This window comes from Amycolatopsis sp. NPDC059657, assembly GCF_042734395.1.
Classification (GTDB): domain Bacteria; phylum Actinomycetota; class Actinomycetes; order Mycobacteriales; family Pseudonocardiaceae; genus Amycolatopsis.
In genome coordinates this window covers 56,499-114,169 of sequence record NZ_JBHWEB010000011.1, presented here as the reverse complement: position 1 = coordinate 114,169, position 57,671 = coordinate 56,499, and the positions used below count along the sequence as shown (strand labels likewise).

The 57,671-nt window shown below is 66.8% G+C and carries 47 protein-coding genes and 2 pseudogenes (2 of these 49 cut by a window edge); 35 read left to right on the top strand and 14 right to left on the bottom strand.

The window, feature by feature from the left end; translation table 11 throughout:
* From ACFV15_RS08825 to ACFV15_RS08815, 3 genes and pseudogenes are all read right to left on the bottom strand, one after another.
* Nucleotides 1–1,642: the 5' portion of a type IV secretory system conjugative DNA transfer family protein gene (locus ACFV15_RS08825; RefSeq protein ID WP_378349608.1), read on the bottom strand. It extends 842 nt beyond the left edge of the window; the window shows 1,642 of its 2,484 coding nt (coding positions 1–1,642); the start codon lies at nucleotides 1,640–1,642; the stop codon falls past the left edge of the window.
* Nucleotide 1,643: 1 nt separating this feature from the next.
* Complete coding sequence (locus ACFV15_RS08820; protein WP_378349607.1) at nucleotides 1,644–1,994, bottom strand: hypothetical protein; 351 nt, start codon at nucleotides 1,992–1,994, stop codon at nucleotides 1,644–1,646.
* A gap of 68 nt (nucleotides 1,995–2,062) precedes the next feature.
* Nucleotides 2,063–2,527: pseudogene (locus tag ACFV15_RS08815) on the bottom strand (hypothetical protein); the annotation flags it as partial.
* A 211-nt stretch (nucleotides 2,528–2,738) separates the two neighbouring features.
* On the opposite strand from ACFV15_RS08815, the gene ACFV15_RS08810 reads away from it, so the two are divergent.
* On the top strand, nucleotides 2,739–3,638 hold the full coding sequence (locus ACFV15_RS08810; protein ID WP_378349606.1) for a phosphotransferase: 900 nt from the start codon (nucleotides 2,739–2,741) through the stop codon (nucleotides 3,636–3,638).
* A 205-nt stretch (nucleotides 3,639–3,843) separates the two neighbouring features.
* On the opposite strand, the gene ACFV15_RS08805 is transcribed toward ACFV15_RS08810, so the two are convergent.
* The 5 genes from ACFV15_RS08805 to ACFV15_RS08785 all read right to left on the bottom strand — a co-directional run bounded on the left by ACFV15_RS08805 (nucleotide 3,844) and on the right by ACFV15_RS08785 (nucleotide 10,522).
* A complete protein-coding gene (locus ACFV15_RS08805) occupies nucleotides 3,844–5,703 on the bottom strand; it encodes a VirB4 family type IV secretion system protein (protein WP_378349605.1) in 1,860 nt (619 codons plus the stop codon).
* Nucleotides 5,700–6,830, bottom strand: a complete 1,131-nt coding sequence (locus tag ACFV15_RS08800) for a PrgI family protein (RefSeq protein ID WP_378349604.1) — start codon at nucleotides 6,828–6,830, stop codon at nucleotides 5,700–5,702. Before ACFV15_RS08800 ends, ACFV15_RS08805 begins: the two co-directional genes overlap by 4 nt.
* Nucleotides 6,827–8,947 (bottom strand): hypothetical protein, encoded by a 2,121-nt coding sequence (locus ACFV15_RS08795; protein ID WP_378349603.1) that lies wholly within the window; start codon nucleotides 8,945–8,947, stop codon nucleotides 6,827–6,829. The genes ACFV15_RS08800 and ACFV15_RS08795 overlap by 4 nt, the downstream gene beginning before the upstream one ends.
* A 4-nt stretch (nucleotides 8,948–8,951) precedes the next feature.
* A complete protein-coding gene (locus tag ACFV15_RS08790) occupies nucleotides 8,952–9,326 on the bottom strand; it encodes a pilin (RefSeq protein ID WP_378349626.1) in 375 nt (124 codons plus the stop codon).
* 131 nt (nucleotides 9,327–9,457) lie between these two features.
* The gene (locus ACFV15_RS08785; RefSeq protein WP_378349602.1) at nucleotides 9,458–10,522 is read right to left on the bottom strand and encodes a hypothetical protein; all 1,065 of its coding nucleotides are present in this window, start codon (nucleotides 10,520–10,522) and stop codon (nucleotides 9,458–9,460) included.
* 535 nt (nucleotides 10,523–11,057) lie between these two features.
* On the opposite strand from ACFV15_RS08785, the gene ACFV15_RS08780 reads away from it, so the two are divergent.
* From ACFV15_RS08780 to ACFV15_RS08760, 5 genes and pseudogenes are all read left to right on the top strand, one after another.
* Nucleotides 11,058–12,056, top strand: coding sequence for a hypothetical protein (locus tag ACFV15_RS08780; RefSeq protein ID WP_378349601.1), 999 nt, complete (start codon nucleotides 11,058–11,060; stop codon nucleotides 12,054–12,056).
* Nucleotides 12,053–13,003: a DNA methyltransferase gene (locus ACFV15_RS08775; protein WP_378349600.1), complete on the top strand. Its 951-nt coding sequence runs from the start codon at nucleotides 12,053–12,055 to the stop codon at nucleotides 13,001–13,003. Before ACFV15_RS08780 ends, ACFV15_RS08775 begins: the two co-directional genes overlap by 4 nt.
* Nucleotides 13,000–13,467: pseudogene (locus ACFV15_RS08770) on the top strand (DNA cytosine methyltransferase); the annotation flags it as partial. The gene ACFV15_RS08775 and the pseudogene ACFV15_RS08770, both read left to right, overlap by 4 nt.
* A 163-nt stretch (nucleotides 13,468–13,630) precedes the next feature.
* Nucleotides 13,631–14,131: a hypothetical protein gene (locus ACFV15_RS08765; RefSeq protein ID WP_378349628.1), complete on the top strand. Its 501-nt coding sequence runs from the start codon at nucleotides 13,631–13,633 to the stop codon at nucleotides 14,129–14,131.
* 92 nt (nucleotides 14,132–14,223) lie between these two features.
* Nucleotides 14,224–14,502, top strand: a complete 279-nt coding sequence (locus tag ACFV15_RS08760) for a hypothetical protein (protein WP_378349627.1) — start codon at nucleotides 14,224–14,226, stop codon at nucleotides 14,500–14,502.
* A 42-nt stretch (nucleotides 14,503–14,544) separates the two neighbouring features.
* Here the strand turns inward: ACFV15_RS08760 and ACFV15_RS08755 are convergent, their stop codons facing one another.
* Nucleotides 14,545–14,880, bottom strand: coding sequence for a hypothetical protein (locus ACFV15_RS08755; RefSeq protein ID WP_378349599.1), 336 nt, complete (start codon nucleotides 14,878–14,880; stop codon nucleotides 14,545–14,547).
* A gap of 15 nt (nucleotides 14,881–14,895) precedes the next feature.
* On the opposite strand from ACFV15_RS08755, the gene ACFV15_RS08750 reads away from it, so the two are divergent.
* The 13 genes from ACFV15_RS08750 to ACFV15_RS08690 all read left to right on the top strand — a co-directional run bounded on the left by ACFV15_RS08750 (nucleotide 14,896) and on the right by ACFV15_RS08690 (nucleotide 29,041).
* Nucleotides 14,896–16,155, top strand: a complete 1,260-nt coding sequence (locus ACFV15_RS08750) for a DNA-methyltransferase (RefSeq protein ID WP_378349598.1) — start codon at nucleotides 14,896–14,898, stop codon at nucleotides 16,153–16,155.
* 56 nt (nucleotides 16,156–16,211) lie between these two features.
* Nucleotides 16,212–17,021 carry a DNA-methyltransferase gene (locus ACFV15_RS08745; protein WP_378349597.1) on the top strand — a complete coding sequence of 270 codons (810 nt, stop codon included), beginning with the start codon at nucleotides 16,212–16,214 and terminating at the stop codon, nucleotides 17,019–17,021.
* Nucleotides 17,022–17,096: 75 nt separating this feature from the next.
* On the top strand, nucleotides 17,097–17,363 hold the full coding sequence (locus ACFV15_RS08740; protein ID WP_378349596.1) for a hypothetical protein: 267 nt from the start codon (nucleotides 17,097–17,099) through the stop codon (nucleotides 17,361–17,363).
* Complete coding sequence (locus tag ACFV15_RS08735; RefSeq protein WP_378349595.1) at nucleotides 17,360–19,366, top strand: recombinase family protein; 2,007 nt, start codon at nucleotides 17,360–17,362, stop codon at nucleotides 19,364–19,366. Before ACFV15_RS08740 ends, ACFV15_RS08735 begins: the two co-directional genes overlap by 4 nt.
* Nucleotides 19,367–19,455: 89 nt before the next feature.
* Nucleotides 19,456–20,061, top strand: a complete 606-nt coding sequence (locus ACFV15_RS08730) for a DUF2637 domain-containing protein (RefSeq protein ID WP_378349625.1) — start codon at nucleotides 19,456–19,458, stop codon at nucleotides 20,059–20,061.
* A gap of 185 nt (nucleotides 20,062–20,246) precedes the next feature.
* Nucleotides 20,247–21,104, top strand: a complete 858-nt coding sequence (locus tag ACFV15_RS08725) for a hypothetical protein (RefSeq protein WP_378349594.1) — start codon at nucleotides 20,247–20,249, stop codon at nucleotides 21,102–21,104.
* A 75-nt stretch (nucleotides 21,105–21,179) separates the two neighbouring features.
* The gene (locus tag ACFV15_RS08720; RefSeq protein ID WP_378349593.1) at nucleotides 21,180–21,443 is read left to right on the top strand and encodes a hypothetical protein; all 264 of its coding nucleotides are present in this window, start codon (nucleotides 21,180–21,182) and stop codon (nucleotides 21,441–21,443) included.
* A complete protein-coding gene (locus ACFV15_RS08715) occupies nucleotides 21,440–22,462 on the top strand; it encodes a hypothetical protein (RefSeq protein WP_378349592.1) in 1,023 nt (340 codons plus the stop codon). Before ACFV15_RS08720 ends, ACFV15_RS08715 begins: the two co-directional genes overlap by 4 nt.
* 15 nt (nucleotides 22,463–22,477) lie before the next feature.
* Nucleotides 22,478–22,726, top strand: a complete 249-nt coding sequence (locus ACFV15_RS08710; protein ID WP_378349591.1) for a hypothetical protein — start codon at nucleotides 22,478–22,480, stop codon at nucleotides 22,724–22,726.
* The gene (locus ACFV15_RS08705) at nucleotides 22,723–23,235 is read left to right on the top strand and encodes a hypothetical protein (protein ID WP_378349590.1); all 513 of its coding nucleotides are present in this window, start codon (nucleotides 22,723–22,725) and stop codon (nucleotides 23,233–23,235) included. Before ACFV15_RS08710 ends, ACFV15_RS08705 begins: the two co-directional genes overlap by 4 nt.
* Nucleotides 23,236–25,845 carry an ATP-binding protein gene (locus ACFV15_RS08700; RefSeq protein ID WP_378349589.1) on the top strand — a complete coding sequence of 870 codons (2,610 nt, stop codon included), beginning with the start codon at nucleotides 23,236–23,238 and terminating at the stop codon, nucleotides 25,843–25,845.
* Between the two features lie 80 nt (nucleotides 25,846–25,925).
* Nucleotides 25,926–27,929: a hypothetical protein gene (locus ACFV15_RS08695; RefSeq protein ID WP_378349588.1), complete on the top strand. Its 2,004-nt coding sequence runs from the start codon at nucleotides 25,926–25,928 to the stop codon at nucleotides 27,927–27,929.
* A 2-nt stretch (nucleotides 27,930–27,931) separates the two neighbouring features.
* Nucleotides 27,932–29,041, top strand: coding sequence for an NlpC/P60 family protein (locus ACFV15_RS08690; RefSeq protein ID WP_378349587.1), 1,110 nt, complete (start codon nucleotides 27,932–27,934; stop codon nucleotides 29,039–29,041).
* A 147-nt stretch (nucleotides 29,042–29,188) separates the two neighbouring features.
* Here ACFV15_RS08690 and ACFV15_RS08685 read toward each other — a convergent pair whose 3' ends face one another.
* From ACFV15_RS08685 to ACFV15_RS08675, 3 genes are all read right to left on the bottom strand, one after another.
* Nucleotides 29,189–31,306, bottom strand: a complete 2,118-nt coding sequence (locus tag ACFV15_RS08685; protein ID WP_378349586.1) for a hypothetical protein — start codon at nucleotides 31,304–31,306, stop codon at nucleotides 29,189–29,191.
* Nucleotides 31,307–31,387: 81 nt separating this feature from the next.
* Nucleotides 31,388–33,538, bottom strand: a complete 2,151-nt coding sequence (locus ACFV15_RS08680; RefSeq protein WP_378349585.1) for a hypothetical protein — start codon at nucleotides 33,536–33,538, stop codon at nucleotides 31,388–31,390.
* Nucleotides 33,535–34,236, bottom strand: a complete 702-nt coding sequence (locus ACFV15_RS08675; protein WP_378349584.1) for a hypothetical protein — start codon at nucleotides 34,234–34,236, stop codon at nucleotides 33,535–33,537. The genes ACFV15_RS08680 and ACFV15_RS08675 overlap by 4 nt, the downstream gene beginning before the upstream one ends.
* Before the next feature lie 252 nt (nucleotides 34,237–34,488).
* On the opposite strand from ACFV15_RS08675, the gene ACFV15_RS08670 reads away from it, so the two are divergent.
* Both ACFV15_RS08670 and ACFV15_RS08665 read left to right on the top strand, forming a co-directional pair.
* Nucleotides 34,489–35,223 carry a hypothetical protein gene (locus tag ACFV15_RS08670; RefSeq protein WP_378349583.1) on the top strand — a complete coding sequence of 245 codons (735 nt, stop codon included), beginning with the start codon at nucleotides 34,489–34,491 and terminating at the stop codon, nucleotides 35,221–35,223.
* Nucleotides 35,224–35,300: 77 nt separating this feature from the next.
* On the top strand, nucleotides 35,301–35,645 hold the full coding sequence (locus ACFV15_RS08665; protein WP_378349582.1) for a hypothetical protein: 345 nt from the start codon (nucleotides 35,301–35,303) through the stop codon (nucleotides 35,643–35,645).
* Between the two features lie 287 nt (nucleotides 35,646–35,932).
* On the opposite strand, the gene ACFV15_RS08660 is transcribed toward ACFV15_RS08665, so the two are convergent.
* Nucleotides 35,933–36,526, bottom strand: coding sequence for a hypothetical protein (locus ACFV15_RS08660; RefSeq protein ID WP_378349581.1), 594 nt, complete (start codon nucleotides 36,524–36,526; stop codon nucleotides 35,933–35,935).
* Nucleotides 36,527–36,633: 107 nt separating this feature from the next.
* On the opposite strand from ACFV15_RS08660, the gene ACFV15_RS08655 reads away from it, so the two are divergent.
* The 7 genes from ACFV15_RS08655 to ACFV15_RS08625 all read left to right on the top strand — a co-directional run bounded on the left by ACFV15_RS08655 (nucleotide 36,634) and on the right by ACFV15_RS08625 (nucleotide 49,485).
* Entirely contained in the window at nucleotides 36,634–37,020 is a 387-nt protein-coding gene (locus ACFV15_RS08655; protein ID WP_378349580.1) for a lipoprotein, read from the top strand.
* A gap of 45 nt (nucleotides 37,021–37,065) precedes the next feature.
* On the top strand, nucleotides 37,066–37,191 hold the full coding sequence (locus tag ACFV15_RS08650) for a hypothetical protein (RefSeq protein WP_378349579.1): 126 nt from the start codon (nucleotides 37,066–37,068) through the stop codon (nucleotides 37,189–37,191).
* 49 nt (nucleotides 37,192–37,240) lie between these two features.
* Nucleotides 37,241–37,546, top strand: coding sequence for a hypothetical protein (locus ACFV15_RS08645; protein WP_378349578.1), 306 nt, complete (start codon nucleotides 37,241–37,243; stop codon nucleotides 37,544–37,546).
* A 135-nt stretch (nucleotides 37,547–37,681) separates the two neighbouring features.
* A complete protein-coding gene (locus ACFV15_RS08640) occupies nucleotides 37,682–38,269 on the top strand; it encodes a hypothetical protein (RefSeq protein WP_378349577.1) in 588 nt (195 codons plus the stop codon).
* 699 nt (nucleotides 38,270–38,968) lie between these two features.
* Entirely contained in the window at nucleotides 38,969–42,253 is a 3,285-nt protein-coding gene (locus ACFV15_RS08635; protein WP_378349576.1) for a LamG-like jellyroll fold domain-containing protein, read from the top strand.
* A gap of 37 nt (nucleotides 42,254–42,290) precedes the next feature.
* The gene (locus ACFV15_RS08630) at nucleotides 42,291–49,031 is read left to right on the top strand and encodes an RHS repeat-associated core domain-containing protein (protein WP_378349575.1); all 6,741 of its coding nucleotides are present in this window, start codon (nucleotides 42,291–42,293) and stop codon (nucleotides 49,029–49,031) included.
* Nucleotides 49,032–49,101: 70 nt separating this feature from the next.
* A complete protein-coding gene (locus ACFV15_RS08625; protein ID WP_378349574.1) occupies nucleotides 49,102–49,485 on the top strand; it encodes a hypothetical protein in 384 nt (127 codons plus the stop codon).
* 42 nt (nucleotides 49,486–49,527) lie between these two features.
* On the opposite strand, the gene ACFV15_RS08620 is transcribed toward ACFV15_RS08625, so the two are convergent.
* Nucleotides 49,528–50,625: a hypothetical protein gene (locus ACFV15_RS08620; RefSeq protein ID WP_378349573.1), complete on the bottom strand. Its 1,098-nt coding sequence runs from the start codon at nucleotides 50,623–50,625 to the stop codon at nucleotides 49,528–49,530.
* A 195-nt stretch (nucleotides 50,626–50,820) separates the two neighbouring features.
* Here ACFV15_RS08620 and ACFV15_RS08615 point away from each other — a divergent pair, with 195 nt between their 5' ends.
* The 7 genes in view from ACFV15_RS08615 to ACFV15_RS08585 are tightly spaced (at most 12 nt apart) and all read left to right on the top strand, a layout consistent with a single transcriptional unit that may run on beyond the window.
* On the top strand, nucleotides 50,821–51,498 hold the full coding sequence (locus ACFV15_RS08615) for a hypothetical protein (RefSeq protein ID WP_378349572.1): 678 nt from the start codon (nucleotides 50,821–50,823) through the stop codon (nucleotides 51,496–51,498).
* Complete coding sequence (locus ACFV15_RS08610; RefSeq protein ID WP_378349571.1) at nucleotides 51,495–53,702, top strand: ATP-binding protein; 2,208 nt, start codon at nucleotides 51,495–51,497, stop codon at nucleotides 53,700–53,702. The genes ACFV15_RS08615 and ACFV15_RS08610 overlap by 4 nt, the downstream gene beginning before the upstream one ends.
* Nucleotides 53,703–53,705: 3 nt before the next feature.
* The gene (locus ACFV15_RS08605; RefSeq protein WP_378349570.1) at nucleotides 53,706–54,563 is read left to right on the top strand and encodes a replication-relaxation family protein; all 858 of its coding nucleotides are present in this window, start codon (nucleotides 53,706–53,708) and stop codon (nucleotides 54,561–54,563) included.
* Entirely contained in the window at nucleotides 54,560–55,636 is a 1,077-nt protein-coding gene (locus tag ACFV15_RS08600; protein ID WP_378349569.1) for a ParB/RepB/Spo0J family partition protein, read from the top strand. The genes ACFV15_RS08605 and ACFV15_RS08600 overlap by 4 nt, the downstream gene beginning before the upstream one ends.
* Before the next feature lie 12 nt (nucleotides 55,637–55,648).
* Entirely contained in the window at nucleotides 55,649–56,731 is a 1,083-nt protein-coding gene (locus tag ACFV15_RS08595) for a hypothetical protein (RefSeq protein WP_378349568.1), read from the top strand.
* Nucleotides 56,731–57,039, top strand: coding sequence for a hypothetical protein (locus ACFV15_RS08590; RefSeq protein WP_378349567.1), 309 nt, complete (start codon nucleotides 56,731–56,733; stop codon nucleotides 57,037–57,039). The genes ACFV15_RS08595 and ACFV15_RS08590 overlap by 1 nt, the downstream gene beginning before the upstream one ends.
* Before the next feature lie 9 nt (nucleotides 57,040–57,048).
* A protein-coding gene (locus tag ACFV15_RS08585; RefSeq protein ID WP_378349566.1) for a hypothetical protein crosses the window boundary here: on the top strand, nucleotides 57,049–57,671 show its 5' portion. It continues 1,714 nt past the right edge of the window; only the first 623 of its 2,337 coding nucleotides appear in the window; the start codon lies at nucleotides 57,049–57,051; its stop codon lies off the right edge, out of view.

Sequence of the window (57,671 nt, the reverse complement as noted above, 5' to 3'; positions counted from 1 at the left end):
CGATTGTCGGCGTGCCGGGCAGCTCTCGCAGGGTGAGGAGCCCGGAGCGCAGGATGTCCTCAGTGCGGGGTCCCCAGCTGGAGGAGTAGATGTGGGAGAAGATCGACACCAGGTTGTCCACGACCCGCGCGGTGTCGTCGCCTTCGAGCGGGTTGAGCACCGGTGGCCGGGATCGGGAGTCGGCGTCGAAAAGCACGACCTTCTCCCCGAGCCGCGCGGGCAGCCGCATGAGGACGTCGGTGACCAGGTCGCCTTTGGGGTCGATGACGACGAGGCCGCGTCCGGCGTCGGCGTCGTCGAGGATCATCCGCGCCATCAGTTCGGACTTGCCGGAGCCGGTGGCGCCGAGGATGTGCAGGTGATGGCGGGCGTCGGCGACCCGCAACCCCACCGGCCGAGAGTGTCCTGAGTCGGTGACGCCGATCGGCTTGACCTCGGGGCCTTCGGTGGCGATGCCGGGTGGTGGTGGGACGGCTTTCGCGCCGGCGCGCTGCAGCCCGGGGCTGGCCTCGTCGGTGGGGACGTGGGCGAGCGCGGCCAGCTCCGCGATCGACAGGAGATCCCCGCCAGCCAGGCGCCGTTCGGCGACGGCCCGCACGGGGTGGCGAAGCTTCACCCGACGGTAGTAGTTGTGCTCGCTGAACGCCGCGAACGCACTCGCGATGGCGTGGCCGCGGCCGCGCAGATGCTCCCGCACCGGCACCCGCCCGGCGTGGGTGAGGGTGTCGGGGACGAGGGTGGCGATCGCGTAGCGGACGCGCGTCTCGTACTGGGGGCCGCGTTGCTTGGCGACGATCACCCGGTCCTGCGCCGCATACTCAAGCGACGTCTGATGATCGATAACCGGTTTCGCCGCCGTGGCGCCGCGGGCGCGGGAACCGGCGTGTGGGGTGATCAGATCTAGCAGCCGCCCCGCCAGCCGCACTGGGGTGCCGGAGCGGACTCGGCGCGCGGCCCGCCGGGCTCGCCGGACACGGGCCCCGGTGACCGGGCGGGCGAGGATCTGCACCACCACTCGCTCATGACTGGCCAGCCCGACCGGGGCGCCGAGCAGCGCCCGCACAGGATCGGCGGGGAAGTCCGAGCGAATCGGGAGTGCCTCGCTGTGCGCGAGCCGCAGCTCCCCGCCGACGGCTTCGACTGTTTTGCCTGGTGGGGTGGTGTGGGGGATTGGTGGTGTGGCGGGGGTGGTGCGGGTGTGGGCGCCTGGCCAGGCGGCTTCGATCGCCCGCTCGGCCATGCCCGGCGGCACGACTCCGGGCAGCCAGAGCCGCAGGGCGACGCCGCTGTGGGTGAACACGTACTCCCACACGATGTGCGGCTGGCCGTGCAGCCGGCGTTTCCAGCCGGGCCGCAGTAGCCCGACGAGGTTGGAGTAGAGCGCGGTCGCGCCGTCCCGGTCGACCGTGGGTGGGGCGAGCACGGTCACCACGCGGGCATCGGCGGCCATCCGGTCATGACACCGGCGCCGCCACCACCGGCGACCGGCGATCACCGCGGTCCACGCGGCCGCCATGGTGAGGCCGAGGATCGGGCCTTGGGTGAGCGCGAACTCGCGTAGCGCGCCGAGCACCCTGTGCAGCGCGCCGCCGGGGTCACGCAGGTAGTCCTGCAGGATCGAGTCCGGTGCCGGAGCGGGCATGTCAGCGCTCCTGTCCGAGGCCGGCCGGCTTCGTGCTCTCGTCCGTATCGTCGGGCAAGTCGTCAAGGCCGACTGTCGGTGTCGCGTCAGGGTCCTGCTTGATGCCGCGGCGGCGGCGCGCCGCATCGACGACGCGCTGGAAGATCCTGCGGCGGAGGCGGATCAGGCCGCGGACGGTGTGGAACGGCACCAGCGCGGCATAGATACCAATGACGACCACGAGCATGCATAGCGCCCAGGTCATGGCCATCGTCCAGGCTTCGCGGGCGAACCAGGGGAGCACGGTGTGGAACAGATCGTCGGCGAACGCATCGATGGAACCGCGGTACACAGTGGACAACAGCGAATACATGGCGTGGAAACCTTTCGATCACTGGAATGAAGCGGACGACGGACGTGAGACCGTGCTGGGTAGGAGAGTCACGCCGCGCGTGCCTGCTCACGCGCGTCCTGTGTGGTTCCGGGGATGACGCGGAGCCGGGTTTTGCGCTGGGCGCGTTCGGCATCGACGTCGACGTCGGCTTGCCATTCGCTGAACCGGCGTCCGGCCAGTCGGGTGAGGAAGTGCGGGATCCGGTTGGCGGGGACCCCGACCAGGCGCGGGCCGAGCACCGCGAGCAGGTCGGAGGCGGCTTGGGAGGACCAGCCCGCGTAGGTGATCGCGGCCTCATCAGGGAACACGTCCGCCACCCGATCCCGCGCCGGATCGAGCGTGACGTCCTGAGTGCCGCCGTAGGAGTAGACCCACAGGAAGTTCACCGGCGGATTTGGTTTGATCAGCCGCCGGAAACGCGCGATCTCCTTGGTGTAGCAGTAGAACGTGACCTCGGGTCGTGCGCGGGCGATGCGCAGCCACGCGCGGGTGTAGTTGTCGGAGAAGAAGTCGCCGGAGTCGTGTTTTGATGATTTTGCGTGTCTCGCGAGACACGTCGTGAAGCGCTCCTATGGAGGGCCGTGGCTCGCCTAGCGATGTCGAAGTGTGTTTGTGAGTCAGATCGCGGGCTGGCTAGGGCTGACTTCGGGACGGTGGTGTGTGAGCGCACGTCGGAACTGTCGGACAGCGTTGTCGTGGTCGGACCAAGTACGGTTGATCCGCATGACCGAGTTTGAGATCACCGCGGGTCTCATCCGCGACCTGCTGCGGGACCAGCATCCGGACCTGGCCGAGCTGCCCCTCCTCGAGGTGGAGGGTGGCTGGGGTAACCAGATGTGGCGCCTCGGGGATGAGCTGGCCGTGCGGATCCAGCGCATGGACACCGGTCCCGATCACCAACTCAAGGAGCGCCGGTGGCTGCCGCTGCTCGCCCCACGCCTGCCACTGCCAATTCCTGTCCCGGTGCGGAGCGGCGCGCCCTCCGAGCGTCTTCCCAAGATCTGGACGGTCGTGACGTGGGTGCCGGGGCTGCCGCTGGACCACGGGTCGATCACCCGCGGCGAGCACGCGGCCGACACCCTGGCGGCGTTCCTCGGGGCGCTGCATGTGGCAGCGCCCGCCGACGCACCGGTTGATACGGGCCGCGGCGCGCATCCCAAGGACTGCACGGACGGCTTCGAGTATTTCGTCGACTCCGTCGACGTTGACGCGATCGGCTCCGACACCGCCGACGTCCGGGCTGTCTGGGACGATGCCGTCGAGGCCTCCGTGTGGGAGGGTCCACCGGTGTGGGTGCACGGCGACCTGCATCCCGCGAACGTCGTCGTCGCGGACGGGACGCTGGCGGGTGTTGTGGACTTCGGTGACATGTTCGTCGGCGACCCGGCGTTGGACCTGGCGGCTGCCTGGGTGCTGCTGCCGGAGGGCGCGGCCGCACGGTTCTTCGCCGCGTACGCGGAGGCTGACGAAGCGACGGTCCGGCGCGCCCGCGGGCTGGCCGCGCTGAAGAGCCTCTTCCTGATGCTGATGGGCCAGAACGGGGACCGTGGCCTGCCCGGCGGCAAACCGGCGTGGGGTCCGGCGGGACGGGCGGCGCTCGACCGGGTCCTGAGCGATTCTTGATGATTTACGTTTCTCACGAGACATGGCATGAGGCCTGCCAATGAACGGCAGAACTTGCAGGCAGCGTCCAATTCCACGCCCCGATCGCCCGCAGTTCCCGGTTCTGCGTCAGCAACCTCCCCGGCCGCTTCCTGTCCACAGCGGACTCGATAGCGGACATGGCACACCTCAGTTCCGAATAGAAAAGGCAGAAATAGAGCGGATGTCAGACGGCGTCTAGCTCGACGTAGCCGTCCACCTGGTCGTCGAACTCGGCCGAGCTGCGGCGGGACGCTGTGGTCGCGGCGAGTTCGGCGGGATCTGTCGTGATCAGCGCGTTCTCCTGCGGCGAGGCCAGCGATTGGAACGCCACACGCTGGGTTCCGGTCGAGAGCAAGCCCTGGCCTTTGTCGGCGGAGATGAGGAACTGCTTCTCGCCTGCGGAGAGGTTGAAGGTGGTGACGATCTCGTCGATCGCCTGCGGGGCTTGCCGGAGCAGGATCTGGGTGGCGGCGTTGGCGACGATCGCTTTGCCCAGGTCGGTGCGGAGGACGTCGCCGACGTCCTGGGTGGCGATCGTCAAGCCCGCCCAGTGTTTGCGGGACGCTTTCGCCATGCGGTGCAGGAACGCCGCGCCGGCGGGGTCGGCCATGAGCAGCCACGCCTCGTCGACGGTGATCAGCCGCGGCCGGCGGATCGCGGGGTTGGACACGCGCCGCCACACGGTGTCGAGGGTGAGCAGGGTTCCGATGGGTTTGAGTTCGTCGGGCAGGTCCCGCAGGCTGAACACGGTCAGATGTCCTTCGGCGCGGGTGGTGGTCGGACCGGCGAACATCGCCGAGAACGCGCCGTGCACGTAGGGGTGCAGCCGGGCGCCGAGGTCGACCGCGTCCGGGTCTCCCGCGGCGAGGATGGCCGCGAGATCAGCCAGCAGCGGCGCGGGACGGCTCCAGGTGCGCGGGTCGTCGGTGATGCCCGCGCGGGCGTAAGTCGCCGTGATCGCCTGGTCGAGCACCGCGCGCTGCTGCGAGGTCGGTGCGGTGCCGAGTAGGACCGCGATCACGGTGTGCAGGAACAACGCTCGCCGCGTCACCGCGTCGCGCGGCGCGGTGCGGCGCCCGTCGGGACGTATCGAGATCGGTAGGTCGAACGGGTTGACCCGCACGTCCTGGGCGCCGAGGTGGACGTAGGTGCCGCCGACGGCTTCGCAGAGGCGGCGGTACTCGTCTTCGGGGTCGATGATCGAGACCTCGATCCCGCGATACAGCGACCGCAAGGTCTCCAGTTTGACCAGGTAGCTCTTGCCCGCGCCGGAGCGGCCGAGGATGACGGAGTTGTAGTTGTCCGCGTCGAACCGGTTCCAGTGCACCAGCCCCTGCGAACCCACGTTGAACCCGTAGAGCACCCCCGTCGGCGCGGCGACGCTGGCAGGGTCCGCTGGTGGCAGGTCGGGGCTGGTGAAAGGAAACGCAGCGGCCAGGGCGCTGGTGTCGAACGTGCGCCGCATCCCGATCAGGTCCAGCCCGAGTGGCAGCGTCGAGGCCCAGCCCTGCACCGAACGGTAGGTGGTGGGTTTCGCGTCGAGCAGCAGCGACGCCGCCAGCGACCGCACCGCCGCGACCTCATCAGCGAGCGCATCCGCAGAGGTGGCGTGCACGGTCAGGTACAGGCCGAACCGGTAGAGCTTGCCCTCGCCGCGGGCGACCCGGGCGGCGAGGTCGTAGGCGTCCTCAGTGGCGGCTTCGACCATCGGATCCAGCAGCCGCCCCTTCTCGCTCGTCTGGCGGCGGCCGGATTCCAGTTTGGACAGTTGCCGTTTGAGCCGGTTCGCCGCCGTCACCGGGTCGATCGGCTCGATGTGCAGGCTGACGTCGACCCGGCCCGGGTGCGACAGCAGCGGTTGCAGCCATCCCGGATACACCTCGCGCGGGTAGCCGACGGTCGCGAACGTGGCGACGAACTCGCCGCCGACCTCGAGATGCCGGGGCGCGACCGATAGCGAGTCCGGGGTGAACGCGCCCGCCCTCCCGATCGGCGCCCCGGCGGCGTGCTTTCCGTGTTGTCGGCGGCGGCGTGCGCTGCTCACAGGTCGCTCCCATCCCAGTCGTCCACGGAACTCGAGGTCTCCGCCACTGGCGGCTGCGCTGTGGGCCAGGGCTCGTCGTCGAGTGCGTCGGTCCCGGTGGTGGTGATGACGTCGTCGGCTCCGGCGAGCCCGGCACCGGGTGGGATGAGGGAGTCGGGGTTGCAGGCCGCGGCGAGTACGGCGGTGGCCTGCCCGGCGTCGAGCGGGGTCACGGTGATCCCGGCGGGGGCGAGCAGCTCGGCGGCTTCGCCGAGGCGGCGCACCAGCCGTGTCTCCGCCGCTCGCCGCCCACCTTCGGTCACCCCGGCAGCGCGGGGGCGCTCGCGGCGGGCGCGCAGCGCGGCCAGCGGTGAGGCGCCGCCGAGCCCGTCGGCCGGCCCCGCCGAGCGCACGGGTTCGCGCAGCACCAGCAGTACCTGTCGGCGGAGCAGGTCGGTGGAGCGGCGGAGCTGGTCGAGGTAGTCGGCGTGCTCGCGAGCCGCGGTCTCCAGCATCGGATGCGGCAACCCCGCCGCCGCCTCACGCAGCTCGGCGATCTGCCCGGACAAGTCGAGTCGTTCGGTGCGCACCAGCACTTGCACCGGCGCGGTCAGCGAATGCAGATACCGGCCGAACGATGCGACCAGCGCCTCCTGCTCACCGGCAGTGCGTAGTGCGAAGTTGACCGTCGACGCCACCGCGACGATCGCGACGCCGTCGGCTCCGAGGTCGACGACACCGGCCTCGGTCACGGCTTCGGCGGGCAGCCGCAACGGCGCCGGGGACACCTCGGCCTCACCGGTGACACCGCCGGCGGTGTCACCGGTGAGCCAGGGTGGTGCCGGTCGCACGCCCTCGGGTGCGGCCACCCGGTGGCGGGGTTGCAGGCGCTGGCGGATCGCGGCCACGACGAGCCGGTCGAGACTGATCCCGTCCCGACGGCCCAACGCGAGCACCGCGGCGGTGACGGCGATGGGCACCGCGACGGCGAGGAACACCGGCAGCGGGATCACCGCCCTGCCGAGCGTCCAACCGCTGTAGAGCACGATCCCGGTCACCGCCAGGATCGCGAGCTGGCGTGCGGTCAGTCCTGCCAGCACACGGTCCTCGCGGTCCACATCGGACGGAATTCGAATGGGTTGCGTCATTTCTCTGCGTCCCCTCGGGTTGTGGGTGGCGCCGGTGGACGGAACGCGACCGGCGGCACGGACTGCGTGCGTGGCAAGGCGTCACCGAGCCGCGGCTCCGGTCGCGCCGCACGGAACACCGGCGCGGCGGGTTGCGGAGCGGAGCGTGTGACCGGGCGCGAGGTGTGCGCGGGTTCTGGGCTCGCTGGTTGGAACCGCAGCTGCGGTGGGACCGACGCCACGCGGATCGGCAGTGCTGGCGGCTTCCCGGACCGCGGGCCGCCGGGGCTTTGGAATTTCGGTGCTGAACCTGGCTGCGGGCGGTGCCGGAACGCCGGGGGCGCAGTGCCCGCCGGGCGCGGGCCGGAGCTGAACTCGGGTGGTCCTGGCCGCACCGGGACGGCTGGGGTGCGGGCGGGGTCGTGGCTGGTTTCTTGCGGACCCGGTTGCAGGAACCTTGGTTCCTGGGAGGGCAGCATCGGCTGGCGGGCGGCACGCTCCCGCTCGGCGTCGTACTGCTGCCTCAGCCGCTTGTTGACCGCGTCCGGAGTCGGCGCGATCCGGGGTTGCGGCGGCCACGGCGGATCGGCCGCACCACCCCGCCCGCCACCACCGTGCCTGCGGCCCGCTTGGGCGACGCCGAGGGCACGGGCCTTACCGAACCCGCCGGCTTTGCCCGCGATGGCGCCGAAGGTCTTGGCCGCGATCACCGCTTTGACCAGTCCGCCGAGGAACGAGCGGCCGGTGCCGAGCTTGGTGGCCGACAGGAGCCAGAACGGGATCTTGAACAGGATGTAGAGCAGCCCGAGGACGGCGAAGAGCATCACCAGCCCGCCGCCCACGGAGTTGAACAGGTGCACGCTGCCGCTCAGGAACGTGTTCAGTGCGACGATCAACGTGAGCGCCTGGGCGACCTGGATCCCCAAGGTCGCGACGAGGGCGCGTTCGCACCAGCGGGCGATGCCGTCGGTGTGAGGCAGGGCGTGGCAGGCGACCCACAGCGGGGCCGACGCGGTGAGGATCAACAGGATGATCACCCGCACCACGTAGACCAGCAGCAGCGCGATCACCGCGATCACGAGCACGAGGTGCAGGATGATCACGAACAGCCCACCGGACACGGCCGCGGAGTAGGCGCCGTTGACCGACTCCGCCAGGGTGTTGCCGAGTTTGGGTGGGTCGACTCCGTCGCCGAGCACTGCGGCCGAGAGGGCGTTGGCGAGGCGGATGACCTTGTCGATGACGAACAGCGACAGCGTCGACGCGATGAATGACACCACCAGCCGGGGCGCGATCTCCTTGATCGAGTAACGGCTCTGGATGGACTCGTGGGCCATCACTACGATCCCGCCGATCATGACCAGCCCGCCGAACGCCGCGAGGACGATCAGCCACGAGTTGTTCCACAGGTTCGCCATACCGGGCAGCGAATCCAGCGTCGGCGTGCTGAACGCGGTGTCGCCGAGCAGCTTGAGCACCGGGTCCATCGCCGCCTTGACCAGGTCGCGAAAGACCGCGTTGATCGCCGCGTTGATACACCCTGAAATGTTGGTGATCCCGCACTCCGGGTCGCCACCACCCGCACCCGGCTCACCTGGCTGGATGCCGCTGCTCGGCGGCGCGGTCGTCGGCTGCGGGATGCAGCCCTCGCCCGTGCACGGTGGCGTGCTCGGCGAGGTTCGCGTGGTGGCGGGCGTGCAGCCGACCTGCCCGGGAAAGCAGCTTGTCGTCGGCAGCTCGGTGATCGGAGGCAGCGGCGAGACCGGCACCGACGGCGTCGATGTCACGGTCGGGAAATGACAGGTCGGGTCTGGCGAGTTCGGAGCGCAGGTCGAGGTCGGCCCGGTGGGCAGCGGCAGTGGCGGGTTCGGCGCCGGCTGCGCGGGGAGCAGCAGCTGTCGTGCCGCCGCGGTGTGCGCCGTCGGGTCGGCAGCCGACGCCTGGACCGCGAACGCGCCGCCGATCAGTCCAGCCAGGAGGACGGCCGCCACCCACGCCCCGCGTGGACGGCGACCTCGCCAAGGGCGGTGGCGGTCGGCGGGCGGGGTGAGGATGACCCGATCCCGGCGCGCCCGTGCCAGGGGCGCGCCGGGCTCGCCGCGATCGGCGGGCGTGTGGGTGGGGTGGGTGTTGGTCATCGCCCTAGCCCCCGACGATCCCTTTGAGGATCTCCACCACGAGCGGCGCCAGCGCGGCGAGCCCGTAGCCCCAGCCGGCGGACTTGAACGCGGTCTTGGCCTTCTCCACCTCGCCGGGGTCACCGGCGGCCATCAGGTAGCGGACCCCTCCGACGGTGAGGAACACCGTCGCCAACCCCGCGAGGATCCCGACCAGCCAGTTGCGGATGTTGTTGAAGACGTCCTCCACTTTCGCCGCGAACGCCAGCACCTGCGTCGTGTCAGCCAGCGCCGGACCCGTCGCCGCGACAGCCAGCAACGCCGCGGCCAGGACCGTGACGGTGACCGCGCGGGAGCGTCGCCGGAGGCTGCGGCGTGCTCCGGTTCCACACACATTCATCAGATGACTGAGCCGCAGCGGGACAGGCCGTGTGGCGGCGCCGGAGGCCTGCCGCGGCGCGGTGTCGCGGCAGGCCGCGCGGTCCACCGGTGGGGTCGTGGGCTGGGTGTGGTCGGCGTGGGTGCCAGGTGTCACGCGCATCGGCGCACCTCCGAAATCTGCTCAGGTGAGGTGGAGGGCGCGGCGGTGGGCGTGGAACCCCTCCACTTCAAGAGGCCGGATTTCGGGCCGTTTTCTTTCACCGCCGGTTCGAATTTCTTCGAAGAAGTTGGTCGGCCGTTGCGGCCATGACCACTCACTGTGGGTGACTGTCCCGGTGGAGGTGTGGTGGTGCCGGGGGCTGAGCGCAGCGCCAGGGAGGTGAAGGCGGCGGTCGTGACCGGGTCGTCCGGGTCGGTCTCGCGGGCCTCGTCGAGCAGGTAGGCGACGAGTCGTTGTTCAGCCCGCCAGCGCGCGAGGTTGGCCCGCCCGTGCGGCATGTCGTGCAGCTCCGCCCAGTCCGCCAGGCCGATCTCCTCCAGCCGGGTGGTGGCGATCAGTTCCGCCTCGGGCGGGGTCAGGACCCCGACCGCGACGGCGCGGGCGAGCACCAGATCCGGATGCCCCCAGGGCCGGTGCGGCGAGGTCGACCGGAACCCCGCCGCCCACGGCAACGGCGCGTCGACCGAGGCGTCGATGGCCTCCGGTTCAGCCGGGATCGGCGCGTCCAGGGACTCGGTCACCGCGGCGTGCCCGGCGCGAAACGCCGCCCACCGCAGCTGCTGCGACAGCCTCTGCCCGCCCACCTCGACGGTGGTCAGCGCCTCGAGGAAACCGGTCAGTATCGCCGCGTGCAGGTCCGCCCGATCCCCGCGAAAGTGCCCCGCCAAACGGGCGGCGCTGCGCGCCAACGTCGGCAGCGCCATCCCCACGCACGCGACCGTCCAGGCCGCTCCCTCCGCGCGGGAACGCCCGATCAGAAACCGCCACACCGCGTCACGGGTGCGGCCCGTGCACGCGGGATCCAGCAGCCGATCACGCAACTCGTCCAGCGGCACCAGCCGATCCGGCAACCCCGGGAAGCGGCGCCCGTCCACCGCCATCGGATCCGGCCCCGTCACCAACCACGCGAACGAATTCCGCGCCGAACCCAACGGCAACAACCCCTCACTCCCGGGCCGCATCGACGGGTTGTTCTCACTGTCGTTGTCCTGCATGTCTGTCTCCTTGAGTCAAGCGATGAACTGACTCAGGAAGGACACCGCGACAGCGACAAGAAAAGAGCAAGAAAAGAACAAGAAAAGAACAAGGAGAACGCCTTGTCGCGCGCAAGGTGCTATTAAAATCGTCGATCTGGATCGATCCACTTCGGCTCGCTCGGCGGGTGGCGTGAGCGCGTGTTCGCCTGCCCTTAAGGGGTATCTGCCTGGGCTTTTAAGAGGCCTCCGGCTGGAGCCTTAGCAGGGTTCGAAGGTTGGTCGGCGGGGATCTGGCCTGGGATGCGGAAGTTGCTTGAAAAACTTCGGTGACTTGCGCTGCGGGTTCGCTTTCGCTCGGGGTGTTGTCCTCTTGTTTAAGAGAGGTGTTTGGACTTTGTTTCATGAACCGTGGACCGCTCGGCTAACAAGAAAGCCAAACGCGAAGATTTGCGAATGTGAATTTCGGTGTGCGGTGAAAGAAAACGGGCTGAAAACCGGCCTCTTGTAGTGACAGGGCATCACCCCGCCATTGGCAGCGAGAGGGAGATCCGGGATGTCTACACCCCCGCCATACGAGGACAGGCCACCGCACGCCGGGCACATCCGAGGACACGACAACATCGGGCGCACACGACCGCGTCACCGCGTGCGTGGCCGGCATCGCGCCGTGGCACACCGTTCCGCCCGAGGCGGTGCCCGGCGACCTCGCCCGGCGACCGTGTGGCCGTTCGCCGACGTCGAGCCGTTGCCCGGCACCGCGCTGCTGGCGGGCTGGCTCGGACGCGCGATCGTCACCCTCGTCACCACCTACACCCGCCCCGGCGACCGCGTCCTCCTGCTTGCCCCGCCACCCCCGCGCCCCGCGTACCCGACCGCGCGCGGTGGCGTTCGCGGTCTGGACCCGTACGCCGGACTGGCCGAGGCGGTCTGGACCGTCACCCGACTCGGACGCACCGCCGACACCGCGACCACGACAGACACGCTCGACGATCCCCACGGCCGCGCTGACGCGCTCGGCGTCGGCGCCGCTGAGTCGGGGTCCGGACCCCGACTCGGTCGGCTCCGACTGACGCACCCGACCGACCCGGACCGCGCGACCGAACACCGACTCGCCCGCGTCGGCTCCTCGTCCGGCGGCCGGTTCAACCTGATCATCACCGCGGTCCATCCCGGTGCCACCGACTGGCTCGCCGACACCGACTGGGACACGGCCATGACCCCGACCGGCCTCCTCACAGTGATTACTCACAGCGACAGTCGGGACGGACTGCTCATCGACCCCACAGGTTCGATCGCGACCACTATCTGTAGTAGCGGCCGAGGGTGGCTCGATCACATCGCCGTCCTCAGCGCACCGATACCCGCCGCCCGGGGACGGGGGACAGAAGCTGATCCGCTTCCGGCGGGCGAGGACTCGACGAGCCCGGGATGTGGGCCGCTGGCCGTGCGCTCGGTTCACCACGACCTGCTGCTCTTCGGTCCTATCCCGTCGCTCGCCGCCGAGCGGAAGCCCGAACCGTCCACCATGACCGCGGCGGGAGACCTCGGATGACTGACCAGTCACGCCACCCGCGCGGAATGGAACAGCCCTACACGTTGCTCGCTTCCGTATGGCCGACCGGGACTGACAGCATCGCGACCCAGCTGGCCGGCCGCGGCTACCACGACGCCACCGACACCGACCTGTCGGTGATGCCGCCGGCGATCGCCGAGTACGCCATCACGGCGCTGACGCGGCCCGGGGATGTGGTGCTCGACCCGGACTGCGGCGCCGGCACCACCGTCGTCGAAGCGCTGCGCGCGGGCCGGCACGCCATCGGCCTGACCACCCACCGGCGCTGGTGGCGCCTGGCCCGCGCCAACGTCACCGCCGCCAAAGCCGCCGGAGCGCCGATGGACGGCATGGTCCTCATCCTCGACCGCCGCCCCGGCACCCTCGCCGTGGCCGAGACAGCCGGACTCACCGGACGCGTCGACCTCCTGCTCACCACCCTGCGCCCACCCACCGGCGACGACCCCGCCGAAAGCGGTGGCAGGCTCCGGGCACTGCTGAGCGAATGCCGATCCCTGGTACGTCCCGGCGGGCACGTCGTGATCACGATCCCGCCGCGACGGCACCCCGTCCGGCACACCATGCTCGACCTCCCCAGCGAGCTCCTCGCCCTCGGCGCCGCGGCCGGGCTCGCCCCGGTCGCCCGGTGCGTCGCGCTCACCGCCGACCTCCGCGGCGCGCGGGTCCGCACCCGCGCCACCCTCGCCGAGTGGCGGACCGCCACCCACATGGAGCGCCTCATCGGGCATCCGATCGCGCTGCGCGCGCACCACGACGTGCTGGTGGTCCGCGCCGACCCCGATGCCCTCGAGACCGCCCCGGCCATGCCGGTCCCGACCGTGCCCACCCGCCCGCGCAGGCGACGCACCCGCGCCGGACGGGAGCTGGCCGTCGCCTCGATCGCCGGTCCCGACGCCGAGATCTCCGCGTGTCGGAGCGCGGCATGACCGGCTACGGGGCACTGCGGGTGTCGTCGACACCCGGGCCGGTGATCGGGTCGCTCTGTACTGGGGTCGCCGGCCTCGACCTGGGGGTGCTCGCCGCGTTCGGCGGCGGTCGCGTCGCGTGGTGCGCCGACCCCGACCCGCACGTCGCGGAGATCCTCGCCGCCCGCCTGCCGGGCGTGCCCAACCTGGGCGACCTGCGCCAGGTCGACTTCACCGGGGTCGAGCCGGTCGACATCGTCACCGCGGGGTTCCCGTGCCAGGACATCTCCGCGGCCGGACGGCGCGCGGGCATCGAGAAAGGTCACCGCAGTGGGCTGTGGACAGACATCGTGGCAGCCATTCGCCTTCTACGACCCCCGCTCCTCATCGTGGAGAACGTCGCCGCACTCCGCTGGAAAAACGGCGGCCTCCACCGCGTACTCGGCGACCTGGCCGAAGCGGGGTATGACGCGGCATGGCGTAGCGTCCGCGCCGCCGACATCGGCGCCGCACACCGGCGCGAACGCGTGTTCCTGCTCGCCTGGCCCCGCACCGCTACCGCCCCGGATGCTGCCGACCCCGCAAGCACGCGACGGCGACAACCGAGGCCCAGCCGACCCAGTCCGGCGTCGAGCCGGCGGGCACCAAGTGAACCTGCACGACGCGGTGCACGCGGTGATGAAACTACTGCCCACACCGATCGCTTCGGACGCGAAGAACTGCACCCGCAGAACGCAGGGCGGTGGTCCGTCGCTGGCCGACGAAGCCCGATTGCTGCCGACTCCGACAGCGATCAACCCGAACGACCACGAGAACCCTGGCCACTGGCTGCAGCGCCGCGAAAAGCATCGCGCGCGAAAGATCAACGGCAACGGAATGGGCATGCCGTTGTCCATCGCGATCCGGTTGCTGCCGACACCGAGGGCCTCGGACACGGGCACGGCGGGGCGCCGGGCGGGCCCGGGATTCCGGCCGCCGCTGTCGCAGGAGGTGCTGCCGCTGGTGGACCCCGAGGCGTTCCTTCCGACACCGCGGGCGACCGACGGGACGAAGGGCTGCCCGGCCCAGCGGGGGTCGAAAGGCGACCTGATGTTGCCGTCGGCGGTGATGCGCCTGCTCGTCCTGGACGCGGGCGACGGCATCTCGTAGCCGTCGCCGACCCAGATCCCTCCTCGGCAGCCTCGGCGCACCCCGAGGTGGACTGGGGCGACTACGCGCCGGCCATACGGCGGTGGGAACAGGTGCTCGGGCGACCGGTCCCGTTTCCCACGCAGCCGGGCACCCACGGGCGTCCCGTGCTGGCCCCAGCCTTCGTCGAATGGCTCCAAGGACTTGAGCTGGGCTGGGTGACGAGTCCCTCGCTGCCGCGTACCGCGCAGCTTCGCGCTCTGGGCAACGGAGTGGTCCCGCAGCAGGCGGCGCACGCTGTCCAGCTGCTTCTCTCAGACCTCGCCGCGCTGCTCGACGACGACAGCCGCTGGCAGCCCATCGAACACTGGCGTGCGGCGGAGGCGGCATAGCACATCGACCCCGCCGTTCAGCTTCCCAGGACAAGTTCGGCGTCAGCCTCGATCGGCTTCGAACGGCTCGTCGCTCCAGCGGAACCACGCCTGCTCGCCTTGGACGTGAAGGAGGAACTCGGGCACCAGGCCACGCGGCGACCGCAGGCTCAGCGTGTCCGCGATGCGGCTGTAGAGCAGTTCCCACTCTTCCACATGGTCGTCCATGCCGGACTCGATCAGGGCCAGCTCCTCATCAAACAGCGGCTTGACGTCGTCAAAAGCTGGCTGCGGCACGAACCGTCCGGACAGCCAGGGAAAGTCGGGGCTCTCGATGACGATCTCGCCGAGGAGTTCCTCGTCGCGGAGCAGCTGCCATATCTCTCCGGTCCAACGCACGCCAGCTCCACTCTCATGATCGACCGATTTCTCAGACGCAGGGTCGCATGCACCCCCGACAGTCCAGGCTCAGCGACCGGAGCTCTAGCCGGGGTTGGCCGTGCTCGACCTGCACCTTCACACCCCGTGCCGACCACCACGTCCTCGAACCCCGTCACGCAGAACGAGCCCGCTACCGCATGCTCTGGAGGGACAAAGATCATGGCCAGCTCGCAGCACCAGGCCTACTACCGCGACGACTCGGTCACGTTGCATAGCGGCGACGCCGCAACGGTCCTGGCTACATTGCCTACCGGTTCTGCGCATTGCGTGGTGACCAGCCCTCCGTACTGGGGCCTTCGTGACTACGAGACCGCGACGTGGAGCGGCGGCGACCCGGCCTGTTCACATACACGCGAGGAGCAGCGACTCCGCTATCCCGACGCTTCGGTTGAGCCGATCCCACAGAGCGCTTTCACGTGCGGTTGGTGTGGCGCTCGCCGTGAAGATCTTCAACACGGTCTTGAGTTAACGCCAGGGGAGTACGTGGACCGGTTGCGTGAGGTCATGGCGCAGGTCCATCGCGTCCTGGTCGATACCGGCACGCTCTGGCTCAACCTCGGCGACTCCTACAGCGCCAGCCCACCCGGGCGCACCGCCGACCCGATGCGCACCAGCGGCCTGACCAGCCGCATGACGGCCGGACACATGCGCGAGTCGGTCCGTTCTGCCGGAGTCCGACGCGACCACGTCGTGCCGCGCAAGAACCTGGTCGGCATTCCCTGGACCGTCGCCTTCGCCCTGCAGCGCGACGGGTGGATCCTGCGCAACGCCATCGTGTGGCACAAGCCCAACGCGATGCCCGAACCAGTCCGAGACCGACTCTCCAGCCGCTATGAGCTGTTGTTCCTGCTCACTAAACAGCGGAAGTACGACTTCGACCTCGACGCGATCCGCGAACCTCTGGCTCGCCCCAACGCGGTGAGGAAGATCGGCGCGGCGACAGGGCAACAGCGAGGGAAGAACCCGGGCGATGTGTGGTCGATACCGACACGCCCACTGCGCGAAGCGCATTTCGCCGCGTTCCCGATCGACATCCCGCTCCGGTGCGTCGCCGCGGGCTGTCCCGAGAACGGGACCGTCCTGGACCCGTTCAGCGGAGCAGGAACCACCGGCCTCGCCGCACGCCGACTCGGACGACACTACGTCGGCATCGACCTGAACCCGGAGTTCCACGCCATCGCCCTGCGCAGGCTCGACCTGCCCGCGCAGCAGACGGACCGGAACGCGGCGTGACCTCGCCGAGCGGGCATCGAGCCGCGTCGGCCATGCCGGATCGGAAACCTGGCGGCGTGACACTGCTGACCGGCGACGCCGCCACCGTGCTCTCAACGCTTCCGACAGCGTCAGTCGACTGCGTGGTGACCTCGCCCCCGTACTGGGGCCTGCGCGACTACCGTGTCCGCGGCCAGTATGGCGCGGAGAACACGGTCGAGGAGTATGTCGACAATCTCGTGTCGGTGTTCGACGCTCTTGAGCGAGTGATCAGACCTAGTGGCTCGGCATGGCTCAACCTCGGCGACACATTCGGTGGTTCTTGGGGAAACTACGTTGCCGAGGGGTCGGAGTCACGGACAGCGCCTGCCCGCATGGCGCTGGACTCCGGATCCAGTCGTCCACCACAGACCCGTTACCGTCCCAAAGACTTGATCGGCGTACCGTGGCGAGTCGCGTTCGCCCTCCAGAACTCGGGATGGGTGCTGCGTGGTGCTGTCATATGGGAGAAACCCAATGCCCGCCCCGAGAACGCGCGGGACCGGCTCAACCAGCGCTACGAAACGCTCTTCTGGCTTAGCCTCCGCGAAGGTCTCGCGTCTGCGTCGCCGCCCGCCGAGCCAAATTCGGCCAGCGATGTGTGGACGATCTCGGCAGAACGCGCCCGCACCGGGCATCCCGCAGCCGGAACACTCGAAGTCGCCCGACGCTGTCTCAAACGCAGCTGTCTGTCCGGCGCGGTTGTGCTGGATCCCTTCTCCGGCAGCGGAACCACGGGGATCGCCGCGCGCCAGCTAGGGCACAGATTCATCGGCATCGACCTCGACCCATCCTGTCACGCTCTCGCGATGTCACGGCTGCTGGCCTTTGAAACACCCAATCGGTGACTCGGGCTTCCCCGAGGCCCGTGTTCAGCGCGAGTATCGGAAGAGCAACTCAAGGAAATCGTGAGGTGAACCTCTGTGACTCGTAAGCGGCAGCCGGAGCAACAGCGTGTTGCAGGCAACGACGTGGCAGATGCCGGGCAGGTCATTCCCTTTCGGCGTCGGGCTCCTAACCCGGAGAAGTCCTGGACGTTCTCGGTCAACGTGGAGAGCGTTGACGGCGAGACAAGGGAGTGGTTGGCGAGCGAGCTTGCGCGCGCGGTGCATGAACTCCTGTTGTGGGCCCATGCAGACAGCGTCGGCGCGCACGGCGACGAAGAGGGATTCGAGGAGCGTGCGGCGTGACGTTACCTGCGGACCCAGTGTCGCCCGCGATTGCTGAACGTATGGGACAGCCAGGGCTATCGGACCTGGCGGTTTCGCCGTTCGGGCTCCCCATGGCTGTGCGGGGTAAGGAAGTCAGAGTTGCCTGGGTCGGCCGGACGTCCACTGAGGAGCATCAGGATCCGCGGCAGTCGTTGTTGCGTCAGCTGGAGCGCTCGAAGGTGGCGTTGCCCGAGTCGTGGGTGATCGTCACCCATTTCTACGATGTCGAGTCCGGGCGTATGGAGTTGGAGAAGCGAGGACGGAAGTCGAACTACGAGCGTTTTGACATCCCGATCGCTCGTGACGGCGGTATCGCCGACTTGCTGACCGAGGCCGCGAAGCCGAACCGTCGGTTCGACGTGGTGATCTGCGAGGCAATGTCACGCATCGCGCGCAAGATGTACGAGACCTTGAGTGTCGAACGCCAGCTGGAGAACGCCGGAGTTGCGGTGTTCGCCTCAAACGAGCCGATCATGCTCACCGGGGGACGCGCGCAGCAGATCCTGCAGCGGCGCATCAACCAGTCGGTGGCCGAGTACGAAGTCCTCAACATGCTGGAGCAGTCCTGGGGCGGAACGTGCACGCATGTCCGCGAGGGCTACAACATCGGCAAGCCCCTGTACGGCTACCGCGCGAAGAAGTTTCGGCATCCCAACCCTGTCAAGGCCGAGAAGGGGATCACGAAGACTCGGCTGGAGCCTGATGGCGAGCGGGGCGAGACGGTCACGTTGATGGCGCACTGGCGGTATCACGAGCAGCTGGGCTTCGACACCATCGCGGAACGTCTCAACGCCGACCTTGACGCTCATCCGCCACCGGAGCCACCGGGCGGGCGGCGTGCCAGGGGAGCGTGGTCGAAGTCTGCGGTCGCCGACGTGCTGAAGAACCCCAAGTACACCGGCTACCAGGTGTACAACCGCCGAGCCCGGCGCAGCCGCGGCGGGACCGGCGTGGTCAACCCGCCCGAGATGTGGGTCTGGTCCGTCGAACCGGCGCACGAGCCGCTGATCCCGAAATTGATGTATGACGAGCTGGTCGCGCGCAGGGTGGCGAAACGGGGCTCGCGTGATGGCAGTGATCGCAACCGGCATCCAAACACGAAGCGCGCTTACGTCTTGCGCGGTCGCGTCGTCCACACCTGTGGCCGGCGGATGCTCGGGCATCGTCATCGCGGACACATCTACTACCGATGCTGGCCGACGAACAACAATCGGGGACGGATGGACAAGCTTCCCGATCATCCCCAAACGGTGTACATGCGCGAGGACGCGATCCTCGCGGCGTTGAACGTGCTCTACGCCGAGTATTTGTTCGGTAATCGCCGGATGGCGTTGCTCATGCCTCACCTCGCGCAGGTGGATGACCGAGAGCGCGGAGAACGGGCCGAGCAGCGTGCGCGTTTGCGGAAGCGCGCTGATGATCTGGGACGCAAGCAGGGCAACGTGCTCAGCCAGGCCGAGGACGCTGACCCAGCCGACCCCTTCACTCAGGGGCTCCGCGAGCGCTACAACGCGCTGGGTGCCGAGCAGCGGACTGTCCTGGAGGAGATCGCCAAGCTCGACCTCGAAGGCCTGCAGACACCGGCGACGGCCACAGCCGCCGATCTCGACATAGTCGATCTCCTGCCCCACCTTGAGGTGAACCTGCATCGAGCGCCTGCGGAGTGGCAGGTGCGGCTCTACGAACTCACCAAACTCCGTATCCATGTCGACCACGAAACGGACCACGCCATGATCGAAGTGACCTTGCCAACGAGCGGCATCGACGACATCGCCGTCGTAGCCGGAGAGGCAGCCCGAAACACAGAAGGGCAGGGCCCAGAAGTCGCAAGATCACCCGGCGAAGCTGGTGTGATTGCTGGTGGTGCCCCCGGAGCGGCTCGTACAGCATCTACACGAAGCCGCACCCGCGGTGAGCTGGCAGTTTCCGCTGTTCTCAAGATTAAGCGACGTCGCCGTGGCCAGGGCGGTGATGCTGGATGAGCGCCCCGGCCCAAGAGCGCTCGACGATCTATGAGGTAGACGATCACCAGGCTGTCGAACGTGTCAGCCGGGCTCGCCGGGATCGTGCCTTGTGGGTGCAGTGCGCTTGCACAGCTCTGGTCGCACTAGGTGCGGCCTATGCCTCTTATCGACATGGTCGAGTGTTCGCGTTGAAGTTCGGCTCGGACGAGACGACGGCAGCGATCTGGCCGTTGATCGTGGACGGGTTGCTCACGACGGCCACGGTCGAGCTGTGGAAATCTGGCCGTAAGGGGAGCGGCCGGTGGGCGGCCTGGCTGGCGTTCGTGTTCGGCATCGTGCTCTCGCTGTGTGCGAATGTTGCTGCGGCGCCCGCTCTGTCTGTCTTTGCCATCGCGGTCGCGGCGTGCCCTCCGCTCGCGCTGCTGCTGGCGGTCGAGCTGCTCAATCGAGCGCTTAAGCGTCATCGCGCCGACTTGCAAGCCAAGGGAGCCGAGGTGGCCGAAGCTGCGGGGGTGGTGCGTCTTGCTGTGGTTTCGAACGAGCCCGTGGAGCCGAGCGAGACGACTGCTGAGGACCGGATGTGGGCGTACTACGCGGCCGAGAGCGCTAAGGGGCGTGTACCGAGCGGCGCTGAGCTTGACCGGGTAGTCGGGACTCACAACTACGGCCGCCGCATCCTCCGGAAGTGGCGCGAAGGCGGGCAGATTCAGTAGCTGGCGACGTACCCGGCCGCGCGCCTTCACCTCAGACGCTGGGGGCTTGGCCGAACATTTGCGTACGCCTTTCGGGTGAAGATTCCCTTGCTCTTCACCTGGGGCAAGGATTTGGCCAAGCAAAAGGGCCAGCCCCACTTTCGAGGCTCATGGCGATCTTGTCGCCACTCGGAAGGCCTCCGCAAATGTCCAGTCGTGCATACAGCCCGCTGTCGGCGCTTCAGGCGCAGCTCACCCGTCCGCGTTCGATCGTCCAGTTTGACGCCGTTCTGAGTGCGTGGTCGAAACAGGATCCGGCGTTGGCCGGGATCAGCAGCCATGACCGGCTCGTCGAGGTGCTGCGAGGCAAGGACTACCCACGTCACGATGTGGTCCTGCACAGCCTGTTGCGCCGCGCGAGCACCCAGGACGACGACGGGCGCCTGGCTGCCGAGCTGGTCGTCAACGCGATGATTCCCGCTGTTCCCGGCGTCGTCGGCCGCGTCATTCGCGCCACCCGTGCCGCCGCGTGCACGTCGGGTGTTCGCCGGGGTGTGACGGGAGCGGGCGTCTCGGCCTCCGAGAGCAACCGAGACATCCAAGCCGGGGTGATCGGTCACCTCTGGGAGACGGTCCGCTGCTACCCGCTGCGGCGCCGGAACCACGTCGCCGCGAACCTGACGCGCGAGACGCAGCGCGCCGCACTCCGATCCTTCGGAGTCGACCTGGGGCAAGCCGCCGCAGAGGTGATCAGCATCGACAACCAGGCCCACCCCGGTCAGCTCGGCGACCAGCCGACGGACCTGGATGCGTCCGAAGAACTGCTCGAGCTGCTGTCGTGGGCGGTGGAGCAGCAGCGGCTGGACGAGGAAGCCACGACGATCCTGACCGCTCGCTACTTCGGCGACCAGATGGGACGCGACGGCGTGGCCACCGATCGCCAGGTCGGAGCGCTGATGGGCCTGAGCCAGCCGACTATCACCCGCCACCGCCAGCGAGCCGTCGAACAGCTGGCCTCCGCAGCGCGTGATTTCCCGGGTGTGAGCCGGGCGTGGGCCAGCTGACTGGCACGCATCAAACGCCGGGTGCGGGCTGCATGTCTTGGACGACAGCCGTCCGCACCCGTGGTTGGAGCGCTCGTGACCGGTCCTCGCATCACACTCGACCCTGAAGAGGAGTCGATCGCTCGTGCTCGCCTCCGAGCGCGGGAGTTGGCCGCGCGCCTGGCCGCCTCGCTGATCGACCGCGAGCTGTACACCGAGATACGGCAGTTCCTTGACGAGGTCGGGTTCCCGGCGTGCGACGCGCTGGAGTCCCTCTCCGGCCGCGCTGACACGCAGCTGAGGCATCGGCTGCACTTGATCCTCGGTCTTGGCTCGACCGGCGGAGACGAGACACGATGAGACGACGAGACCGCCAGGGCGAGACCTACGAGACTGCTCGCGAGCCCAGGTCGCACGCGGTCTCGCGGCTGATCCCGGACGCGAGGATCGAAACGGCGCTGCGAGCTGCCACACGCCGCGGCGGCCGGTTACTGGCGTGGGCCGTGGTCCTCGCCAGTCCACTGGTGACACTCGCGGTCTTGGTGCTTCTTCGCCCGACCACGCATTCCGAGTCACCGGATGGCACCGCGCGTCTCGAGCAGCCGGACCCTCGTGGCTGGGCGGAGATGTACGTGCGGGCCTGGCTCTCGGCCAGCCGCGACGACTCCGCGGGTCTGGAGACGTTCTATCCGCCTGGGATGAAAACGCAGCGGATGCCGGGCACTCAGGTGCCTGTCGACACATCGACGATCGCGGTGACCTCGCCTAGCGCTGGAGTGTGGTCGGTGGTGGTCGCGGTCAACCTGCTGACTCAGCCACCTGAGGGCAAGCACATCGCGAGGCTGGCTTGCGTCCAGGTCAGCATGCTGGGCCAGCTGGTGAGCGGCGCCGCGACTTACGTGGCTGCCGCGCTGCCTTCGCCGGTGACTTGCCCAGCGACCATGGCGGCGGTGGAGCTCAACTATCCGGAAACAGCCGAGATCACCGGCCCGATCGGTCAATCCGTGCTCGGCTTTCTGGCCGCCTACCTGGCGGGGCAAGGCGGGTTGGACCGCTACATCACGCCGGGAGCAAGCCTTGCCCCGGTCGTGCCGGCGGCGTACGCGACGGTGCAGCTCAGTGTCTTGAAGACTCACGAGGCTTTCGAGCCAGGGCAAGCCGCGCGCCCACCCGATGGCACTGAGATTCATGTTCTGGCGCGAGCCAGCGGATATGACGCGACCGGCCAGGTCACGGTGCTGGACTACGCGCTGACCTTGGCCGCACGTGCAGGCCGTTGGGAGGTCCGTCGCATCGACCCCGCACCGCAACTGGCGTCGATCTCGACGAAAACCACACCGACCCCACCGTCGAGCTCACGTTCGACGGCCGGCGGATAAGGCAAGGAGACCGTCATGCACACCTTCGTGTACGCCGCCGACGTCAAGTCGTGGATCGACACAAACCTCGCCTGGGGTGATCAATCCGTGCGACGGCTGATCCTGCTCGCGGCTGTTGTCGGCGGTATCGGCTTGCTCATCGGCACTCGCGGCAACATCACCCGGGTCATCAAATACGCCGTGATCGCGGCAGTCTTCCTGGGCCTGCTGCTCAACATCGACGCCGTGTCCGGCATGTTCGGCTCCTGGTTCACCAAGGGATGACGACCAAGCCGGTGCAGGGCAAAGCGCTGGTCGGCCGCTCGTACACGCGGTCACGGCGCCAACCGCGGATGTTCGGCCGGATGCCGGGCCGCGATGGCGCCTACGTCCCCGGCGGGCCCTACACCCTCACGCAGGGCGTGCTGTTCCTGGCGCTCCTGCTCATCGTCTGGAAGCTGCCGATCTTCGACTGGCTGGGTTCCGCTCGCTGGTTCGTGCCGTTGTCCGCGGTGTTCGTGCGCCGCGCGCGGATCGAGTCACGCACACCCGCGGGCTGGTTGCTGGGCCTGTGCACCCAGCTCCTTGCTCCGACGACCGGAACCGTCGAGGGCAAGCCCTATCGTCCTAGCCGTCCAGTTTGGAGTCAGCAGCGAATCTACTTGCACCACAACGAAGGTCCGGGCGGACCACAACCGTCCATTCTGGCCTCGGCTAGCGCGACAGAGGCGGTGTCGCCTCTGCAACTGCTGTTGATCCGCGCCCGATCCGCCAGCGAGAACGAGGTGTTCTAAATGGACGATCCGATTCTCGACATCAGCGGGAACCTGCTGTTCTGCGCCGACGGCTCCACCTGGGCGGTGTGGCGCGCATACCCGGCCGAGAGCGCCCGGTCCTCGGGCAAGCAACTGCAGGCGCTCTACGAGCGGACGGTCACGTTCATGAAGTCGCTGCGGGGCGAGGTGATGATCGCCTCGCTGTGTGAGCAGGTCCAGCCGCACGCGATCGTTGAACGCTGCCTGGACGACATCGATCTCGACAGCAATCCGCACTGGGCGGAGACAGTCCACAACGCGTGGGACCAGCTTGACGACCTCGAAGTCCTCGGCCGCACGTACTGGGTCGCCAAACCGCTGACCGGCCACGGCTGGCGCGACGCCGCCCACGGATTATGGCGCGCGACCGGCACCGCGCTCGGCGAGACCCTCGGCATTCCTATGCGCCCGGCCACCCCAGCGGCCATCAAGCTCGGTCGGGAGCGAGCCCGGATCGCCGCGGAGGAACTCGGCTCGACCATCCCGCTGCGAGCCGCGACAACAGCCGAACTGCTGTGGTGGCTGTGCCGCGCTCCCGTCCGCGGGATCAACGAACCTCAGCTCGAGGATCGGTCCACAGTGCACAACAGCGGGACCACTCTCGCACCCGGTCACGGCCGGGCGAGACTGGTCACGCTGCGCGGCACCGTGCTCGACGAGGGCGGTCGCACCGACGAGCTCACCGATGATCCGCAGCCGGGTGTGGCCGCGATGGTCAAGAACCTGCTGGGTCCGCTGCGGACGTTGAACCGTCGGTTCCTCAAATGCCTCACCCCAGGCGACGACGGCCTGGTCGAGAGCTATCAGGCCTACCTCGTGCTCGCCGAGATGCCACGCGCGTTCACCTTCCCGGGCCACGAGATCCTGTCCCGGCTGGCCGGGATCGGGTTCGGCGTCGATTACGCGCTGCGGATCACCGCGACCATCAACGAGGAAGCCCGCGCGTCGAATCGCCGCCGTACTCGGGACCTGATGAGCCAGGACGAGGAGCACGGCGGTGACGGCGCCGGCGTGCCTGCTGACGTGTTGTCCGCGCAGCAGGAGATCCAGCACAAGAACGCACGCCTGGGGGCCAGTTCCACCGAGAACGACCTCGAGGTCGGCATCGTCGCCTGCGTCTGGGGCACGACCGCGGCCGCCTGCGACACGAACGCCAAATACCTGCGGCAGGCGTTCCTCGGCGGCGAGTACAAGTGGGAGCGCCCGCTCGGCGGACAGAAACAGCTCTACCAGGCCATGTTGCCCGGCCACCGCACACCGCTCGTAGTGCGCGAATGTGCGCAGAACCTGCTGGCCAGCGATGCCGCGATGCTGCTGCCGTTCTCCGCGACCGAGTTCGGCGACCCGACCGGTGCTCTGTTCGGCCTGACACTCGACGGCGGCGCGATCGCACCGTTCCTGCTCGACCCGACCTACGGCCCCACCCACGACTCGTCCGGCGGGATCGCGGTCATCGGCGAGCTCGGCGCCGGCAAGTCCGTCGTGCTCAAGAACGTCGCCGCGGTGGTCCGGCTCATGCTCGACGGCAGGGTGATCGTCGTCGACCGGACCCGCAGCCGTGAATGGGTACCGGTCGCGAACGCACTGCCCGGCGACTGCCAGGTCGTTGACGTGGTCGATCCCACTCTTGATGGCGAACGTGCTACGCACGCCGAGTTGCGCTACTCGTGCGATCCGCTGCGCGTGTTCCGCGGGAAGACCAAGACCAGCACCGGCATCGCCGAGACGTTCTTCGCCGCCTGGCTCGATCTCGAGTCCAACTCGCCCGAACGAGACGCGCTCGGCCGTGGTCTCGACGAGGTCAGCGGCAGTCTCGATGCCTCCAGCAACAGTCTCGTCGATGCTCTCGTCCGCCATGGCCGCAAGGACCCGGCCGCGAAGGCGCTCGCGGACCGGCTGCAGCGGCTACGGCGTGATCCGATCACCCGGCCGATCTTCGATCCGGATCTCAAGCCGGTCGATCTGCTGGGCGCGGACATGGTCGTGTTCTGTACCAACGAGATCCCGCTGCCCAGCGCGCTGGAGATGAGCAACGAGCGCATGGCCGCGCGTATCCCGCCACGCAAGCTCTTCGGCCGCGCCTTCCACCTGCTTATCGCCGCGATCGCCAAGGAGATCTGTTTCGGCACAGAACGGTGGGGCGAGTTCATCTGTGATGAGGCCTATAACGTCACCGGCACCCCGGAAGGCCAGCAGATCGCGCTCGAGTTCGTCCGCGACGGCCGTAAACACGCCGCGGACATGGCATTCGGCTCGCATGCGCCGCAGGACCTCGGCGACGACATCCTGCAAGGCCTGATCGCCGTCCGGTTCCTCGGACGGCACCGCGACGACGGCCTCGCCCGCAACGGGCTGGCCTGGCTGGGTGTCGACCCAGCCGACGCGCACTACCGCGAGACCGTCACCAAAGACCTCTCGCCGACCAACCCGGCCGGTGGCGAGGCCGAACGGCACGCGCGAGCGGGGGAGTTTCTGGTGCGTGACCACTCCGGGCGCATCGGCAAGGTGAAGGTCACCACCCAGCCATACCGGACACTGCCTCAGGCGGTCCTGACCACACCGACCATCGCCCGTGGCGGTCATAGCTGACTTCGACGAATCAAATCCCCATTGGCGAGTGCATGTCTTGAGCGACAGCGCGTTTTCCGCATCGTCGCAAAGGGACATCCATGACCGCGTTCGCGAGAACCTCCACCTATGTGGTGACACTGGCTGTTGCGGCGCTGCTCGGTCTGGCCGCCAGTGCCGGTTCCGCCGCGGCTCAAACATTGCCGCACTCGTGCGAGCCGTTCCCGTTGTGCCTGACACTGCCCGATCCGACGCCGACACCGCCGCCGGATCCCGCCGATCCGGGCAGCCCGCCGCCGATCCCGATCCTACCGGGCACTTCGTTGGGGCACAGCATGTCCGGCATCTTCTCGATCAGCGACGGCTATGGCCGGGATCTGCACAACTACGATCTGTTCGCGAATCTGCCGTCGGTGCTCACCAACGTCGGGCCGACGATCTGGTTGTGGCTGGCGAACATGGGGTTCTCGGTGGGCAAGTACGCGCTCGGGTTCTCGGTGTGGTTCATCGAATGGTCGATGTCGACCAAGGTTGTCGACTGGATCAAAGCCCCCGCCCAGCGCTTGGAGCAGATCTGGCAGGCCGACCTCATTGGCGGCCTCAAACTCCGTCAACTCGCATTGCTCCTGGCCACCTGCTACCTGGGCATGCTGTTCGTCCGCGGCTTCACCACCCGCGCCTGGCGCGAAACGATCTCGACGATCGCGGTGAACGTGCTCGCCATCGCCGTCATCACGCACCCGGTGGACTTCCTCGTCGGCGACGACGGCGTCCTGAGCCTCAGCCGCGACCTCGGCGCCGACGTCACCGCCGTGATCATGGGCCAGCACCCCGGCGGCACCGGCAACCCGGCCGCGCCGATCGGCCAATCCCTGATCGACACCCTGCTCATCACGCCGTGGGAGACGCTGAACTACGGCGGCCCGATCACCGGCAACAAGAACGTCGACGACGGCTGCCAGTACTCGGTGAAGAAGGTCCTCGACCAAGGACCGTGGTCGGACAAGGACAACAGCACGAAAGCCCGCGAACTCGACCACTGCCCAGATGACTACGGCAAGTACAACGAGGTCGCCGACGTCGACCGCGCCCTCGGCGCCTGGCTCTATGCCCTGGCGATGCTGCTGTTCGCGATCTTGACGGTCTGCCTGAACTCCATCCAGATCCTCGCGGGCTACTTCCTGCTGTTCGACGGACTGCTGCTCGGGCTCGCGCTGATCGCCGCGATGGTCCCGGCCTGGCAGCACCAGCTTGCCTACCGGGTCAGCTCGATCGCCGCGACGGTCGCGCGGTTGCTGATGGCGATGTTCTTCGTCGCGGTCATGACAGTCTTGATGCGGTCGCTGCTGGTCGCCGACCTCGGGCCACAGGTGGTGCGGTTCGCCGTGATCGACCTGGTCGTGTTCTCCGGCTTCCTGTTCCGCAAACGTCTGGCCGCGAACATGCAGCAGATGCGCGCCAAGGTCAGCAACAGCCTTCAACGCCTCGGCCGCCGCAGCACCGCGCCAAAGGCATTGCCCCAGCCCGTCGTGCCACCGGGCCCGGGCCGGATCGGGCGGACGATGAAAGCGGGCGCTACCGCGTTCACCGAGTCACTGGCTCCCGCTCAGCAGCTCAAGGACAAAGTCCTCGCCGCAGGCAAAGCGGGCGGCAAGATCGGGGGCAAGGCACTCGCCTACACCGCCGGCGCCCCGGTGTCCTGGCCAGCCGCCGCCAAGCGCGCGCAGACCGCGCTGACCAGCAAGAGCGCTGCCGCGAAGAGCGCCCTGGGTACCAAAGTCGGCGCGGCGAAGCAGTACGCGTCCACCTACGCCGGAAACCTCGGCAAGATCACCGGCGCGGCGCCCGCCTTGAGCTTGGCTACCCGCGCGCTCGGCAGCCGATCACCGGGTTCGAGAAGCCGCGGGCCTGCCCCCAGCCCTGCCGCGGCACGCATCGCCACACTCACGCCGACCTCGAACGCCATGACTCCTCGAGCCACCGGCACCCCGCACGGACCGGTCGACGGCGGAGCGCCGAGCCCGCTGCCACCAGGCATGCTGCCCACTCCCAGCCCGCTGGCGCAACGCCTACGTGAGCGCCTCGACCACGCGCGCCGGAGCTGAGAATGAACCCGATCCTCGCGATCCAAATGGCCTCACGCCTCCGGGAACAGGTCCGCGAGCATCCGGTCCGGTGGGGGTGCATCGCCTTGCTCTTGGCGTTCGGGCCGCTCGCGGTCGTCGTCTTGCTGGTCGTGGTCATCGTCGTGGTCGTCGGCGGCGCCAGCGGATCGGCCGCGGCGGTACCCGGTCATGTTCCCGGAATCCCCGACGTCATGCTCGCTGCCTACGTCCGGGCCGCGGAACAGATCACGACCGTGCGCCCGCACTGTCAGGGCATGCGCTGGTCCATCCTGGCCGGCATCGCGCAGGTCGAATCCCGGCACGCGGCCGGCCGCACGATCGCGCCGAACGGCGACATCAGCCCGCCGATCCAGGGCCCGCTACTCGACGGATCCGGCGTCGGGGGCAACCGCACCCCGATCCGCAATCCGGACGGCAGTTTCGCCCGCCCGGTCGGCCCATTCCAGTTCCTGACCACCACCTGGGCCACCGTCGCCCAGGACGGCAACGGAGACGGGCAGCGCAACCCGCACAACGCCTTCGACGCCGCACTCGGCGCCGCCGCGCTCCTGTGCGGAACCGGCGCCCGGAACCTTGGCGACGAGGCGCAGCTCCGGGCCGCGGTGTACGGCTACAACCGCAGCACGGCCTACGTCGAGCAGGTCATAGGCAACATCCGCGGCTACGACGCTATCCAGCTGCAACCCGGCATCGCCGTGAACGCTGTCGGCGCGGCCAAGACCGTGATCGACTCGGCGATGGCCCAACGCGGCGTGCCCTACATCTGGGGCGGCGGCACCGCCAACGGACCCAGCGGAGGAGGCTTCGACTGTTCCGGCCTCACCCTCTACGCCTACGCACGCGTCGGAATCTCGCTCGCCCATAGCAGCAGAATCCAGTTCACCACCGGAACCCGGATACCCCGAGAGCAAGGCCTCGGGGCGCTGCGCCCAGCTGATCTCGTGTTCTACAGTTCAGGCAATATCCATCACGTCGGGATCTACCTTGGGAACGGCCAAATGATCAACGCACCGTACTTCGGCACTTTCGTACGCATCGACCAGCTCAACCTCGCCGACTATGCGGGCGGGGTCCGCTTATTGAACCAATAGCTAGAGCTTCCGGTGTACTTTCGGAGCAGATGCCGTGTTAAGCACGCACTTAATGAGTTGTGCGGAACGCTCGCCGGGTCGTGCCGGGTTCGGTTTGGCTCACCAAGGCACTTCCGTCGGTGCTGGTGCGGACGCCGCGTACTCGAGCTATCTCATCCGCGACGGTTTGGTGCGGCTGCCGGGCACCGCCACGGTGATGATGTGCCTAGGGGCCGGGTCGCCCTTGATGTCGAACTCCGTGTGACCGATGAGCGTGCTCAAGTGCGGCGGTGGCCCTGAGGCATCGAATGCCTTGTGCCGGAGGGCGACAAGGAATCCAATTCGGATGTCGGTACCTTGGTAGGACGCCGCTTGCTTGAGATAGGCGGTCTTGTTGGCCATCGGGACTTTCGTCGAGTCGACCTTCATCTCGATGTGGATGGCGAAGCCGTCGAACTTCAGGCGAAGGTCGATACGTCCACCGCCGACGTGTTGCACCTCGTACTCCGTGATGGACCCGAGCTCGCTGCTCATGAGGTAGTTGAACAGGTCGAGGTGGATGGCATCTTCGGTGGCGTTCGGGTCGAACAAGTAGGGATACAGGTTGGATTGCGCATTGGTTCGTGTTGTGACAAATCGGATGATGAGCCGGGCCACGAGATCGACCTCGGCCGCGGTCTCCTCGCGGTAGTCCGGGCTCGTTGCCAGTGCCGCCCGGATCGAGGAGTACACGGCGCTCTCGGCGAGGCTGAGGCTGCGCCTGCCGATGGTGGCGTCATCGACGATCCTGGCGAGTTCTGCCAGCGCCGATTCGCTCAACGTGCCGAGTTCGTCCGCCGCGCCGGATCCGGCGGGGACGAGTTGGTCAAATGGTGGCGGCAGCGGCGTTGACGCCGTGCCGCCGCCGCCTTTTCCCTGGGATTTTCCTTCGAGCGCGTGCTTTTTCGCCGCGGTGAGGACTGCGCGGGCTGCCTCGAGCTGCTCGGAGAGGGCATCGAGCTGATCGCCGGTCGCGGTCACGACTCGCTCTTCGAGAGCGCAGGTGTGATCCTCCAGGTTGCTCAGCAGCCCGGCGGTCCTCGCGAAGCCGGACTCGATGACCGGCTGCACGAACCTCAGCAGGCCGTCGGCGTCCTCTTCGCGGGGCACGACCTCGACCGACCGCGAACCCAGATAGATCTGCAGCAGGCTGTCGACGACAACCTCGGCTTTGTAGAAGCTGTCGCGCGCGAACTCCAGGCGCAGCCTCCGTAGGTCCTCCGCGAACCGGTTCCAGGCAAGAAGCGCCGCCCGCTTCGATCGGCCGTACCAGTGGTTCAGGCCGATCGAAGCGACATTGATCCGACCGACGCGCTCGGCGAGATCGTCCAGCGCCCCTGGGGCCAACTGCGGCATTTCCAGCGCCGTGACGCTCGGCACCACGCCCGACTCGTGGAGTAGGCCACGGAGGATCTCGACCACAGTGATCAGTACTCCGGCGTCCTCGCGTCCGTAAGCGTCGCGGGCGATTGCCAAATATTCCGCGGACGCGGCCAGATGTTCGGCCAGCACCGAGAGGTCGGACGCGCGCAGAGCGCGGACCAGTTCGACTCCTGCCAGGACCCACGAAGCGTCGGACGCGACATCTTCAGGGTCAGGGTCGGCGCTGGCCTCGCCCGTCGGCGGGTCCATGCCCGCGACGAGCCGGACCACGTGGGCGAGGCCGTCGGCGTGCGGCCAGTGATCGACGGCAGTACCGACAGATCGGATGACCGCTGTCCCGAGGGGTTTCGGGACCGGGGCCTTGAAACGGTCCAGAACCGCGAGGAGCCCGAACGACGATCCGATGCCGGCCAGATTGAGGCGGGTGAGCCCCTCGAGTGCATCGGCCGCGCGCCGGGCGGCGCGGGCATCTGGGGCCTCGAGCGCTCGGAACGTATCGACTATGCCCTCGAGAGAGCTGGCCAAATCCGGGCCGACAATGGTGAGGGCTGCAGGGCTGGTGAGCAACGTGTGCAGGCTGTCGGCGAAAATGGCAGGGCTTTCGGTCGTCGTGACAGCGGTTGTGACGGCCCGTACCGCGTCGGAGTAGGCATCGGTGCGGTTGCCGTGGTTCGCTGTTTCCCTGACGACGAGCTGGACGAACTGGGCGAGTACGGGACTGTCTGAGATGGAGCTACCTTCAGAGGCCAGGCGTTCCCAACCTCCGAGCGATGCGAGCGCATCCTCGCCAAGCGGTTGGCCTGGGTTCGCTGCCAGCAACGTCACCATGCCTTCAGTGAGGCTCACCGATGGTTCGTTGCTCATACGGCCTCTCCGTGGTCCAGTGTGTGGTAGCGGAGCGTAGTTGAGCGTCGACACCGGCGCCGATGGGCCGTGCGACACCGGTCACCACACGTAGTCGTCGCCTTCTGCTACCACGCGGCTGGCCTCGGGGAGCAGTTCGACAAGCGGGGCGGCGTTGCGGGTCGCCACGAAGATCTGCATGTCGGCTTCCTCAGAGACAGACCGCAGCGCCTCGACCATCGTCGCGAGGTCCGACTCGGGCATCTCCTCGGCGGCAGGGGAGTCCAAGACAAGGAAGCCGGGGTGCCGTCCGATGCCCTCCGCGTAGCCGTGCTTGATCAAGGCGATCGCGGTGGCGATCTTCACGCGTAGCTTTTCGCCTTCGGTGATGCCGGAGTAGGTGGCCGGTTCGCCGTTCTTGCGCAGCGCCATGTTCGCCGCGCCGTCGAGTCTGATGTCGCTGAGATTGTCGGCTCCGAAACTTCCGGCAAGTCGCTCGATGTCGGCGGAGATCTTCAACAGCAGCGGATCCTGCTCGTCCTTCACCCACTTCTTCAAGACCTGTTCGGCAGCGTCGGCGATCGCCGCCCGCGCCGGGTCGACGGGGTCGACCGTTTTCGGGTCGCTCGACTGCGTGAGTGCCGTGAGGCCGCCTTCGGCACGCGCGAGTTCGAGTTCGAGAGCGCGGCGCACTCCGGCTGCGGCGAGCATGTCGCCGCCGGCCTCGGCTTTCGCCGCTGCCTCATCGCGCTGCCGGGTCAGTTCCCCGAGCTCGGCCACCAGCGCGGCTTCGCTGGCTTTCGCCGCAGCCAGAGCGGCTTCGGCTGCGGCGATCTCGTCGGCCGGTCCATCGTCAGGCTCGGTTACTTCCCCTTCGCCGCCTGCCGTCTTCGCCACGAGGGCCGATGCGACGTCCCCTGACACGGACGCTGCGACGATGATGTCGGCGTTGAGCGCCTCGAGGTTGAGGTCGCTCGCGCAGACCGAGCATTCGTGCTTGCCCGGTTCGGCTGCCTGCCGTTCGGCTGTCACCTCCGCGGTGCAGCGCGGGCACACGGTCGGACGCATACGGTGAAAGAACTTGGTCGCGAGCGCGTCCTCGAACTCGGTGTGGGCGCGCGCCTTCATCGCTTTGAGCTGTTGACGTGTGGTCTCGGTGAGGGACGACTGTGCGATGAGCCTGGCCTCGAGGATGTGCACCCGTCGTGACAGGTCGGACGCACGAGTGGCGAACCCCAGCATCTCCGAGACGTCAGGTGTTCCCGCGGGGAGCGCCGCGATCTTCGTCTTCGCCGCGTCGACAACCGCCTGCGCGGCCTGTCGGCTTGCGGCGACCGCCTCGCCAGCGGCGTTGGCTTTCTCGTTGGCTGCCGATCGTTCGCTGTCCATTCCCCGCCGCGCTGTCATCGCGGACGCCTGCGCGGGGGCCCAGTCGGTGCCGATGAACATCTGCATCATGCGCACACCGATGGTCTGTTCGTTCCCGACGATCGGGTCAAGCTGGTTTGCGCGCACGACGAACGAACTGGAGTAGGACGGCCAGGCGTGCACGCTTGCCTTCTTGTCAGTCCAGACCGGGATATGCTCGAGGCGTAGCCGAGCCATCATCAGCGAACCCATGACGCCCTCGAAATCCTCGCCGTTGAACTCGCCGAGAACGGTGATCTTGCCGGCTCCGCCTCTGTCATCGAATTTGAGGATGCGCCCCCTAGCCAACCCAGCGGCCGCATCGAAAGACACGCGCAGCCGTTCGGCGCCTAGTGTCCAGTCGACCTCGACGTGCTCGATCCATCGCAAGACGTCGGGCTGGAACCGTGTGCACCGCCCGGTCAGCGACCACATCAGTACGTTGAGCACTGTCGACTTGCCGCGCAGGTTCCGGCCGGAGCCGATGCCGTTGACGCCTGCCTGCGGCTTCCACTCGAAACTGAATGGAACGCGCGCCAGCCCTACCTCGGGCGTGGAACCTTCTCGGTGGTCGGTTACGTCCGTGGAAGTGGGCGCGCCGGGCTCGTCGCCAGTCTCGGTCTCGGCATCGTAACCTTTCGCGTCAGGGTGTGTCGGGCTGAGCCGTTTAGTGCCACTGAAGTGGATGCGAGTGGCGCGCAGCGCTACCGGAACTGCCTTTGTCGCCAGCGTCGGGATGCCAAGATCCTCAAGAACCTCGTCCACCGTGCCGACCGGCAGTACATGTCGCCGTTCACCCTGCCGCTTTGCCAGGTTCTTGACGATCTCCTCCGCGAGAGCGCTCACGATCGGCCTCCACCGTCGGCTTGAGTTGATGCGAGTACTCGCAAGGCATCGAGGCGCTCGAGTACTCGCGGTGCGATCGGAGCAATGTCGAGACCTAGTTCTGTACTGGCGTAGGTGGCTTGCTCGTATTGACGGTCTTTTAATCGTTGTCCAGTGTCATCACCAGCTACCATCGACACGAGTTTCACCTGCTTGGTGTACCAGCCCAAGATGGGGTCGGTGGCAAGCTCGGCAGCCGCATTTGCGCCATACTGCGTCAGATAGAACTGATTGCGCAGGCTCTTCTTCCCCGGTTGACCGGTTCGCTTCAAGGTCGCGAGACCGTAGGTTTCCAGGAGAGCGAATGCGTCGTCGAGCTGTTCGTACGCGCCGAAAAACCAACGTGGCATCGGGTACCACCGTAGGTCCGGTTCGGGGTCTTTCAAAAGCGAGCGAGCGGTATCCAGGAAACTGTCGGCGATCTTGCCCGTCTCGACCAGGCTGACCAACTGGTCAGCGAGGTAGTCGGGGTTGCGCATCCAAAAGTCCATGGCCTGCAGCTTCAGTTCACTTCGGATGGCCCTTACCGCGCCCGCAGGGTCGCCGTCAGTGGCTGGTTCCCCACATTCGGCGAGCAGAACGAGCAACCGGATGGCGTGCTGCGTTCGAGTGGCGGGCGGACGCCCCTCCACGTCTACGGCTTCCGTTGTTGCTGTCATTATCCTCCCCGGTCTTCGTTGCAACCTTGCCTTCTTTCGGCGATAGCCGCAAGAACCTGTGTGGATCAATGCATGTGCGTATCCGTCTTTTAACTGGCGCGTCCGGTTGGTGAGTTACTTGTGCGTTTTTTGTGCGGATGTTGTCTCGAAGGCGAGCCGGAGGGTTTCGGTGTGTAACGCCAGGCGCTTCGGGCGCGACCTTGGCGCTATTGGTGACAGCCAACCGGCTCGGCAGTGCAGGGAGGACGTGCGGTGAACTGGTCCAATCCCACGGCTCTCACGGTGTTCATCTTCGGCGTGGGGCTGCTCGTTTTCGCCGTGAGTGGCGGGGTGGTCCATCTCGTCGGAGTCACGCGGTCTCGTGGCGAACACAGGTTGTCTTCGAAGGCTCTCCGTTGGATCGCGGTCCTGGGTGTGCTCTGTCTAGTGGTGTCTTTTCTCGTGGGAGGTCGCGGAGTCATCGCGCAGTGGACGGGAAACGGCACTGAGCCGCGCACTGAGGCCGAGAGATCGACTACCGCGGCTTTACCTGCGACATCCACGTCGCAGAGCACTGTTTCGAGCAGCGTGGCACCTTCTTCCGTCACCTCGACCGCGGTCAGTAGTCAGGGCGGCGTTCCTGTTTCGAACCGGCCGTCGAGTGTTCCGCGAGGTGCTGGATGCGACGGGCCATTCGAGATCATCGTCAACGACAGCAGCAACAGCTGGGTAGCACCCCGTGTGGTCGCCCTCCGGGCCAACATTCAGGTCACCGTGTGGGCCAGCGGTCCGTGCGGTTCGCTGAAACCGTGCTACCTGACGTACGTCGAATACGACAACGACGTCAAAGCGACACAGAAACAGGACGACTGCTCCAACAATGAACACGGCTATTTCACCTTTGGTATCAAGGCTGGTCATCATTATCGGTACGTGTTCGTCGTGGAGAACGAGAACGGCCAGCGTCAGGAGAAGACCTGGGAGTTCTCGGTTCAGAGTAGTAGTTAGTCTTCCGGCAAAGGATCTAGGTAATGACAGCGAATATCGAATAACGCGCATCCGGGTTGCTGGAGTGGCTCTATGCCGTGAGCACGGGTGCGGAGCCCGAGTTCGCTGACATCAGTCTTTACCTCACCGAGCATGGACTGGAGCCCGCGTTCGGCTTTCAGCTTGTGCCGTATCTCGCCCAGCGTGGCCTTATGAACGACGTCTCGACTCTAGGCTGTGCCGACGCGATTATCCTGCCCGATGGCATCGTCGCCGTGCAGGCGCTCCAGGCAGCGCGTGCAGACCCCGCGAACCGGGCCGCGTCGCTGCGCAAGGAGATGTTGCTCTGGCTTGACGAACATGAGGAAGGTTCGAGTGGTTATGGCCTGCTTCGCCGGCGCACCGTAAGCGCCATGACGACCCAAGGACCACCGAGCTTCTAGGAGACTCCTCGAGCAGCGAGGGTTACCCACCTAACACCCGGACTGCATGGGTGGGGAACGGTGCCGCAGGTGTTGCGGAATTTGACTACGCAGGCCTGCGGCAGACGGCGGTAGCGGTCTGCTCGGACGAGATCCCGATGGCTGTCCGTGTTCTCGGCTTGGCTGCTGCCGACCGCGCACGCGCGCCTGCTGATCGGGACGCTGCAGTGCTGCGGGCGGCGTGGTGCCGGTGTTGGACGGCGGTGGATGCTCCGCGGCAACAGTTGGCTGCCGCGGAGCATTCCGGACTAGAGCCTGTCGACGACCAGCTTCGCGAGTGTCTCGTAGGCGTCGGGGCGATCGCTCGGCTTGATGAGGTTGAGTTCGAGTATGCGGACCTGCCCGTGTCCGGTCTTCCCGGTGATGATCTTCGCGAAGCCGTCGCGTGTCGTGCAGAACCAGCCACCGGCGCCCGCTGTCAGCGGGGTGATGGTGCCGGCGCAGGATTTGCGCTTGCCTTCGGTCAGCGACTTGGGGGTGACGTCGTCCGGCACCGCGCTGATGGTCAGGACTGCCAGGTCGCCGTACGAGCACTGGAAGTTGGTGACCACTCCGAAGCTTTTCTCGGGCTCCTCCTGCGAGCGGATCCGCTGGGACACGCCCAGTGCGGCGGTGAGTTCTTCGCCGCCGAGAAACGCGCAGGCTTCGGTCAGCTTCTCTGGTGATGCCGGGCGGGTCACGGAGGTCGTGGTCGGCGTTGTCGGTGCCGTGGTCGCTGACGACGACGGCGGGCTGCTTGGAGTGGTGCCCGCCGGTGGCGGGGCCGCGGTGGTTCCCTCCGAGCACGCGGTGACGCAGGCCAGCAGGCCCATGGCGGCAATGAGTCCCCTCGAACGATGCATGATCAGAACTTATCCGACAGACCTGCCCTCCTTCGTCGGACGCAGGGGCTAGATGCCCGGCTGCCGAAGCTCCACAATTCGGTGGACGCGGCATCTATTCTGCTCAAATGACTGCTGGGGGGACCCTCAAGGGGGTCATGTTGCTGACGACCGTGCTGCTGGCCGCTGGGTGCGGCTCGGATGTCGGAGCGCAGCCGCGGCCCCAGCCGAAGGGGAACGAGATCGGCCCGGCCGGTTCGGCTTGCCCGATGCCGATCACCTTCCAGCTGCTGGACGGCTGGCACGGTGTCCGGCAGAGGATGAAGACACGGCAGGGTGATGTGCTCTGTGAGGTGCTGGTCGGCCCCACGATGGACAGCGGCTCCGTACGTATCTATCGCGTACCCGGCGTGACCGAACCGAAGGCAGCTCTGGAACCGCTCGTCGAGATGAGTCCAGGCGCTGAAAACAAGGTCTATCAACAGGTATCCGTCGGTTCCGGCGCCGCTACCTAGGTCGACTACGTGAGCAACTGGGGTGACCGGCAGAGTAAGAGCCGCATGCTGGCCGTACCCTACGCCGATGGTGTTGTTGTGCTCCGGATCATGGGCGGGAGCGACTCGGCGGCGTTCGACGCCAGCACCAAGGCCTACGAGCAGGGCAAGAACACCCTGGCACTGACCTAGATCTCGCCTCCAATTCTGCTCGCGGAACCTTCGCTTGGTAGGTGCCGCTGTGAGTACTGCCCAGAGCTGGCTGCTGGTGGGTGAGGAGGATTCTGACTTGGTGATTGTGCTCAGCGTGGCTGATCACTTCACCATTGACGTGGGTTGCCAAGGCGGGCAGCTTCAGTTCGCGCGGCATCGCAGTGATTTCGATGAGACCCACGGCGTCGGGCACGCCGTCTATGCGAATGAAGATCCCAAACGGCTGACGGGCGATGACCTGACCCGTCACAGAGGCTCCCAAGGGCGAGGCGGCGACTGTCGCAGGCCACGCCCGGCGTGCCCTGTCGTCGAGCTGTGGATCATCCGGCCATGAGTAGTCGCTCATCGCTCACAAGCATAAGAGGACCGCAGGGACATTATCTGGCCGCCTACGGGGACTACTGGCAGCTCGAATATTCACGAGCTTGCCAAGGCTTCGTCTGCGAGGCTTCCCCTCAGGGGAGGCACAATGGGACTGGACTACAGCTACGAGATCTACCTGCCGCCACAGAACATCGGCACGGCTCTCGTCGCGTACAGCGCACTCGCTCCGCCTCGGGACACGCCACGGCCGTTGGAGCTGCTGTTGCCTGGCGGCGAACGACTCGATGTGCCGTTCACATCGAGGTTCAAGAGCGACCCGGTGGACCGGTCGGAGGGTGGCGAATTCGAGCTCGACACTACGGTCATGATCGGCATGGACGACCATGTGCGGGACTTCTTCGACGACGGCTGTCACCGGGAGTACGACGAGCATGGCCGATTGCCGCTGGGCTATGTCTACCTCTCGGTCGACTTCGCGTCCGGGCTGCACCCGCTCTATGCGTCGATGCGGTTCACGGCGGCGACTACTGGCATGAGCCTTCTGTTCGAACGATCCGCCGCCATCAGGTCACTGTTCACCGGTCTCACCGCCGCAGTCGGCGGTGTGTGCTGCCTGCTCGACAACGAAACCCACGTCTATGAGCTCTATTCGCTCAACGGGGAAGAGATCACCGACAGCGTCCCCGGCTCACGCTTCCTCGACAGGAACGAGCTTGCCGCAGCCTGGAGCTGAGGAGTTTGCCGCCGACAACGGTTGCTTGTCGTGGGCGCGCGGGTTGTGTCGCCGAGGTCGGTGAACTCGTCAGCGGCGCGTCGGCGGCAATCGGGTGGAAGATGACGCGGACGTGCTGGGAGAGAAGAGGGCACGACTGGCACCCGGTGACCTGCGCGGGACGGTCGAGGGCTACCTGCGTGACCACCCGGGCGAACAGTTTCGGGCCAGTCGCGATCACGCTGGGCGGGAAGTCCTCAGCCGCTGTGATCAACGTGCTTGTTCTTGCAGTCCAACATGTTCCGTCGGTACGCACGTGCATTCTGCGGCCGATCGTTGGCCAGGTAGCGAGTCTCTGGTGACGCGGGTGGAGTGCGTGGCTCTCTAAAACAATCGGCAGGTAGTAACCTGCAACGACCACTCACGTATCTGTGTGAGTTGGGTCTCAAAGTCGCGAACGGGGTAACGAGTGTTTGCGATCCGCACTTTGCGGACGCCTGACCAGCGGTGCTCCACTCTTGGTGGAGTTGATGTCTAGACCACCCGATATGCACAAGATCACCTCTTTGGCCCATTGAACACGGTTCGTCCCCTGTTAGCGTGATTGCGCTGCGGGGGAACCTCGCGGTCGGGGAGGGTCGGCGTCCTTTTGACGTCGTGCGTTGAGGGGGATTTTCGGTGGGTAGATCGTGGCGCTTTGTGCTGCCCGCAGGACTGATCGTGCCATTGCTGGCTGCGGTGACGGTGGCTTTTCCAGCTCCCGCCGCGGCAGCACCTACGCAGGATCCCGAGATTGCCGCCGCGCTGGTCGCGGCCAAGAAATCCGGTCATTCGGTGTCGGTGACGGCTAGGGCGACCGAGTATGCGGATCTGGCCGCGAACCCTGATGGCACGTTGACGTGGAACCAGGGTTCGGAGCCGCGCCGGGTCCGTCGTAGTGGCGGCTGGGTGCCGGTCGACCTGACCCTCGAGAAGCGCGCGGACGGCTCGGTCGGACCTAAAGCCTCGCCGGTCGACGTGCGGCTCGCCGCCGGCGGAGGTACCGCTGCGACCGGTCTCGCGGTCGCGGCGAAGGACGGGCGCGAGGTCGGTATCGGCTGGTCAGGTCAGCTGCCGCAGGCTCGGCTCGCCGGTGCGGTCGCGACGTACTCGGATGTGCTGCCTGGTGTCGATCTCGCGGTGACGGCGAAGACCGGCGGGTTCAGCCAGGTGCTGGTCGTGAAGACCGCTGAGGCTGCACGCGACCCGCGTCTGAAGGAGATCTCGTTCCCCAGCTACACCCGCGGCGTGACACTGCGCCACGTCTCCGGACGGCTCGAGGCTGTGGACGGTGGCGGCAAGGTCGTTTTCCGTGGTGACGCCTCGCGCATGTGGGACTCGACGGGCCAGGCCAACGCGCGTGCGGCGGGCGCCGACACCGGCAGCGAGCGGCCCGCGACCGCGACGATGGACGTCAAGCTGACCGACTCTGCCGTGGTGGTGCGTCCCGATCAGCGGTTCATGGCGGATCCCGCGCGAGTGTTCCCGATCGTCATCGATCCGGAGTACTCGTGGGCGGGAGAGAAGCAGAATCACGTCATGGTGCAGAGCGCGTGGGCCGATGACCGCAACTACAACCGCACCGACAACGATCTCGCCGACCTGAAAGCGGGTTATCAGAGCGGGTACGTCTCGCGCTCGTACTTCGACTTCGACGTGTCGCCCATGCAGGGCAAGGTTATTCAGGACGCCTCGGTCCGGGTCCGCGTCGCGCACTCGTGGTCCTGTGGTGGTGGTCCGACCGAGCTGTGGTCCACCGACAGCATCGGCCCGGACACCACCTATCACAACCAGCCCACGTGGTACCAAAACCTAGGTGGCATCTGGACTTCGAACCACATCCAGTATTGCCGAGGCGATGGTTACGCACGCGTCGGCATCAAGGAGACGATGGCCGACGCCGCAGCGGAAGGCACCTCGGAGCTGACCTTCATGCTGAAAGCGGCCAGCGAGGGCCAGACCAATGACTGGCGTCGGTTCGACATCGACCCTGTACTAGAAGTCGTCTACAACAGCATTCCCGAGGACCCGGCCGAGCTGAGTATGGAAGGCGGTCAGATTCCTTGTGTGACGGGGGATAAGCGTCCGGTCGTGTTCACCGCGACACCGAGGTTGCGTGGGCTGCTCACCGACCCGGATTCGGGAACCTTGAACGCCACATTCGGCCTCCACAAAGGACCGGTCGGCAACAGCACCGAGATCTGGATGGGCAGCACCGGAGACATCCCCTCCGACACCTACGCGGAGGTCACTGTCCCGGCTGGGTTGTTGACCGAGGACGGGATCTACAACTGGTCCATGGTGTCTGACGACGGCGACGACGCGTCGGAATGGGTGGGAAACTGCGAGTTCGAAGTCGACCACACCGCACCCGGCGTTCCCACAGTGTCCTCTATGGACTATCCCAGCGGTGAAACACCCTCGGGTGGTATCGGCCAGACCGGCTCGTTCACGTTCAACGCCAACGGAACGGCGGACGTGCAGCACTTCCTGTGGTCGGTGAACGAGAAGCAGAACGACGATCCCAAGACCAAAGCAAAAGCCGACCGGCCCGGCGGTGGCGCCTCGGTGCGGTGGACACCGACGCTCGCGACACCGCAGACGATGTTCGTCCGCTCGGTGGACCGCGCGGGCAACCTCTCGCCGATCGTGAAGTACCGCTTCACCGTCCGCTCCGGCGATCCGCTGGACGGCAACCTCGCCGGGTACTGGAAGCTGGACGGGACCCTCGATGACGCCAGTGGCAACAGCAGGACGCTGACGGCCGCTGCCGGGGCCACAGCGACCGCGGAAGGCTACGCCGGATCCAGCGCAGGGCTGGACGGCACGGCGAAGCGGCTGTATCGCTCGGGTCAGGTCGTCGACACCAAGCAGAGTTTCTCGGTGTCGGCGTGGGCGAAGCTCGACCGGCCCGGGGTCGCGGCGACCGTGCTGTCCGCGGACGGGGCCAGGACCAGCGCGTTCCACCTGCAGGCCACCGCTGACGGCAAGTGGGCGTTCGGCATGTACACCACAGACGCCGACGGCACCGGCAGCAAGCTCGTCCGCGCCGTCTCCACGGAGCCGGTTCAGGTCGGGGCGTGGACCCAGCTCGTGGGTGCCTACGACGCCGGCGCGGGCATGCTGCGCTTGTATGTCAACGGCGCCCAGGCAACGGAGAAAGCGCACCGCAGCACCTGGACCGCTGCGGGGGACTTCCAGGTGGGCGCGGGCTGGCGAACCGCCACCCGGGTCGAGCTCTTCCCCGGCCAGATCGACGAAGTCCGCGCTTACCAGCGGGTGATCGTGCCCAGTGAGGCCGCGCTGATGGCCAACCAGGCCGTACTCCGCGCCCAGTACCAGTTGGACGAGGGAACCGGCACGACGACGCGGGACCAGGTCAGCGGGCAGAACGCGAAGCTGAACGGAACAGCGGGTTGGACGCAGGCCGACGGGTATCCGGCGGCGAAGTTCACCGGTGGTTTCGGCAGCGGCTACGGGTCGATCGTCGGGCCGCGCCCGACGATGCGCACCGACCGGTCCTACACCGTCTCGAGCTGGGTCCGGCTCGACGCGCTGGACTCGGTGACGCACACCGCGGTCAGCTTCAAAGACAGCAAGTTCGCCCCGTTCATGCTGCAGTACCGCCCTGAGCTGAAGAAGTGGAACTTCCTCGTCTCACTCGGCGCGGACCAGGAAGGTGCCTGGTGGATCCCCGCTGATACCTCCGTCGCGGCGGGCCAGTGGGTGCTGCTGACCGGGGTGTACGACCACGCCGCGCGTGAGGCCAGGGTCTATGTCGACGGCATCTTCGCGGGCAAGCTCGCCGGAGTCGACGGCTGGAACGGCAACGGCGACATCATGATCGGCGGCGGCCCGTGGGTGGGCAATGACACCGATCCGTTCCGCGGGGCCGTGCGCGGTGTCCGCGTCTATTCCGGGACGTTGAGCGATCGCGAGATCAGCCAGCTCCCGGCCCAGAACTAGTCATCCGCCGACTTTCGATCCTCAGGAGAATCAGGCCTTGTCCAGAAGACGTGTCGTGCGCGTGATCTCGCTGTCCCTCGGCGTCGTCATGATCGCCACCGGGATCACCGCGACCTCAGCGGTCGCCGACCCGAACTACATCAACCTGCCCGCGCAGCAGAAGGAGAAGTCGGTACCGGTGTTCCCGGTGCCCGGGGCAGCCGCGGCGCCACCTCCGGCGAACCCCCTTCGCCAGCTGCCCGCACCGCAGTGGCCCGTCGACGCGACGGCCGACGTCGCCCTCACCCCGGCACCCGCGGGCCGGCAGGCGAACACCGACGGCGAACTCCACAAAGCCGGCACGCTGCCGGTGTCGGTGTCGCTCGCCGCAGGTGAGGCGAACGCCCGCGCCGCCGGCACCTCGTCGAAGGTCCGGGTGCAGACCTTCGACCAGAAGGTCGCCCAGGCCGCCGCGATCAACGGCATGGTCTTGGCGGTGGCTGATGCCGGTGGGGCGAGCGGCGCCGAGGTGTCGGTGCAGCTGGACTACAGCGGGTTCGCAACGGCGTTCGGTGGTGACTATGGCTCGCGTCTGCGGCTGTTCGAGCTGCCGGAATGCGCGCTGGTCACGCCGGAAAAGCCGCAGTGCCGGGTCGGCACTCCGTTGCGTTCGGACAACCGGGCCGTCGGCAGTCGCCTGACGGCGAAGGTCACCTTGCCCGGTACGCAGGACAAGGGCTCGACCAAGCGTGTACTGGCTGCTCAGGCTACGCCGTCTGGTGCGGGTGGTTCGTTTGAGGCGACCAAGTTGTCTCCAACAGGAAAATGGTCCGCAGGCGGTTCCGGCGGGGACTTTACCTACTCAGTCCCGCTGCGTGTCCCGCCGCCAAGCATCGGTTCGGCGCCGACGATCGGCCTCGGCTATAGCTCCGGCGCCGTTGATGGCCGTACCAGCGCCACCAACAACCAAGCTTCCGCCGTCGGTGACGGTTGGGAACTGGGCGGCCTCGGCTACATCGAGCGCCGCTATAAGGCTTGCTCGGAGGACCTCGCACCCGGGCAGGAGAAGACTGGCGATCTGTGCTGGGCGACCGACAACGCTGTGCTGCACCTCAACGGCATCTCCTCGGAACTGGTCAAAGACGGTGACTACTGGCGGCCGAAGCAGGATGATGGTTCGCGTATCGAGCGGCTCACCGGCGCGGAGAACGGTGACGACGACGGCGAGCACTGGAAGGTCACCAGCACCAACGGAACCCAGTACTTCCTCGGCTTGAACCGCCTTCCCGGGTGGCGTGAAGGAAAGCCGGATACGAACTCCGCCTTCACCGTCCCGGTGTTCGGCAACAACGCCGACGAGCCGTGCCACAAGGACAAGTTCACCGACTCCTGGTGCAATCAGGCCTACCGCTGGAACCTTGACTACGTCGTCGATCCCAACGGTAACGCGACCACCTACTACTACGACGTCGAGGAGAACTTCTACGGCCGCGAGCAGAAAGCCGACAAGCAGACCCCCTACGTCGCGGACGGCTGGCTCCGACGCATCGAGTACGGCCTGCGCGCCGACGCGCTGTATCAGCCCGCGCCGAACCGGGTCTGGTTCGACTATGTCGAGCGGTGCCTGCCCGGCGACGACTTTGCCTGCAAGCCCGAGGATCTGAACAAGGACACGGCCCGCTCGTGGCCGGACGTGCCGTTCGACGAGATCTGCAAGGACGGCGACAAGTGCGAGAACAAGTACTCGCCCGCGTTCTTCAGCCGCAAGCGACTGCTCAAGGTTCTCACCCAGGTCCGTCGTGATGATGTGCAAGGCCCCGCGCAGTGGCGTGACGTTGACTCGTGGCGGTTGCGGCACGAGTTCCCCGACACCGGCGATGGGCTCTCGCCCGCGCTGTGGCTCGCCGGCATTACCCACACCGGTCTCGCCGGTGACCCTGTGACCCTGCCGGAGGTCCTGTTCTACCCGCTGGCCAAACCCAACCGGGTCGCCAACGACCGCGGGCTTCCGCTGATCACTCGCAACCGGATCGAGAAGGTCCGCAACGAGACCGGCGGCACCACCACGATCAAGTACTCCGACCCGGAGTGCGTCGACGGCGTCACCATGCCTTCGAGCCCGGAACACAACACCTTGCTGTGTTACCCGATGTGGTGGCTGCCCGACCACGGCTACGAAGCGGAGCAGGGCTGGTTCCACAAATACGTCGTCAAAGCGGTCATTGAGGATGACAACATCCGCGGTCAAGACCGCTCCGCGCAGAAAAAGACCTTCTATGACTACGAAGGTGGCGCGGCCTGGCACTTCGACGAGGCCGAGTTCACCGAGATGAAGAAACGGACGTGGTCGCAGTGGCGGGGCTTCGGCACCGTGCGCACCACCTCCGGTGAACCGGGCACACCGCAGTCGATCACCGTCGAGACTTTCATGCGCGGTATGGCCGGCGACCGGATCTCCGACACCGAGACCCGCCCGGCGAAGGTGAAGGACTCCGAGAACGTCGAGATCGACGACCACGAGAGCCTCGCCGGGTTCTCCCGGGAAACCCTGGAATATGACGGCACCAAGCTGGTATCGGCGTCCATCAAGGACCCGAAGGTCATCGGGCCGACCGCGGAGGACGGCGAAGACCGGGCGTTCATGACGAACATCTCCGCCACCCGCGGCCGGACGCTGCTCGGCGACGGCACCTGGCGGCGCACCAAGATCACCAACCAGTTCGACGACTACGGGAACACCAACCAGGTCGAAGACTACGGCGACGTCGACAAACCTGGCGACGAAGCCTGTGCCACCACCACCTACGCCTACAACACCGACGCCTGGATCCTGACCAAACCCGCCCACGTCCGCACCGTCGGACTGCTCTGCGGCGCGAAGAACGTCACGGACAAGGACGTCGTCTCCGACGCCAAGTCCTCCTACGACTATCAGGCCAGCGGCACCCCGCCGACGAAAGGCAACCTGACAGCCACCGAGCGGTGGACCGGGAGCGCGACCGGCTACAAGCTCACCCAGAGCACCGTCCACGACGACCTGGGCCGTCCCACCGAGGTCACCAACTCCAAGGGCGAGAAGGTCACCACCGCGTACGCCCCGGGCCCCGGGTTCCCGCTGCGCACGATCACCAAGACCAACCCGCTCAAGCACCGCAGCGTGACCACACTGGACCCGGCCTGGGGCGAGGCGATCTCCGAGATCGGCGCGGCCGACGAACGCGTCGACATCGACTACGACGCACTCGGCCGAACGATCCGTGGCTGGGCGCCCGGACGCTCGAAGGAACACGGGGAATCCGCCACCAGCGAGTTCGCCTACCAGTACCGGGTGGACGGCCCGACCGTGGTCACGGCCAAAGCGTTGCAGCAGAACGGGAACTACAACACCTCCTACACCCTCTATGATGGGCTCCTGCGGGAACGGCAAGTGCAGCTCTCCGCCGTCGGCGGCGGGCGCATCATCAACGACTGGTTCTACGACTCACGCGGCCTGCAAGCCAAGGTCTACGCTGCCCACTACGACGAGGCCGCCCCTTCCGGCGAGCTCGTCGGCGTCACGGCGAACGATGTGCCGAACCAGACGATCACCGAGTACGACGCGCGTGGCCGGGAAACCCTGTCCACGTATCTCAAGCTCAACGTGCCGCAGTGGAGCACGAAGTCGGTTTACGGCGGTGACCGTGTGACGGTCATCCCGCCGGAGGGCGGGACCACGACCACGGTCATCTCCGATGTCCACGGCCGAATCACCGAACGTCGCCAGCACGAAGGTCGTGACGGCAACAGCCCGTTCGACGCGACCCGCTACACCTTCGACAACCGAGGGCTGCAGGACTCGCTGACCGGGCCGGACGGGGCGAAGTGGCGCTACGAGTACGACCAGCTCGGCCGCCAGTCCGCCGCACACGACCCCGACCGCGGCACGAGCACCTATACCTACGACGAACTCGACCGCCTGGAAACCAGTACCGACGCGCGTGGCGCTCGTGTCCGCACCGAGTACGACGAGCTGGGCCGCAAGAAAACCGAGTTCGAACGGCCCGCGTCCGACAAGCCCGAGGTCAAGACCGCGAGCTGGACCTACGACACGCTGAAGAAGGGCCAGCCCGACTCGTCGACTCGCTGGGTCGGTGACCAGGCCTACGTCAAGAAGGTCGACGGCTACGACGACGCGAACCGGCCCACGTCCTCGAGCGTGACCGTCCCCGGTGTCGAAGGCAACCTGGCGAAAACCTATGCCTTCCAGACGCGCTATGACTCCAAGACCGGCAAGGTGACCTCCGAGACCCAGCCTGCCGCGGGTGGCCTGGCTGCGGAGACGATCAACTACCGCTACAACGATCTCGGCTTGCAGACCGAGACCTGGGGTATCGACGATTACGTCAAGGAGCACCTGTACACCAAGTACGGCGACACGTTGCTGCAGTCGTGGGGCACAGGCAGCAAGAAGGTCACCGCTCAGATGAGCTACGAGGAAGGCACGCGCCGTCTTTCCACCGTCGACATCCAGCGCAACACCGTCGCCGGAGCGGTACTGGCCAAGCGGTCCTACACCTATGACGCGGCCGGCAACGTCAAACGCCTCGCCGACATCTCCGACGTCCAGTGCTTCAACTACGACTACCTGCGGCGAATGACTAGCGCGTTCACCCCCGGTGACGGCAAGTGCGAGCAGGAACCCAAGGTCGGCATCCTCGGCGGCAGCGCGCCGTACTACTCGGAGTACAAGTACGACAAGGGTGGCAACCGGACCAAGGAGATCCAGCACCGCGCCGAAGGTGACACCGTCCGCGACTACTCCTACGGCGCCCCGGACGGCTCCCAGCCGCACACCCTGCGCACAGTCACCCAGACCGGACCCAAGGGCACCTCACGCGACGAATACGGCTACGACAAGACCGGCAACATGACCTCCCGCAACGTCGGCGGCTCACCGCAGACACTCGAGTGGGACCCCGCCGGCCGCAACTCGAAGATGACCCAGCACGACGGCCGCAAGTCCGAGTACATCTACGACGCCGACGGCGGACGGCTGGTCAAGCGGGAATCCGGCATCACCACCCTCTACCTCGGTGGCATGGAGCTCATCCTCGACAACACCACCAAGGCCGTCACCGCCAGGCGCTACTACACCCACGACGGCGCAGCCGTCGCCGTGCGCTCCACCGGCCGCAACGCCGGCCTGTCCTGGATTCTCGACGACCACCAAGGCACCTCGTCGACCTCGGTGCGCGCCGACAACCTCGAGGTCACCAATCGCCAGCAGGACCCGTTCGGCAACCCCCGCGGTGAACAGCCGAAGAGCTGGCCCGACGACAAGGGCTTCGTCGGCGGCACCAAGGACGAGTCCGGCCTGACCAACCTCGGCGCCCGACAATACGACCCTGCGACCGGACGGTTCGTCTCCGTCGACCCGGTGATGGACACCGCCGACCCGCAGCAGATGAACGGGTACGCCTACGCCAACAACTCACCGGTCACCAACTCCGACCCCAACGGCCTGTACTGGAAAACCTACACGGTTGTGCACAAGCAAAAGGTCGTAACCAGGATCTACGGCGGAGGCCTGTTCGCTGCAATCAAGTGGATTTTCACCAGGATCGCGTGGATCATCACCGTTTTCGTCTACCGTCTTTGGATCGAGCCGCCGCCAGCGTTTGTGGCCGCGATGAACAAAGCGCGGGCGCTCAAGGAATCGGGGCTTAGCGAAGCCGAGTACGAGGAGGCCAAGAAATTAGCTGACGACAAGCGAAGCTGGGTCCAGGTCGCTATCGCCGAAGGTGGCGCCGTCGTTGCCGACATCGTCGGCGTCAAGGGTGTAGTCGACAACTGCATCAACAACTTCAGTGCCCTGAAATGCGGATGGGAGATCGTCACCGCTTTGCCTTGGGGCAAGGTGGCCAAGCTCGGCAAGGTCATCGATAAGCTCATTGACGCCTTCAAAACGACAATCAACTGGATTACAAGACGGAGTAAAGCTCTTGCGGACCTCGTCCGATTCCGGGACGCCGAAAAGCGCATCGAGAAGGCCTGCAACAGCTTTGTTCCCGGCACGCTAGTCTTGATGGCTGACGGCACTCGTAGGCCAATTGAGCATGTCGCTCTCGATGACAAGGTTAAGGCTGTCAACCCCGAGACTGGCGAGTTCTCGGTTCGCAAGGTTGTCAGAACAATTGTCGGACAAGGCGAAAAGCACCTAGTTGCGATCACTGTTTCTGGTGCTCAAGGCGAAGCGAGCGGCGGAGAGTTGGTCGCCACGGCCGGGCATCCATTCTGGTCATCCCGGCTCGGTGGTTGGGTCCCCGCATCACGTTTGTCGCCCGGGGATGAGCTTCAAACCGATGCGGGCGTATCCGTTCGGGTCGTGGCTACGAGAGCATGGTCATCTGTTCAGCAGGTGCACAACCTGACGGTCGACTCGGACCACACGTACCATGTCATCGCGGGCGCGTTCGCGGTTCTGGTCCATAACTGCGACGAGCTTGCGGACGGGTATACTTCGTCGCCAGCCTTGAAGGGCGATCCGTACCACCCTGATAGTGTGGCAGAGCGTAGCAATGCCAACTGGGAACTGTACGGGCCCACGCGTCGTGATTTGGCGGCGCAACTAGGGTTCACCCAGCGGATTCCGCCGCAGAGGGCTCACTTCAACTCGCACGGCCAGGAGGTATTCACTGATGGAAGAAGGTTCATCACAAAAGATGTAGACGAACACAACACCCGAGGGTGGAAGATGTTTAATCGCAGAGGCGACAGGCTTGGGACATACGATATGGATCTGAATCGAGTAGGAGATTAGGGCAATTTTTTCAATCGACATTGAGCGTGTTGAAGAAGCCGACGGCGACAAGTCGGTCGCCGTCGGCAGGGTGCGCATTGGCGACTTCTCCGAGACATTTCACGCGCCATTGGGCTACTGGACTGTCTCTGACTACCGTCGGAGTTGGCGGCAATCAATTCTCCGCCTCAATACTAGCGACGAAGTAACCTCGTGCCTGATGGTCGCAATGACCGATCCTGGCGAAAGCAACTTCTTGATGTCGTGGCCGATGTACAGGTTAGGCGAGGTTCTATACGTTCAGAATTCGATTATCTTTCTGGATCAACTGGAGCACGCTTTCGACCCAAATAACCCATGGCTTTCGGTGCGCGAGCGTGAAGTTGTGGACGAGGATGGAAATCGAATTTCCGAGTGGTCGACGACAATGAATTCTGTGCGTGAATTAATTCAAGGGTGGCAAACTATCGAATGATAGAGTTGGTTGAGGTCGTCCTTCGCAGTTGTAGATCTTGGGTTACTGGGTTGCTTGGATTGTGACTGTGTAAAAGGTCTTGGGGCCACTGATTTCTCGGTAGGTGACCTGCTTGATCTGTCGATCGTTGCCATAGAGCCATACGGACCTGAGATCGCCTAGATGCGGCAGCTCACCTCGAGATGCTTTGTTCTCAAGCACATCGGCCACGCCGCCGAGCATGTTGGTGGCATCCGGAATCCTGTCGCCGACCGCGACCTGAACTGTCAGTTCCAACGTCACGGGCTCCGTTATCGCAGGTGTAAAACTTTGCTGCGCGATCGCTTCTCTGGCGGCGTGCAGCAATGCCTGTACCCGGGGCGCATGCGGATGCTGGGGGCCGAGTATGGAAAGAGCCTCGCTCTTTGCCGGTGGCAGCCCGTCCACCTTGAACGACACACAATGTGCGGTTTGGCCGGCGATCTGGCCGCGGGACAGTTCGATTCGGCCGTAGGCGATCAGGGCGTTGTCGAGCACCTTCGCGGGGCTGGTACTCCAGCCTGCGCCTGTCACATAGCTTTCAGGGGTGACCGCCTGCGCCACGGTCGCGAACGCGGTGTGGACGCGGCGGAAGGTGCGCTGCTGATCAGACTGCCACTCGTACGGGTGAAGCCCGAAAAACCTGCCTGTCCACAGGCGGTCCATTGGCACTACCAAGTTCGGCAGAAGATGGTGAAGAGTCTTCGTGCCGGCGACCAGACGGGCTTTGTTGGTTACGACGCCCAGACTGTCCAGCACTTGCCAGATTCGATCGGCGACGTCGCTGGACGCGGCCGTGTCCGAGATGTGCAATGGCTCCAGTTCTTCCAGCGCGGGCTTAGCGGCCTGCAGTGCGCGAAAGAACTCGTCCTCGGGCACAAGGTATGAGCCGCGCTTGCCCAGTCCCCACGTCAGCAGCGTCTTATGCAGGCTGAGTACGAATTCGCGGTCGGCCACGGCTGCGGCGACTCCACCGGCTGATTCCAGTTTCGCGATCGTGGTGCGGTGGGCGACTGCCTGCTGGGTGGTGAAGGGGGTCAGCCGGTCGTAGCTGTCGACGTACCGGGCGAATCCAGCCACAAGGCCATCCAGTCGAGCTTGGACCGCTTCTCTGCGTGTCACGACGTGCCCCTCTCCATCTTCGCTCAGTGGGTATGACATCGGCTGCGCATCCCGGGCCGTTGCATCGCGCCAGGTTTCGCTTCGTGCCTGTAACAGGAGCGCACCACGCATTGCCTGCCGGTGGCGTGCATCAAACGGTCGCTTCCGAACGCATGTCTTTGTTGACAAAGCTCCCCTCGCGTGAAGGGATTCGCCATGGACAGCTGGACGGCCGATCTTGCCGTTGGCCCCGCGGTTGGGCTGGGTGTTGGCTCGCCGTTGGCGATCACACCTCCAGGCCACATTTCCGCTGGTCAGAGTGGGTGGGCAAGGCTTGCTCAAAAAGCCGACTTGTTCTCCCGCGCGCATGACCGCCAGGTCATGCCACGAAACAGTGCGCCGCAGGCGCTCGGTACGGACCATCTGCTCTCGAGCAGCGCGCTGTGGTGGGTGACCACTGCGGTCGTCGCGATCGCGATCGCGGTCTATGTCCTCCACCGACACTTACGTTCCCGCCACCTCCGCTCCAGAGTCAGATACGACCTTCTCCCCACCGCCACCTTCGACCCGACCGTCCAGGGGATCCTGGCGGTCGCGCACCAGCTCGGCCGGGTCCGGCCGGTGCACGGGTGGGTGCCGAGGTCGGTGGTCGGTGTCCGGATTCGCTTTAGCACAGATGATCTTTATGGGAAGATGACCATGAGTGTGGAGGGACGCGCGTCGATCACTGGCGTGATCAACAAGCTCTCCTATCCCGACGTCGAGATCCGCCGAAGCGCCCCGGCGGATGACGATCAGGGAGAAACGACCGCCGGTGAGGGAGACGTCTCCCCGGCCCAGCGTCGAGGTGAAACGACCTCCCCGCTGACGGCCGGAAGCCGGGGTGCGCGATGACCTCGCTCCGCTACATTCTGGCTCAGCAGGCCTCCGCTGCCACTCAAACCGCCCAGGGGCGCGTTCACGTCGCGCGGGCCGAGTTGATATTGGAAGGGCCTGCGCACCGCGCGCTCAAGGCGTTGCCGGTGCGCCCGGACGATCCGTTGCAGTCGCTGGCGAACGCACTGGGCGATGTCCGGCCCGATCTCGGCGAATCGGTGGACGTCTGCGTTGACCTGATCCCGCTGACACCGGCCAGAATCCGCCATCTCGCCCGCCAATCCACCCAGCAACAAGACGGCATTCTCCGCTCGCTGGGGAGCGGCCTTGCGGAGGCTGCGGTTGAGATTGTCGGCGAGTTCGTCCCCGCCGCTCGCGGCGGACGAGCCCCGGCCCGCACTACGCGGCCGACCATCACGGAGCCGAACAAGTTCGTCACCGACGAGCCGGTCTTCGCTGTGCAGTTGCTGATCCGCTGCCAGTCGGAAATCCCCGGCCGCGCGGAATCGCACCTGCGCAGCGTGATCGGAGCCTTCGACATCTACCGGGGCGACAACTGGTGGCGAGTGCGCGGAAAGCGAGTACTCGGCTTCCAGCTGGGGGCCGACACCCCGCTGGTCCGGCGGCTCTTTGACCGCAGGTTCTTCACTGGCCTGGCGAAACCTCACCCCCGGTCGTTGGTGACGGCGAGCGAGATCGCGGCTCTGCTTAAGCCGCCGTCCGGCCGTTGTCAGTCCCCGGCGATTGCGCGCAGTCGTGGCTGGGTACTCCCGGCGCCGCGCGAGGTGCCGACGTACCGGCCGGACGCAGGTCTGGTCCGGCTTGGGTACGTCACTGATGTCAACGGCGAGGAGCGTCTCGTCGGTATCCCGATCAGGGAGCTGTTGTTCTCGGCGCGGTTCGGCAAGGCGGGCTTCGGCAAGACCGAGCAGGCTCTCGCGCAAGCGATCGAGCTGGCGCGGCTCGGCGGGGGAGTGTGGTTCCTTGACCCGCACGCCGACGGCTGGAAGCGCGCCAAGCCGTACCTGTCCGACCCGGCCCTGCGCCAGCGACTGTGGGAGGTGAATCTCGACGTCCGCGGTCGTGACAAGAAGCTTCCCGGCTGGAACCCGCTGAGCATGCACGGGTTCTCCGAGGAGGACATCGAAGACCGAGTCGATGCCGTCGTCACCTCCTTCGCCACCGCGCTCGGCTGGGGCGACGCCGCGCCGCGCGCGAAGTCCATCCTCACCAAGGCCTGCGAGGCACTGTGCTACCTCGCGATGCGGCTCCCGGCCGAGTGCGCGCCGACGATCTTCCAGATCCCGACGCTGCTGGACAACGAGGAATGGCGCCAGGAAATCCTGCGCTACCTCAAGCCGAGCGTTCGTCGCTATTGGACGGACAGCTTCCCGAAACTGGCCGCCGACGCGACCACCGTGGTCACCAACATCATCAACCGGCTGCGTACCAGCCCCACCCTCTCGGCGTTCCTTGGCAGCTCCCGCACGACCTACGACGTCCGCAGGGCCATGGACACCGGCAAGATCGTGTTCGTCTGCACCACCGGCAGCGGCGAGACGAACAAGCTCATCACCAGCTTCATGATCTACGACCTGTTCCGCGCCGGCCGCTCCCGCGCGGACACCCCGACCGACCAGCGCCGCAGGTGCGACGCCTTCGTCGACGAGCTCGCTGCCGTCGACGGCGCCTCCCGCGGCTACCTCGCCGCAATTCTCGAGCAGCTGCGCAAGTACAAGGTCGCCCTGCACGCGATGAACCAGATGCCCGACCGGCTCACCCAGGAAACCCGTCGCGCGCTGCTGCAGAACCAGTCGCTGCTGATGAGCTCGGCCGCGGCGATCGACGGCGCGCGCACCGTCGCCCGCGAGTTCGGCGGGCTCGTGCAGCCAGGCACGATCACCGAGCTCGAGCAGTTCCACCACGTCGTGACCGTGACCCTGCAGGGGCAGCGCACCACGCCGTTCAAGATCCGCGGGCTGCACGTGGACGACGAGTTCGCCGAGCACTTCCACCCCGAATGGAACGACGAGGTCGACGCCTGCCTGGACAAGAACCTCGCCCGCCGCCGCATCGGAGACGTCCTGGACGAGCTCGAGGACCTCGACGAACGCATCATCGACGCCCTGCGTGGCAACCAGCCGCCGCCGAAATCCCAGCGCGGGCGCCCGCCGACACGGGGGAGCGGCGCCGGAGTCAACCTCGACTCGCGGATGGAGTAGCCGATGCCCCTCGATCCGTTCCAGCGCGAGGCACTGACCGCGCTCTACTGGCATCGCCTGGTCGCCACCGACCAGATCGCCCGCCTGATCGCCCCAGGAACTCCTGCGCGCACCGTCCGACACAAGCTGCTCGCACTGCGCAGGTCCGGCCTGGCCGACCGCGTGACCCGCGAGCATCGGCCGCTGACCTGGTTTGTCACCACGACCGGAGCGTCCACAGTGGAAGCCGCCCGGCGGGTAGACCCGAGGCCCTACCGGATTCCCGGACCAGCGGTCGTGAATCTGCTCCAGGACCACGCTCTCGACGTCGTCGAGACCGGTCTCGCGTTCGTCGAGACCGCCCGAGAGCGCGGGCACGACTGCGGCGCGCTGTCCTGGACGCCGGAGGTCGCGCACCACTTCCAGGAGCGCAAGAGCCGGAGCCGCGTGATCGCAGACGCCGTTCTGCACTATGTCGCCGAGGAAGCCGGACAACGCTCGCAGCGCACTTTCTTCATCGAACTCGACCGCGCGACCATGCCAGTCGCCAGACTCGCGCAGAAACTGCGCGCCTACGTCCGCTACCACGACTACATCCCCACCCACCCGACCAGCAGCGGCCGACCGGCCTGGCGCCAGCACTACGCCCGCTTCCCTCAGGTTCTGATCGTGCTGTCCGGCGCCGCCGAACATGTCCTGGACCGCCGGCTCGTCGACCTGCGCGCCCACGCCCGAGCCATGGCGGAGTCCACGCGGATCCCAGCGTTGGCGACCACCTTGCCTCGCCTTCGCCGCGACGGTCTGCTCGCCGAGATCGCGGTCCCACTCCACGAGAGCGACGGCGAGCTGGTCTCGGTGTTAAGCCGAGCGAGGCCGTCGTGACCGCCCTGCACGACCTCGGCCTGTCGCCGCGGCTTCGGCAGCGCCGGTTCGCGCTCCTGCCGCTGCGCGGTGAGGGCAGCCCGTTCACCGAGGCGCAGGGACGCCAGCCCGGCGATAGCACCACCCCGATCGAGCTGGTCGACCTGATCTCCTCGATCTCCACGGTCGGCGTGCTCCAGCCGGTCCTGGTGGAGGAGATCCGCGCTGACGAGCACCAGCCTCCAGCGTTGAGGCTCGCGGCGGGGGAACGGCGACTGCGGGCGTGCCGCTGGGGTGCGGTGCATCGGCCCGACAATCCGCATTTCGCCGAGCTGCCGGCGATCGTGTGCCCGGGGCCGCTCTCGGACGAGGAGCGGCGGATCTGGCAGCTGGTGGAGAACCTCGCCCGCGAAGACCTGCGGCCCGGGGAACTCGCCGCGGCCCTAATGCTGGATCGCTGTGCCGTCCTGCTCGGCAAGCTGATCGCTGCCGGACGAGCGGTCCCGTCCGAGGTCTATGAGATCGACGACCCGACTGACCGTTTTCAAGCCATGGAACGCATCCGCGGCACCGACACGACCTGCGCCGCGCCCTGGGCCGAAGTGCTGAGCAGGCTCGGTTTGCAGCTGAGCCCTCGCAAGGCCCGCGAACTCGTCCGCGCGTTCGCCGAGCTGCCACGCGAGCTGTCCGAGGACATGGACGAGGCGAAGGTCAGCCTCCATACCCGCATCCGCTTCATCGAACTGCGCCGAGGCCGCGAGGAAGCGGCCAACGACATCTGGGCCGCGGTCAAGAACACCAGCCGCATGAACCTGCTGCCGACCGCGCTTGCCATCGCCACCGACCACGACGGCCTTTCCCCCGACGAGGCGCTTACCGCGGCGGAACGCGTTCATGCCAACGCCAACAACGCTCGAGCGGCGAAACTCCGCACTGGCCCCGATGAAGTCCCTGTGGTTGACCGCCAGCTCGTCGACAACGCTCTGGCGGCGTTACGTGCACTCGTCGCTGCCGACACTCCTCTAGAGGAGCACGATCGCGCCTCACTGCGCCTGCTCGCGGACCAGATCACCGGCAAAACTGTTGCAGTATAAGGGGAAATTTCCATGGCTACTTTCCTGGGACTTCCATCGCGAGTTGCGCCAGCGGCACGCTGCGATTGCCGACGCTGCCCGTGGTACTCCGGCTCCGACGCCGACCCGGGCATCGTGCTCGCGCCGCTCTGCTCAGGCTGCAATTCCGACTGCGCCTACTGCGGCTGCGCCCGCACCACCTGCGGGGGCTGCCCGGTTCGCTGCGGTTCCCGTACCGACATCCATGCCTGGATGGCCGACGTCGGCGACACGCTCGAGTTCGACGACATCACCATTCCCGGCACGCTGCCGAAAGGGCTGCCGAGGTTCATCCCGCAGGTCGACGGATCCGCGGTCGCCGAGCTCGATGCCGCGGCGCGCCGGCCCGCGTACGCGATCGGGCTGCGGCGGGTGTTCTCGCCGCGCACCCACCAGATCTATCCCCGCTGGCAGCAGGACAAGACCGCCGCCGAGATCCTCGAGCTGCCCACGTCCACACTCACGGTGCTCTCCGGCTATGCCGAAGACCCGCTCGTCGAGGCCTTCTGGACCGCACGCCACCGCGACAAGCTGATCGACCACATCGCCGCCCTGCGCTTCGACCTCGTTCTCGCCCCGAACTACTCCATCTACGGCAACTGGCCCCGCGCCGAGCACTTGATCAACATGCGCCGCTCGCTGCTGCTCGCCGGTGAACTCGCCCGCGCCGGAATCGCCGCCGTGCCGAACCTGTACTGGTTCCGGCTCGAAGACCTCCAGCGCTACGCCACCTGGGCCGCCGACACCGAGCCGCCGGCCGTCGCGATCAACCTGCAGACCGTGCGGGAGAACACCAACTGGGACACCTGGGCCTTGCCCGGTCTGCACTGGCTCGCCGCGAACCTCCCCGCCGACCTCCCGGTCATCCTGACCGGCCTGTCACGTCGCGACCGCATCGCGACCGCGGTCGGCCTGTTCGGTGCCCGGCTCACCCTGATCAGCCAGAACCCCGCTCAGTACGCGTTGCACGGCGCCGTCATGACCGCCGAAGGCCGCGTGGACCTGCATGCCCGTGTGCCTGACGCGTTCGCGGCGTCCGTGTGGTACATGGCCTCGCTGCTCCCCGGAGGTGCCTGATGCGGCAGCTGTGGATCCTGCTGGGCTGGTCACCCGACTACGGCGCCCCGACCACCGCGGTCGCCGTTCTCGGGCTCGATATCGGTGCCACGGTGACCCGGCACATCGAGTGGGTGCCGCGGGAATACCAGGCGTGCCAGACGTGGCGCGAACGCATCGCGACCACGCCGACCGACGAGCTGCCCGCGTGCCTGGCGCTGTGGGAGAACTCGCCGATCGCACCCGCCGTCCGCGTTGAACCGATGTCGCCGGCACCAGACCTCGCGGCCGCCGTGCAGGCACAGATCGACGACCTGTTGCGGCCGTAAGGCGACGTGATGGGCACCAACTCCAAGACCACACACGCCTCCTACGCCGTCGCACCCACCGCCGGCGGCGAACCGGTCGTCGAGAACAGCGACGACACAGCCGAGGAGTTCGAGGTGCTCGGGGCGGTGACCGCCTTCGCGCTCGGCGGAGTCGACCCGGACGACCCGTGGGCACAGCCGATCGTCGACCTGCCCGACGGCATCGAGCAGCGCTACGCCCTGTTCGTCGAAGCCGTCGCCGACGCTCAGGCCGAGATCGCCAAGCTGGACGACGCCGCGGCGGCCAAGCTCACTGCGGGCCTGCGTGCCCAGTGCGCGATCTTCCTGCACGACCTGACCCCCGAGGAGCTCGAGGCTCTCGCCGCGGCCGGCGGCTTCAAGTATGGGCCGCTGGTCGGCAGGGAGCCCTTGGAGCACTGGCTGGATCCGTCCTATCCGGCCGACGCCGAGTCGAAGAAGAAGATCCAAGCCCTTGCCCACGACCGCTACCTCGCACTGTGGGCAGGCGACACGGTAGGCGGCAAAACCCTCAGCGAATGGGAACAGACCCACCCCGCCTTCGCCGAAACGCCGCAGATGAGCCTGCCGCCAGGTTTCTCACCGTGGCACGCCTCCGCCGCCGACATCGCCGG

What these genes read in the sequence shown, in the direction of transcription:
- ACFV15_RS08615 (WP_378349572.1), top strand. Translation starts at nt 50,821, where the DNA reads ATGGACAGCTGGACGGCCGATCTTGCCGTTGGCCCCGCGGTTGGGCTG.
- ACFV15_RS08790 (WP_378349626.1), bottom strand. Translation starts at nt 9,326, where the DNA reads ATGAATGTGTGTGGAACCGGAGCACGCCGCAGCCTCCGGCGACGCTCC.
- ACFV15_RS08780 (WP_378349601.1), top strand. Translation starts at nt 11,058, where the DNA reads ATGTCTACACCCCCGCCATACGAGGACAGGCCACCGCACGCCGGGCAC.
- ACFV15_RS08640 (WP_378349577.1), top strand. Translation starts at nt 37,682, where the DNA reads ATGGGACTGGACTACAGCTACGAGATCTACCTGCCGCCACAGAACATC.
- ACFV15_RS08675 (WP_378349584.1), bottom strand. Translation starts at nt 34,236, where the DNA reads ATGACAGCAACAACGGAAGCCGTAGACGTGGAGGGGCGTCCGCCCGCC.
- ACFV15_RS08785 (WP_378349602.1), bottom strand. Translation starts at nt 10,522, where the DNA reads ATGCAGGACAACGACAGTGAGAACAACCCGTCGATGCGGCCCGGGAGT.
- ACFV15_RS08650 (WP_378349579.1), top strand. Translation starts at nt 37,066, where the DNA reads ATGCTGGCCGTACCCTACGCCGATGGTGTTGTTGTGCTCCGGATCATG.
- ACFV15_RS08605 (WP_378349570.1), top strand. Translation starts at nt 53,706, where the DNA reads ATGCCCCTCGATCCGTTCCAGCGCGAGGCACTGACCGCGCTCTACTGG.
- ACFV15_RS08750 (WP_378349598.1), top strand. Translation starts at nt 14,896, where the DNA reads ATGATCGACCGATTTCTCAGACGCAGGGTCGCATGCACCCCCGACAGT.
- ACFV15_RS08660 (WP_378349581.1), bottom strand. Translation starts at nt 36,526, where the DNA reads ATGCATCGTTCGAGGGGACTCATTGCCGCCATGGGCCTGCTGGCCTGC.
- ACFV15_RS08725 (WP_378349594.1), top strand. Translation starts at nt 20,247, where the DNA reads ATGTCCAGTCGTGCATACAGCCCGCTGTCGGCGCTTCAGGCGCAGCTC.
- ACFV15_RS08775 (WP_378349600.1), top strand. Translation starts at nt 12,053, where the DNA reads ATGACTGACCAGTCACGCCACCCGCGCGGAATGGAACAGCCCTACACG.
- ACFV15_RS08710 (WP_378349591.1), top strand. Translation starts at nt 22,478, where the DNA reads ATGCACACCTTCGTGTACGCCGCCGACGTCAAGTCGTGGATCGACACA.
- ACFV15_RS08690 (WP_378349587.1), top strand. Translation starts at nt 27,932, where the DNA reads ATGAACCCGATCCTCGCGATCCAAATGGCCTCACGCCTCCGGGAACAG.
- ACFV15_RS08795 (WP_378349603.1), bottom strand. Translation starts at nt 8,947, where the DNA reads ATGACCAACACCCACCCCACCCACACGCCCGCCGATCGCGGCGAGCCC.
- ACFV15_RS08715 (WP_378349592.1), top strand. Translation starts at nt 21,440, where the DNA reads ATGAGACGACGAGACCGCCAGGGCGAGACCTACGAGACTGCTCGCGAG.
- ACFV15_RS08800 (WP_378349604.1), bottom strand. Translation starts at nt 6,830, where the DNA reads ATGACGCAACCCATTCGAATTCCGTCCGATGTGGACCGCGAGGACCGT.
- ACFV15_RS08695 (WP_378349588.1), top strand. Translation starts at nt 25,926, where the DNA reads ATGACCGCGTTCGCGAGAACCTCCACCTATGTGGTGACACTGGCTGTT.
- ACFV15_RS08595 (WP_378349568.1), top strand. Translation starts at nt 55,649, where the DNA reads ATGGCTACTTTCCTGGGACTTCCATCGCGAGTTGCGCCAGCGGCACGC.
- ACFV15_RS08810 (WP_378349606.1), top strand. Translation starts at nt 2,739, where the DNA reads ATGACCGAGTTTGAGATCACCGCGGGTCTCATCCGCGACCTGCTGCGG.
- ACFV15_RS08705 (WP_378349590.1), top strand. Translation starts at nt 22,723, where the DNA reads ATGACGACCAAGCCGGTGCAGGGCAAAGCGCTGGTCGGCCGCTCGTAC.
- ACFV15_RS08590 (WP_378349567.1), top strand. Translation starts at nt 56,731, where the DNA reads ATGCGGCAGCTGTGGATCCTGCTGGGCTGGTCACCCGACTACGGCGCC.
- ACFV15_RS08610 (WP_378349571.1), top strand. Translation starts at nt 51,495, where the DNA reads ATGACCTCGCTCCGCTACATTCTGGCTCAGCAGGCCTCCGCTGCCACT.
- ACFV15_RS08820 (WP_378349607.1), bottom strand. Translation starts at nt 1,994, where the DNA reads ATGTATTCGCTGTTGTCCACTGTGTACCGCGGTTCCATCGATGCGTTC.
- ACFV15_RS08655 (WP_378349580.1), top strand. Translation starts at nt 36,634, where the DNA reads ATGACTGCTGGGGGGACCCTCAAGGGGGTCATGTTGCTGACGACCGTG.
- ACFV15_RS08685 (WP_378349586.1), bottom strand. Translation starts at nt 31,306, where the DNA reads ATGAGCAACGAACCATCGGTGAGCCTCACTGAAGGCATGGTGACGTTG.
- ACFV15_RS08700 (WP_378349589.1), top strand. Translation starts at nt 23,236, where the DNA reads ATGGACGATCCGATTCTCGACATCAGCGGGAACCTGCTGTTCTGCGCC.